General features: G+C 52.0%; 61 protein-coding genes (2 of these 61 cut by a window edge). 11 read left to right on the top strand and 50 right to left on the bottom strand.

The genetic code is table 11. From position 1 onward, the window contains the following. The 15 genes from speE to GJ688_RS08125 all read right to left on the bottom strand — a co-directional run. Positions 1 to 482, bottom strand: partial view of a polyamine aminopropyltransferase gene (speE, locus tag GJ688_RS08195; RefSeq protein ID WP_155476060.1) — the 5' portion only. The gene continues 355 nt to the left of window position 1, outside the view; 482 of the gene's 837 nt are visible here — the first part of the coding sequence; the start codon lies at positions 480 to 482; the stop codon falls past the left edge of the window. 143 nt (positions 483 to 625) lie between these two features. Beyond that, the gene (locus GJ688_RS08190; protein WP_155476059.1) at positions 626 to 1,084 is read right to left on the bottom strand and encodes a pyruvoyl-dependent arginine decarboxylase; all 459 of its coding nucleotides are present in this window, start codon (positions 1,082 to 1,084) and stop codon (positions 626 to 628) included. 161 nt (positions 1,085 to 1,245) lie between these two features. Beyond that, the gene (locus GJ688_RS08185; protein ID WP_155476115.1) at positions 1,246 to 2,451 is read right to left on the bottom strand and encodes a glycosyltransferase family 2 protein; all 1,206 of its coding nucleotides are present in this window, start codon (positions 2,449 to 2,451) and stop codon (positions 1,246 to 1,248) included. 405 nt (positions 2,452 to 2,856) lie between these two features. Further along, entirely contained in the window at positions 2,857 to 3,546 is a 690-nt protein-coding gene (locus GJ688_RS08180) for a DUF421 domain-containing protein (RefSeq protein ID WP_155476058.1), read from the bottom strand. A gap of 128 nt (positions 3,547 to 3,674) precedes the next feature. After that, the gene (locus GJ688_RS08175) at positions 3,675 to 4,250 is read right to left on the bottom strand and encodes a lytic transglycosylase domain-containing protein (protein WP_328597336.1); all 576 of its coding nucleotides are present in this window, start codon (positions 4,248 to 4,250) and stop codon (positions 3,675 to 3,677) included. Further along, on the bottom strand, positions 4,240 to 4,839 hold the full coding sequence (coaE, locus tag GJ688_RS08170) for a dephospho-CoA kinase (RefSeq protein WP_170291794.1): 600 nt from the start codon (positions 4,837 to 4,839) through the stop codon (positions 4,240 to 4,242). The genes GJ688_RS08175 and coaE overlap by 11 nt, the downstream gene beginning before the upstream one ends. A 65-nt stretch (positions 4,840 to 4,904) precedes the next feature. Further along, positions 4,905 to 5,573 (bottom strand): sporulation membrane protein YtaF, encoded by a 669-nt coding sequence (gene ytaF, locus GJ688_RS08165; RefSeq protein ID WP_170291793.1) that lies wholly within the window; start codon positions 5,571 to 5,573, stop codon positions 4,905 to 4,907. A gap of 113 nt (positions 5,574 to 5,686) precedes the next feature. After that, complete coding sequence (locus GJ688_RS08160) at positions 5,687 to 7,621, bottom strand: ABC-F family ATP-binding cassette domain-containing protein (RefSeq protein ID WP_155476055.1); 1,935 nt, start codon at positions 7,619 to 7,621, stop codon at positions 5,687 to 5,689. Between the two features lie 120 nt (positions 7,622 to 7,741). Then, positions 7,742 to 8,560 (bottom strand): DNA-formamidopyrimidine glycosylase, encoded by an 819-nt coding sequence (gene mutM, locus GJ688_RS08155; protein WP_155476054.1) that lies wholly within the window; start codon positions 8,558 to 8,560, stop codon positions 7,742 to 7,744. A 2-nt stretch (positions 8,561 to 8,562) separates the two neighbouring features. Beyond that, positions 8,563 to 11,337: a DNA polymerase I gene (gene polA / locus GJ688_RS08150; RefSeq protein WP_170291792.1), complete on the bottom strand. Its 2,775-nt coding sequence runs from the start codon at positions 11,335 to 11,337 to the stop codon at positions 8,563 to 8,565. A gap of 261 nt (positions 11,338 to 11,598) precedes the next feature. Next, positions 11,599 to 14,406 carry a formate dehydrogenase subunit alpha gene (gene fdhF, locus GJ688_RS08145; protein WP_155476112.1) on the bottom strand — a complete coding sequence of 936 codons (2,808 nt, stop codon included), beginning with the start codon at positions 14,404 to 14,406 and terminating at the stop codon, positions 11,599 to 11,601. Between the two features lie 71 nt (positions 14,407 to 14,477). Continuing rightward, complete coding sequence (gene nuoF, locus GJ688_RS08140) at positions 14,478 to 16,424, bottom strand: NADH-quinone oxidoreductase subunit NuoF (RefSeq protein ID WP_328597335.1); 1,947 nt, start codon at positions 16,422 to 16,424, stop codon at positions 14,478 to 14,480. Positions 16,425 to 16,438: 14 nt separating this feature from the next. Then, positions 16,439 to 16,930, bottom strand: coding sequence for an NADH-quinone oxidoreductase subunit NuoE (nuoE, locus tag GJ688_RS08135; protein ID WP_155476053.1), 492 nt, complete (start codon positions 16,928 to 16,930; stop codon positions 16,439 to 16,441). After that, positions 16,923 to 17,531 carry a 5-formyltetrahydrofolate cyclo-ligase gene (locus GJ688_RS08130; RefSeq protein WP_155476052.1) on the bottom strand — a complete coding sequence of 203 codons (609 nt, stop codon included), beginning with the start codon at positions 17,529 to 17,531 and terminating at the stop codon, positions 16,923 to 16,925. Before GJ688_RS08130 ends, nuoE begins: the two co-directional genes overlap by 8 nt. A 178-nt stretch (positions 17,532 to 17,709) precedes the next feature. Continuing rightward, a complete protein-coding gene (locus tag GJ688_RS08125; protein ID WP_170291791.1) occupies positions 17,710 to 18,387 on the bottom strand; it encodes a redox-sensing transcriptional repressor Rex in 678 nt (225 codons plus the stop codon). Positions 18,388 to 18,643: 256 nt separating this feature from the next. Here GJ688_RS08125 and GJ688_RS08120 point away from each other — a divergent pair, with 256 nt between their 5' ends. Beyond that, positions 18,644 to 19,066 (top strand): PadR family transcriptional regulator, encoded by a 423-nt coding sequence (locus GJ688_RS08120; protein ID WP_155476050.1) that lies wholly within the window; start codon positions 18,644 to 18,646, stop codon positions 19,064 to 19,066. A 231-nt stretch (positions 19,067 to 19,297) separates the two neighbouring features. Here GJ688_RS08120 and GJ688_RS08115 read toward each other — a convergent pair whose 3' ends face one another. The 23 genes from GJ688_RS08115 to GJ688_RS08005 all read right to left on the bottom strand — a co-directional run bounded on the left by GJ688_RS08115 (position 19,298) and on the right by GJ688_RS08005 (position 37,651). Next, positions 19,298 to 20,008 carry a metal-dependent hydrolase gene (locus GJ688_RS08115; protein ID WP_155476049.1) on the bottom strand — a complete coding sequence of 237 codons (711 nt, stop codon included), beginning with the start codon at positions 20,006 to 20,008 and terminating at the stop codon, positions 19,298 to 19,300. 673 nt (positions 20,009 to 20,681) lie between these two features. Continuing rightward, positions 20,682 to 21,326, bottom strand: a complete 645-nt coding sequence (locus GJ688_RS08110) for a class II aldolase/adducin family protein (protein WP_170291790.1) — start codon at positions 21,324 to 21,326, stop codon at positions 20,682 to 20,684. 13 nt (positions 21,327 to 21,339) lie between these two features. After that, positions 21,340 to 22,386, bottom strand: a complete 1,047-nt coding sequence (gene tsaD, locus GJ688_RS08105; RefSeq protein ID WP_235910852.1) for a tRNA (adenosine(37)-N6)-threonylcarbamoyltransferase complex transferase subunit TsaD — start codon at positions 22,384 to 22,386, stop codon at positions 21,340 to 21,342. 377 nt (positions 22,387 to 22,763) lie between these two features. Continuing rightward, positions 22,764 to 23,348 (bottom strand): class I SAM-dependent methyltransferase, encoded by a 585-nt coding sequence (locus tag GJ688_RS08100; protein ID WP_170291789.1) that lies wholly within the window; start codon positions 23,346 to 23,348, stop codon positions 22,764 to 22,766. A 92-nt stretch (positions 23,349 to 23,440) separates the two neighbouring features. Continuing rightward, a complete protein-coding gene (locus GJ688_RS08095) occupies positions 23,441 to 24,235 on the bottom strand; it encodes a methyltetrahydrofolate cobalamin methyltransferase (RefSeq protein ID WP_155476110.1) in 795 nt (264 codons plus the stop codon). 97 nt (positions 24,236 to 24,332) lie between these two features. Next, a complete protein-coding gene (locus GJ688_RS08090) occupies positions 24,333 to 24,722 on the bottom strand; it encodes a CBS domain-containing protein (protein ID WP_155476045.1) in 390 nt (129 codons plus the stop codon). Between the two features lie 65 nt (positions 24,723 to 24,787). Continuing rightward, positions 24,788 to 25,312: a ribosomal protein S18-alanine N-acetyltransferase gene (gene rimI / locus GJ688_RS08085; RefSeq protein ID WP_155476044.1), complete on the bottom strand. Its 525-nt coding sequence runs from the start codon at positions 25,310 to 25,312 to the stop codon at positions 24,788 to 24,790. Between the two features lie 3 nt (positions 25,313 to 25,315). Next, positions 25,316 to 26,074 (bottom strand): tRNA (adenosine(37)-N6)-threonylcarbamoyltransferase complex dimerization subunit type 1 TsaB, encoded by a 759-nt coding sequence (gene tsaB, locus GJ688_RS08080; RefSeq protein ID WP_155476043.1) that lies wholly within the window; start codon positions 26,072 to 26,074, stop codon positions 25,316 to 25,318. Further along, positions 26,038 to 26,553: a tRNA (adenosine(37)-N6)-threonylcarbamoyltransferase complex ATPase subunit type 1 TsaE gene (tsaE, locus tag GJ688_RS08075; protein WP_155476042.1), complete on the bottom strand. Its 516-nt coding sequence runs from the start codon at positions 26,551 to 26,553 to the stop codon at positions 26,038 to 26,040. The genes tsaB and tsaE overlap by 37 nt, the downstream gene beginning before the upstream one ends. Positions 26,554 to 26,714: 161 nt before the next feature. Further along, a complete protein-coding gene (locus tag GJ688_RS08070) occupies positions 26,715 to 27,281 on the bottom strand; it encodes a uracil-DNA glycosylase (protein WP_328597334.1) in 567 nt (188 codons plus the stop codon). A gap of 110 nt (positions 27,282 to 27,391) precedes the next feature. Further along, positions 27,392 to 27,826 (bottom strand): response regulator, encoded by a 435-nt coding sequence (locus tag GJ688_RS08065; protein ID WP_155476040.1) that lies wholly within the window; start codon positions 27,824 to 27,826, stop codon positions 27,392 to 27,394. Between the two features lie 147 nt (positions 27,827 to 27,973). Then, positions 27,974 to 29,152, bottom strand: a complete 1,179-nt coding sequence (locus tag GJ688_RS08060; protein WP_155476039.1) for an amidohydrolase — start codon at positions 29,150 to 29,152, stop codon at positions 27,974 to 27,976. Between the two features lie 9 nt (positions 29,153 to 29,161). Continuing rightward, entirely contained in the window at positions 29,162 to 30,163 is a 1,002-nt protein-coding gene (locus GJ688_RS08055; RefSeq protein WP_170291788.1) for an asparaginase, read from the bottom strand. A 78-nt stretch (positions 30,164 to 30,241) separates the two neighbouring features. After that, a complete protein-coding gene (locus GJ688_RS20615; protein ID WP_155476037.1) occupies positions 30,242 to 31,399 on the bottom strand; it encodes an HD-GYP domain-containing protein in 1,158 nt (385 codons plus the stop codon). Next, positions 31,380 to 32,135, bottom strand: coding sequence for a gamma-glutamyl-gamma-aminobutyrate hydrolase family protein (locus GJ688_RS08045; RefSeq protein ID WP_155476036.1), 756 nt, complete (start codon positions 32,133 to 32,135; stop codon positions 31,380 to 31,382). Before GJ688_RS08045 ends, GJ688_RS20615 begins: the two co-directional genes overlap by 20 nt. 75 nt (positions 32,136 to 32,210) lie before the next feature. Next, positions 32,211 to 32,561, bottom strand: a complete 351-nt coding sequence (locus GJ688_RS08040; RefSeq protein ID WP_155476035.1) for a type II toxin-antitoxin system PemK/MazF family toxin — start codon at positions 32,559 to 32,561, stop codon at positions 32,211 to 32,213. Between the two features lie 5 nt (positions 32,562 to 32,566). Next, the gene (locus GJ688_RS08035; RefSeq protein WP_170291787.1) at positions 32,567 to 32,836 is read right to left on the bottom strand and encodes a CopG family ribbon-helix-helix protein; all 270 of its coding nucleotides are present in this window, start codon (positions 32,834 to 32,836) and stop codon (positions 32,567 to 32,569) included. Positions 32,837 to 32,934: 98 nt separating this feature from the next. Beyond that, positions 32,935 to 34,146: an alanine racemase gene (gene alr, locus GJ688_RS08030; protein ID WP_235910851.1), complete on the bottom strand. Its 1,212-nt coding sequence runs from the start codon at positions 34,144 to 34,146 to the stop codon at positions 32,935 to 32,937. 18 nt (positions 34,147 to 34,164) lie between these two features. After that, positions 34,165 to 34,635 carry a CBS domain-containing protein gene (locus GJ688_RS08025; RefSeq protein WP_235910850.1) on the bottom strand — a complete coding sequence of 157 codons (471 nt, stop codon included), beginning with the start codon at positions 34,633 to 34,635 and terminating at the stop codon, positions 34,165 to 34,167. Beyond that, entirely contained in the window at positions 34,632 to 36,212 is a 1,581-nt protein-coding gene (locus tag GJ688_RS08020) for an NAD(P)H-hydrate dehydratase (protein ID WP_155476034.1), read from the bottom strand. Before GJ688_RS08020 ends, GJ688_RS08025 begins: the two co-directional genes overlap by 4 nt. Continuing rightward, positions 36,200 to 36,661, bottom strand: a complete 462-nt coding sequence (gene acpS / locus GJ688_RS08015; RefSeq protein WP_155476033.1) for a holo-ACP synthase — start codon at positions 36,659 to 36,661, stop codon at positions 36,200 to 36,202. The genes GJ688_RS08020 and acpS overlap by 13 nt, the downstream gene beginning before the upstream one ends. 46 nt (positions 36,662 to 36,707) lie before the next feature. Further along, the gene (locus GJ688_RS08010; RefSeq protein ID WP_155476032.1) at positions 36,708 to 37,181 is read right to left on the bottom strand and encodes a chemotaxis protein CheW; all 474 of its coding nucleotides are present in this window, start codon (positions 37,179 to 37,181) and stop codon (positions 36,708 to 36,710) included. A 2-nt stretch (positions 37,182 to 37,183) separates the two neighbouring features. After that, positions 37,184 to 37,651 (bottom strand): ATP-binding protein, encoded by a 468-nt coding sequence (locus GJ688_RS08005; RefSeq protein WP_170291786.1) that lies wholly within the window; start codon positions 37,649 to 37,651, stop codon positions 37,184 to 37,186. Positions 37,652 to 38,060: 409 nt separating this feature from the next. Between GJ688_RS08005 and GJ688_RS08000 the strand changes: the two genes are divergently transcribed. From GJ688_RS08000 to GJ688_RS07960, 9 genes are all read left to right on the top strand, one after another. Continuing rightward, a complete protein-coding gene (locus tag GJ688_RS08000) occupies positions 38,061 to 38,351 on the top strand; it encodes a metal-sensitive transcriptional regulator (RefSeq protein WP_155476030.1) in 291 nt (96 codons plus the stop codon). 298 nt (positions 38,352 to 38,649) lie between these two features. Beyond that, the gene (locus tag GJ688_RS07995; RefSeq protein ID WP_155476029.1) at positions 38,650 to 41,169 is read left to right on the top strand and encodes a heavy metal translocating P-type ATPase; all 2,520 of its coding nucleotides are present in this window, start codon (positions 38,650 to 38,652) and stop codon (positions 41,167 to 41,169) included. 36 nt (positions 41,170 to 41,205) lie between these two features. After that, positions 41,206 to 41,415, top strand: coding sequence for a copper chaperone CopZ (gene copZ, locus GJ688_RS07990; RefSeq protein WP_155476028.1), 210 nt, complete (start codon positions 41,206 to 41,208; stop codon positions 41,413 to 41,415). 233 nt (positions 41,416 to 41,648) lie between these two features. Further along, positions 41,649 to 41,939: a 30S ribosomal protein S6 gene (gene rpsF, locus GJ688_RS07985; RefSeq protein ID WP_170291785.1), complete on the top strand. Its 291-nt coding sequence runs from the start codon at positions 41,649 to 41,651 to the stop codon at positions 41,937 to 41,939. Positions 41,940 to 41,983: 44 nt separating this feature from the next. Next, a complete protein-coding gene (rpsR, locus tag GJ688_RS07980) occupies positions 41,984 to 42,244 on the top strand; it encodes a 30S ribosomal protein S18 (protein WP_155476027.1) in 261 nt (86 codons plus the stop codon). A 203-nt stretch (positions 42,245 to 42,447) separates the two neighbouring features. Next, positions 42,448 to 42,972 (top strand): hypothetical protein, encoded by a 525-nt coding sequence (locus GJ688_RS07975; protein WP_155476026.1) that lies wholly within the window; start codon positions 42,448 to 42,450, stop codon positions 42,970 to 42,972. Positions 42,973 to 42,991: 19 nt separating this feature from the next. Beyond that, entirely contained in the window at positions 42,992 to 43,411 is a 420-nt protein-coding gene (locus tag GJ688_RS07970; RefSeq protein ID WP_155476025.1) for a hypothetical protein, read from the top strand. A 30-nt stretch (positions 43,412 to 43,441) separates the two neighbouring features. Beyond that, positions 43,442 to 44,677, top strand: coding sequence for a glutathionylspermidine synthase family protein (locus GJ688_RS07965; protein ID WP_155476024.1), 1,236 nt, complete (start codon positions 43,442 to 43,444; stop codon positions 44,675 to 44,677). A 21-nt stretch (positions 44,678 to 44,698) separates the two neighbouring features. Next, positions 44,699 to 45,097: a DUF350 domain-containing protein gene (locus GJ688_RS07960; RefSeq protein WP_155476023.1), complete on the top strand. Its 399-nt coding sequence runs from the start codon at positions 44,699 to 44,701 to the stop codon at positions 45,095 to 45,097. A gap of 63 nt (positions 45,098 to 45,160) precedes the next feature. Here GJ688_RS07960 and GJ688_RS07955 read toward each other — a convergent pair whose 3' ends face one another. From GJ688_RS07955 to GJ688_RS07940, 4 genes are all read right to left on the bottom strand, one after another. After that, positions 45,161 to 47,311: a hypothetical protein gene (locus GJ688_RS07955; RefSeq protein WP_155476022.1), complete on the bottom strand. Its 2,151-nt coding sequence runs from the start codon at positions 47,309 to 47,311 to the stop codon at positions 45,161 to 45,163. A 205-nt stretch (positions 47,312 to 47,516) separates the two neighbouring features. Next, positions 47,517 to 48,377, bottom strand: coding sequence for an ABC transporter permease subunit (locus GJ688_RS07950; protein WP_155476021.1), 861 nt, complete (start codon positions 48,375 to 48,377; stop codon positions 47,517 to 47,519). A gap of 76 nt (positions 48,378 to 48,453) precedes the next feature. Then, complete coding sequence (locus GJ688_RS07945) at positions 48,454 to 49,443, bottom strand: ABC transporter ATP-binding protein (protein ID WP_155476020.1); 990 nt, start codon at positions 49,441 to 49,443, stop codon at positions 48,454 to 48,456. A 36-nt stretch (positions 49,444 to 49,479) separates the two neighbouring features. Continuing rightward, positions 49,480 to 50,331, bottom strand: a complete 852-nt coding sequence (locus GJ688_RS07940; RefSeq protein WP_155476019.1) for a DUF4367 domain-containing protein — start codon at positions 50,329 to 50,331, stop codon at positions 49,480 to 49,482. Between the two features lie 221 nt (positions 50,332 to 50,552). Here GJ688_RS07940 and GJ688_RS21310 point away from each other — a divergent pair, with 221 nt between their 5' ends. Beyond that, the gene (locus GJ688_RS21310) at positions 50,553 to 51,611 is read left to right on the top strand and encodes a PocR ligand-binding domain-containing protein (protein WP_155476018.1); all 1,059 of its coding nucleotides are present in this window, start codon (positions 50,553 to 50,555) and stop codon (positions 51,609 to 51,611) included. Positions 51,612 to 51,779: 168 nt separating this feature from the next. Here GJ688_RS21310 and bioD read toward each other — a convergent pair whose 3' ends face one another. From bioD to GJ688_RS07895, 8 genes are all read right to left on the bottom strand, one after another. Continuing rightward, positions 51,780 to 52,514 carry a dethiobiotin synthase gene (gene bioD, locus GJ688_RS07930; RefSeq protein ID WP_155476017.1) on the bottom strand — a complete coding sequence of 245 codons (735 nt, stop codon included), beginning with the start codon at positions 52,512 to 52,514 and terminating at the stop codon, positions 51,780 to 51,782. Between the two features lie 14 nt (positions 52,515 to 52,528). Next, positions 52,529 to 53,101, bottom strand: a complete 573-nt coding sequence (locus GJ688_RS07925) for a biotin transporter BioY (RefSeq protein WP_155476016.1) — start codon at positions 53,099 to 53,101, stop codon at positions 52,529 to 52,531. A 157-nt stretch (positions 53,102 to 53,258) separates the two neighbouring features. Beyond that, on the bottom strand, positions 53,259 to 53,717 hold the full coding sequence (locus tag GJ688_RS07920) for an Hsp20/alpha crystallin family protein (RefSeq protein WP_155476015.1): 459 nt from the start codon (positions 53,715 to 53,717) through the stop codon (positions 53,259 to 53,261). Between the two features lie 56 nt (positions 53,718 to 53,773). Next, positions 53,774 to 54,877, bottom strand: a complete 1,104-nt coding sequence (gene cax / locus GJ688_RS07915; RefSeq protein WP_155476014.1) for a calcium/proton exchanger — start codon at positions 54,875 to 54,877, stop codon at positions 53,774 to 53,776. A gap of 156 nt (positions 54,878 to 55,033) precedes the next feature. Beyond that, positions 55,034 to 55,357, bottom strand: a complete 324-nt coding sequence (locus GJ688_RS07910) for a 4Fe-4S dicluster domain-containing protein (protein WP_155476013.1) — start codon at positions 55,355 to 55,357, stop codon at positions 55,034 to 55,036. Positions 55,358 to 55,363: 6 nt separating this feature from the next. After that, entirely contained in the window at positions 55,364 to 55,930 is a 567-nt protein-coding gene (gene cysC / locus GJ688_RS07905) for an adenylyl-sulfate kinase (protein WP_207708776.1), read from the bottom strand. 171 nt (positions 55,931 to 56,101) lie between these two features. Then, positions 56,102 to 56,899 carry an ATP-dependent sacrificial sulfur transferase LarE gene (larE, locus tag GJ688_RS07900; protein ID WP_155476012.1) on the bottom strand — a complete coding sequence of 266 codons (798 nt, stop codon included), beginning with the start codon at positions 56,897 to 56,899 and terminating at the stop codon, positions 56,102 to 56,104. A gap of 96 nt (positions 56,900 to 56,995) precedes the next feature. Continuing rightward, a protein-coding gene (locus tag GJ688_RS07895; RefSeq protein WP_155476011.1) for a homocysteine synthase crosses the window boundary here: on the bottom strand, positions 56,996 to 57,671 show its 3' portion. It continues 611 nt past the right edge of the window; 676 of the gene's 1,287 nt are visible here — the last part of the coding sequence; its start codon lies beyond the right edge, outside the window — the gene reads right to left on this strand; it ends in the stop codon at positions 56,996 to 56,998.

The following is a 57,671-nucleotide window of genomic DNA, read 5'->3' as shown; positions in this document are numbered from 1 at the left end:
TCTGTCGAATCGACCATGATGACGTCGTATTCGCCTTCATTTTCTTCGATATGTTTGACGCCGTCAGCGACGAGTACTTCCACTTTGGGATGACCAAAGAGGGCCGAAGCAATCTCGGGAAGGTATTCCTTGGACGTTTCGATGACGCGGCCGTCAATCTCGCAGAGAACGGCTTTTTCTACCTTTTCATGCTTCACGGCTTCTCGGATCGCGCCGCCGTCGCCGCCGCCGATGATCATGACTTTTTTAGGATTGGGGTGAGTGTTCAGTGCTACATGGCTGATCATCTCATGGTAGACGAACTCATCTTTGATCGTCGTCATGACCATGTTGTCCAACACGAGCATACGTCCCCATTGAACCGTATCGATCATGGCCAGTTCTTGAAAGGGTGTCGTTTCTGTGTGTAATGTTTTGTTGATTTTGCAGCTGTAGCGCAGGTTGGGCGTTTGTTCTTCTGTGTAAAAGAACCCTGAAGACATCTTGCATTACTCCTTCTAGCGGTATCTTCTTATCAAAAAATAACTTCTTAATCATTAAGTTACGTTAGCTTTAGAGAGGTCTCCGAATGAAATCACCTGCCTGCATCTCACGCAGGCAGGTGTTTCAATGGACGATGCGAGATTTAGTACCAAAGGGGGGCAGCGGCGAAGGCGCAACCTATCTTTTCAACGGTATGTTCTACAGCGTTGACTTTGATTTCCTTCAGTTCCATACCGCGGACTTCGAACGCCTCTTGAACCATCTTCGTGATGCGGGCTTCGGCTTCTTCTTTCGAGAATTTGCCCGTCAGTTCCATGATCACACCAAAGCTGTCCGGCGACACGCCGACGGCGATGGCAGCAGCGATCGTTTCCCCGGGGATATCAGAGATGATGGAACCGTAAGCTGTGGGGACCAAAGCGCCGTAGGGAATCTTCATTCCCGGCGTGTACTCGCAATCGGGAGGCAGAATACTGCTGACCCGCACCAAGTTCACATTGCCGATGCCGGCTTTTAACAGGGCGTTATCGAACGCCGTAAGCTTACTTTTTCCCTCCGCAGCCGCAGCTGTCGTAAAGTATTTCTTCGGTACGGGAAGCATAATCGGCATACCTCCAGAGACTTATTTTATTATCGGTCAAAGACCGAATTTATTATACCAGAGACTCCGAAAAAATAAACAAAAATTTTGCATTAAAATGTAGGGAAGGGAGACTTTCGTCTCCCTTCCCTGTTCCAACATGGTTATGTCATGATTTTCCACTACTTAATGACCTCGTTGTAGGATAGTCCCCGTGTATGCACCGTATGGCTCCACTCGCGCTTATTGCGGTTCCAGAAACCGAGGAAGCAGATAGGAATCCAACTGTAGATGAAAACCGGGTATATGAGGACCCATTTATAGGAGCGGCGATCCACCTTATCGAGCATGAGAGCTACCAGAGGCAGCAACAGTTGGATATAAGAAAGGATCATCCACAATCGTTGGTCATAGACGGTACTGAATACCTGCGTATAGCTCGAAACAAAGGGTTCAATACTGCTGATGACCAGGAAAATGGTTACGATAATGACCAGTAAGGGCTGGAAGAGGTGCATAGCACCATCGATCATCGAGAAGTTGCCTGTCGTAAAACCTTTCCAGGCCATCTTCAAGAAATAGCGCATGAACATATCCACATGTCCCTGAGCCCAGCGCTTGCGCTGGTTCCAAGACTGTTTAAATGTCAAAGGCTTTTCATCATAGATGATGGCATCATGAGCCCAGGAGGTTTTGATGCCGTTCATCAGCGCTTTCATGGAGAACTCAAGGTCTTCTGTCAAGGAAGTGGCGCCCCAACCGTATTCTTTCAGCAGGTTCGTGGCAATACACATGCCCGTGCCGCCGAGCAGGTTGGAAAGTCCGAGATTATAACGAGCCAGTTGAAGAAGTCGATTCGTGTACCAGAAAGCGATGGAAAAGGTAGCTGTGACCCAGGTATCAAAGGGATTTTTCGAATCGATATAGCATTGGATAATTTGATGGCCTTCGACCATCTTTGTGTTCATTTCTGTCAGAAAGTTCGCTTTGACGAGGTTGTCCGCGTCAAAAATGCAGATGCCGTCGAAGTGGCGTTCCATCCGAAAAATCTTTTCAAACATCCATTCGAGGGCATAGCCCTTGCCTCGTTCTTGACGGTTGAACCGTTCGTACACTTGGGCTCCGGCTTCACGGGCGATATGGGCGGTCTTGTCGGTACAGTTGTCGGCAACAACGAAAATCTCATACAGTTCTCTTGGATAGTCAAGGTTCTTTAGGTTTTCGACGAGAGGACCGATGACGAACTCCTCATTATGAGCAGCGACGACAAGCGCGAAGGTTTTCTGAGGGGCCGCCGGGGGATTTTCCTTTTTTCGGTAGAAACCGAAAATGGCAAGAAATAAGTAGTAGAAGGTGCAGAAGATGATCATGAACTGAACAGGTATCATGAATATGTCGTATCTCTGTGGAAAAAGAGCCTCCAACAATTCCAAGGCTCAACTCTCTCCTTTCCCTATCCCTCCCGTTGGGGGTCAGGGCACATTTTTCTGTTTGGTAATTTTGGTCAATAGTGGAACCAAGAACTATCCTTGTGTATTGTACCGAAAAAAGCGGGGTATCGTCAATGCTCCTGTTAAAATCAGTTATTTTCTGAAGAAAAACTTTTCTCTGCAGTCCCTAGCTGGTATAACGTCAAGAGAGAATCAGCCCTTTACCGACTTATTCCAGCCGCAACCTATTGGATAGGTTCTTACGGTCGCTCCTAAGGCGATAAGGACTTATGTAATTCGCAGCCGGCTCCTTATAGCCGGCATGGCAGGGAACTGTGGTATGGATGAGTAAGTTTGATTCGGTTACTCCAGTTTTTTGCTGACAAAAAAGTTCCCTTTCGTGTCAATCGCCGCAAAAAAGACCTCATCCACCGCTCTGATTCCTTTTTTATCCATTTCTTTCAGCAGCCATTCTTCGTCCTGTTTGATCGCTCGAAGGTTTCGATAGTCTATTTGACCATCGAGAATCAGCGGTGCAGGCAACCCTTCGTACTCTGTGGGGATATGCAGGTCCTCCGGCGTCAGCGGACGTTTCTGTGACTTCGGGATGACACTCAGTTTCCCCGATGTCTCTAGAACGGCGAATTCAACATCATGAATGTTCGGTACATTCTTTTCCCGCAATTGGGCCATCAAATCGTTCAAGTTATACCGTGTTCTACGCATCTCCCCTTCCAATATCTTGCCGTTTTCTATGATGACCGTAGGGGAACCGTTGAGTAAATCTCTTGCTCTGGGTGATTTTAGAGCGATGTAAGAAAAAGTCACTTCAGCAAGTACCAGAATTCCGATGGGGATCAATCCGTGATGAAGGGGTATTTCGGGATCTTCCATAGGTATAGCTGCCAGTTCCGCGATCATGATCGCCACGACAAGGTCGACAGGCGAAAGCTTGCCGATTTCCCGCTTGCCCATGACACGCATGATCACGAGAACTGAAAGGTAGATCACGAAAACCCTACCGATAATGGTTAATACCTCTCGTAAGTCCATCTTCGTCCCCCGGCTTAACGATAATTAGCCAATGCAGTACTATTATGGCCTTACAATGGACTAATATGAACCTGTCCTTCAGTCTATTCACGGTTCTTTTGTAAAGAGCTCCCTAACGAAAAAGCCAGCTAATCGTAGAGTTCGTGATACATGTAATAATCATGCAAGACAGCCTTCACATACTCTCGGGTCTCAGGGAACGGTATGTCTTCCAGGGTATGTTCTTTGCCAGACCATCGTTGTTCCTTAATCCATTGCTGCACATTGCCTCGGCCGCCATTATAAGCGGCGATCATGATCGGAATATTACCGTTAAATTCCTCTTTAAGGCTGGCTAGGTACCAACAGCCGATACGAATGTTCGTTTCCGGTTCATACAGCTGTTCATCGCTGTAACCTGCCAGCGGAATCTGTTTGGACACCCATTGGGCCGTCTGGGGCATGATCTGCATGAGACCCTTGGCTCCTTTGGCACTTTCCGCCCAATAAAAGAATTTACTTTCTCGACGAATGATAGCTGTCACAAGGTAGGGATCGATCCGATATTCGGAGGAATATTTGAATATCAGTTGTTTATGGGGAACAGGATATAGTAATTTTTGCACCCAAGGGCTGAACCATATGAAGTTACCTGCCAGGCCCAAGACGAGGACGGTAGCGACGATTCGGCTGATCCATCGGGTGCGTGGGAAGTCAAGCCTCACCAGACGCCTCCTTCCAGTAGCGTTCTACTTTTTGCAACATTAGGTTTAAAGGTTCCTTCGCGTCTATGATTCTATGGGCCTTCTTTACCTTTTCGACCAGAGGCATTTGGGAGGATATGCGCGCTCTTGCTGCCGTCTCATCGAGCCTGTCCCGTTCCATCAAACGATGAAGCTGGGTGCCTTCATCAATAGCCACCACCCAGACTTCGTCTGTCATGCGATCCATGCCGGTCTCCAGCAGCAGCGGAACATCCCAGATCACCACCGTCTTTCCTTCACGGGCCAACTCTTCCGTTCTGCGGCGAAAGACCTCAAATACAAAAGGGTGAGTAATATCGTTCAGGCGTTGGCGAGCCGTTGGATCGGAAAAGACAATTCGCCCCAAGGCAACTCGATCGAGCGTACCATCCGGGCGAAATACATCTGGTCCAAAAATTCCTCGAATTTTTTTCCATGCTGGCTCTCCAGGCATGACGACTTGGCGAGCGACCACATCGGCATCGATGACTGCCGCCCCCAGCTTTCGCAAGTGATTGGCGACAGTCGTTTTTCCGCTGGCGATACCGCCCGTCAAACCGACAACTTTCACGGAGTTCTCTCCTTAAACATATTTATGTGAAACTCACAAAGAATAGTCGACTTTCAAGAGGTTATTTAGAAAAAGATTTTACCGATACCGAGGGATAACAAAACTAAACCTGAACCGTAGGCGATCCAAGTCCCCCCGGCCCACCGTGCTTGGAGATGACCAAAATAAACACCGGTGCTTACAAAGAGCAGTTGCGTCAATCCCACCACCAGAGGTGTAAACAAGGGCAGGCTGCCGACCATGGAAGCGCCGAGCCCAGCAGCCATGGCGTCCATATTCAAAGCGATACCCAGCAAAAGGGCTTCTCGTGGGACTAATTCGCCAGAGTGGTCCAAGTCAGCTCGAGTCGGTTCCCTCAGTACTTGGATCACGAGGCCAAAGGGTCGCAGCGTAATTGAAAGGATCTGCTCTGCTTCCAACTCCGATGCATTTTCCGTCACATCTTCTTGGGCGATCTGATGATTAGAACTGTCTTTCAGTGTGTTCAAAAGCTGAAAAAGACCCAGCATGATGAGGATAAGTCCGCCCAATTTGCCGGCCCATTCTCCGGGGATCAACGTAGTTAAACCATGCCCTGCCAATAGGGCCACAGCCATGGCAATGGTTGAACAAAGACAGATGACCAAAAGGGAAAATAAGGGGACACGAATCCGCTTGATTCCGTAGGCGATACCTGCTCCAAAACCATCCAAGCTTAAGGCGATCGCCAATCCTAACAACGACCAAACCGTCACGATTACTCCCTCCCGGGCTGACACCGTTTCCCCCATATACTATGGCGTCTTCCGGAAAAGGTACCGAGAGAGAGCATCAGACCTATGGCAGGTTAAATCCTTTCAGACTTTTACTAGAACGACTCCATCACAGTTTCCCACTCTGCATAAGCCTCAGTCAACTTGTTTTGAAGAGCCTCAAACTCTTCCTGTATCTTCCGGGCGTACTCACCGTCGCGGTATGTCTCCTCGGAGGCCAAGGCTTCCGTCAGTTCCTGTAACCTTGCTTCCAACTGGGAAATCCGGGCTTCCGCTTCTTTTAAGGCTTGTTCCCGTTTCCAAGGGTTTGAGATCTTCCGTTGGTGATCATTGTCCTTAACTACCTTTGAAGCGATCGAAGTTTGTTTCGCCTCTTCCAGTTTGCTCGTCGCTTCCTTAGCGGCCACTTCCAACTCTAGTTTTTTTGCCCGGTAATCGGAGTAATTTCCGAGATACTCCGTAAAACGGCCATCGGCCAATTCCAATACACGGTCGGCCAGACGGTCCAAGAAAAAGCGATCGTGGGATATCACCATCAGTGTCCCTGGGAAGTCGGCCAGAGCCTCTTCTAAAGCCTCCTTCGCGCCGATATCGAGGTTGTTCGTCGGTTCATCGAGAAGCAGCAAGTTCGCACCCGTCAAAAAAAGTTGGGCCAGTACGATGCGGCTTTTTTCACCGCCGCTCAACACACCGATAGGCTTGAAAACATCTTCTCCGCGAAAGAGAAACCGACCCAGCAGCGTTCGCGCCTGTTCCTCTGTCATGGGTCGCATGCTCCGGACGGCATCGAGTACCCTTTGGTCTGGGTTCAGGTGTTCCTGCTCCTGGGCGTAATAGGCCGGTTTCACCCGGACACCGAAAAGGACGTCTCCCTCAGCAGGCGGCAGTTCTCCTAAGAGAACTTTGAATAAAGATGTTTTGCCGACGCCGTTTTTGCCTAAAACAGCGATACACTCGCCCCGCCGGACCGTCAAGTCCAGGTTCGAGAAAAGGGGTCTGCCGGGGTATTCGGCTGCCAACTCGTGAGTCACCAGCACTTGTTCGGCGCTGGCCGTCTGCGGAATGAACTTCAAATCCTGCAGCCGCATGCTTTCCACCGGTTTGGCGATGCGCTCGCGCCGGGCCAACAACGTTTCCCGACCGCGAGCCTGCTTGGCGTTCACGCCGGCTTTGTTTCTCCGGATATACTCCTCAATCCGAGACACTTCCGCCTGGTCCTTGGTGAAAGCCCGTTTCTGAGCCAGCATCGCCTCTTCCCGGAGCTGCAGGAAGCGGCTGTAGTTGCCTGGGTAAACAGTAAGGCAGCCCATTTCGAGATGGAAAATCCGTCCACTGACCTTATCTAAAAAATACCGGTCGTGGGAGATGACCAAAACAGCCCCTCGGTAACTTTGAAGATAATCTTCCAGCCATTCCGTTGCAATGATGTCCAGATGGTTCGTCGGTTCGTCCAACATGAGCAGGTCATAAGGCCGCAAGAGTAGACGGGCCAGAGCCAGTCTCGTCTTCTGGCCACCAGAAAGCACCTCTGCCGACAGTTGGAAGTCGTCGTCGGTAAAGCCCAGGCCTTTTAAGACCGATCGTACCTTAGCCTCAGCGCCGTATCCGCCGCCTTCCTCATAGCGGTGGGTCAGGTCTGCATAAGCGCTCATTACCTTCTCTAAGGCGCTTTCATCGTTGAGCACATCAGGCCGCTCCATCTCTTTTTCCAAGCGAGCGATATCCGTGCGCATCGCCAGGATATCGGCGAGTTCCTCCAAGGCCGCCGTAAAGACCGTCTGTCCCGCTGGTGGTGTCCTCACCTGCTGCAAATAGCCGACTCGAACACCTTGGGTCCAGTTCAAAGTGCCTTCTGAGGGCTCTTCCGACCCAGTCAGTGCACGAAAGAGGCTGGTCTTCCCGGCCCCGTTGGGGCCAACCAGCCCGACCTTGTCTCCTTCATGAATAATAAACGACACATTCTCAAAAACCCGGCGTGAACCGTAATTGAGGGCCAGGTTTTTGCTTTGGATGATAATCCGGTTGCTCATCGTTATCTAAACATCCTTGCTAATAGAGGTCTTACCTCGGCGGCGCAATAGTCCTTTCGCCATATATTCCACCTTGATAAAGACAGAATCCTTAGCGAACGAAACCAACGCCCCGATTTCTTATATCTGGCACAAAGGACAAAAGTGGGTACTCCGTCCTCCCCGTTTTTCCCGCACCACCGCTGTCCCACAGCGCCGGCAAGGCTCCCCTTCTCGACCGTAGGCCCAAAGTTTTTCCTGAAACTCGCCTTTCTTTCCTTCCCCGTCTACATAATCCCGAAAGGATGTCCCTTTCGCGTCAATCCCTTCTTGCAAGACGGCCTGAACACTCTCATAGAGCCGTCTGCTCTCCTCATCATCCAGGGAATTTGCGTTGCGATCGGGATGAAGTCCAGACCGGGCCAGTGCCTCGTCGGCATAAATGTTGCCCAGCCCGGCGAGAAAACGTTGATCCAGCAAAAGCGGTTTCAGTTTTGTTTTTCGGGAGGCCAGGGCTTGGCAGAAGTGCTCATAGGAAATTTCCAGCGGTTCGGGGCCTAAGGCCGTTCTTCCCGGACAGTTTAGAGCGTTCGCCCTATCCATGATGGCCAGTGTGCCAAATTGACGCACATCGGTATAACGCAACAGGCTCTGATCGTCTAAGGCAAAGACGACATGCGTATGGGCCGGTTCTGGTGCGTCGCTTTGACAATGAACCAACCGGCCCGTCATACGCAAGTGGATGACCAGCGTCTCTTCTTGGTCCAAGTGTATGAGGAGATATTTCCCGCGACGGCCGAGTTCGACAATAGGCCGACCTGTGAGCGCATCGGCAAAGGGCCGGCCTGCCGGGGAAGTGACCATCTTCGGGAGCCGTACATCTACATGAACAATCGTCCGGTTGAGCACCCGGGAAGCCAAGGAACGCCGGACTGTTTCTACTTCCGGTAATTCGGGCAATGCTATTCCTCCAACGTATAGGGCTTCATATCGTACCAGTTGGCTCCCTTTTTTACGTCGACCGTGAGTGGAACGCTGATCTCGATCGTCTTTTCCATGATTCTCTTAATCAGTGGGGCAACGACAGTCAGTTCTTCTTCGGGGACTTCAAAGATCAATTCGTCATGAACCTGCAGCAGCATGCGGGTTTTCAGTCCATGATCTTTGAGGGCCTTCGGGATCTTCACCATAGCTGCCTTGATGATGTCTGCCGCAGTCCCTTGGATGGGTGTGTTCATGGCCGTCCGTTCACCAAAGTTCTGCCGGATTTTGTTTTTGACAAAGAGATCGGGCAGGCGGCGGCGGCGTCCTAAGAGGGTCGTTACGAATCCTTGCTGGCGGGCTTCCGCGATGATGCGGTCAATATATCCACGGACACCATGATAACGCCGGAAATAACCTTCGATATATTCCTTCGCTTCTCCCCGGGTGACACCGAGATCCCGGCTCAAACCAAAGTCACTGATACCATAGACGATGCCAAAGTTGACCGCTTTCGCTCGGCGGCGCATTTCGCGGGTCACATTTCCCATGGGCACGTCGAAGACTTCACTGGCTGTTCGGGTATGAATATCTTGGTTTTTGGCGAAGGCATCCTTAAAGGATGGGTCGTCGGAAAGGTGGGCCAGGATACGAAGTTCGATTTGAGAGTAGTCGGCAGCCAACAAGGTCCAACCGGGCTCGGGAGCGATAAAAGCTTTACGGATGTGGCGGCCTTGTTCCAGACGAACGGGTATGTTCTGCAGGTTCGGCTCTGTTGAGGAGAGTCGGCCTGTAGCGGTGACGGACTGGTTAAAGCTGGTGTGAATTCGTCCTTCCGGACCGTCGATGAGCGGCAGCAGCCCTTCCACATAGGTCGATTTCAGCTTCATGAGCTGGCGGAACTCGAGTACTTTAGGCACGATGGGATGACGGTCGGACAGTTCTTCCAGCACCTCGACGTCTGTCGAATAACCAGTTTTCGTCCGTTTGATCACGGGCAGACCTAGTTTTTCAAAGAGGATTTTGCCGAACTGCTGGGTCGAATTGATGTTGAAAGTCTCACCGGCTAGTTCGTGAATCTCCGCCTGAAGCTTTTGAATATCGCTGTTCAGTTCACCGGCCATGTCCTGAAGGACCTTGGGGTTGACTTTGATTCCGATCCACTCCATGGAGCCGAGGATGGGAGCCAGGGGGAGTTCCACATCGCGGTAGAGTTTGCCGAGGCTCTCTTCCCCCAGTTTCGCTTCCATGGCAGGAGTGAGATGAAAGAGCCCGGCAACGGCCAAAGCCGCGTCTTCAGCCGGTAAGACTTGCTTGCCCGCTTCGGGCGAGATCTTCCAATCGATCAGTTCGTGAGCCAACCGGGCCAGTGAGTAGTTGTTCGCCAAGGGATCCAACAGGTAGGCACCGATGAGTCCGTCACCGTCGATGCCCTGAATTTCCACGTCTTCCTGACGAGCCAGCAGCCATAGGGACTTTACATCGTAAAAAAGCTTTCGATGCTTCTCAGAGGACCAAAAAGGCTTGGCCTCAGCAAAGATAGGTCCCGGATCGTCGACCACCCAAACACGGGGCGGTTCGGGGTGAGCCTCCTGCCCAACTGCGAGAGCCATTTGCTTCAAAAGGCCTTTGCGCGGCGGTCCCTCCCAAGCTGCCAATATAGCCGTCCGGTAGCCCGGTTCTTGCCCTAGACGCATCAGTTCTGCCAGCATCTCATCTCGCTGACCTTCGTCTTCTACTTTCTGATAGGAGACGTTCAATGGAGCATCGACTTGAACATCGATGCTTCCGTCTGTTTCCTTTGTGGACCCTTTGGCTAAAACTGCCTGTTTGTTAGGCGGTTCGTTCCCTTCCTTCGCAAAGAGCACCGCTTCAGCAGACTCTTCCCCTTCGGGAAGAGGAAGGTTTTTCAGAAGTGAGCGAAATTCCAAGTCTGTGTAGAGCTTGCGCAGCACCGCAGGGTCTGCCTGCATCCTTTTGAGGGATTCCCAATCGATAGCGATATCCATGTCACAGACGATGGTGGCCAGTTTTTTCGACAAAAAGGCTTGCTCTTTGTGGGTGACCAGCTTTTCCTTGAGCTTACCCTTCACTTCTTCTACCCGGTCATAAAGAGTCTCCATCGTCCCAAACTGCTCCAACAGTTTCAGTGCCGTCTTTTCACCGACACCGGGAACGCCGGGGATATTATCGGAGGTATCGCCCATAAGGCCTTTTAGGTCGATGATCTGCTTCGGCGAAAGGCCGACTTTCTCTTTTAAAGCCTCCTCATCATACCGTTCCACTTCACTGATGCCCTTGCGAGTCAGCAAGACTTCCACACCGGGCGATATCAACTGCCAGGCATCGCGGTCACCGGTGACGATGAGGGTGTAAATCCCCTTTTCTTTGGCCAGGCAACTCAAGGTGCCGATGATATCGTCGGCTTCAAAACCTTCCTGCTCGTACACCCCGATGTCATGGGCCGCCATCACCTCTTTGAGCAACCCGAATTGGGGCCGCAGATCATCAGGTGTAGCCCCTCGCTGTGCTTTATAACCCTCGAAGGTTTGCGTGCGGAAGGTCGTCCGGCTCTTATCGAGACAAACGGCCAGGTACTCAGGCTGGTATTCCCGGCGTAGCCGCTCGAACATCGTCAAGAAACCATAAACGGCATTGGTAGGCACCCCCTGAGAGCTGGACATAGGCGGAAGCGCGTAAAAGGCTCGATGGAGCAAACTGCTGCCATCGATGACCATAAAGACAGAATTTTTCACGAAACATGGCTCCTTCAAAACCAATATGGCTAAATCAAGCGTTAACTGGTATTACTTCTGCAAAAAGTAAAAAAAACCTGCTGTTCTTTATCAAGCACCGGCTGAAAGGAATTTCTTGTCCAACAACCCTGGACAAGCGAAATTGGTTCTTACCTTCTTATGTCTGATTATACCCTTTCCATGAAAGGTAAAACGGAAAAAAGAGACCTAAGTCGCAATTTTAGACTTAGGTCTCCGCTGTTTACTTGGATGTTTTGAACATCACCAAAGTACACGTTTATGAGCAGGAGGAACGTACCCTTCCGGGCCATCGATCTTCTCTATCCGGCAGGCGCATACCTTGAGTTCCGGGATTTTGGCGATGGGGTCGGTCACAGCATTGGTCAACTTGTTGATCATCGCCTCGACAAAGTGGAAAGACGCGAAGACCATGCCGGCGACGATGCGGTCGGTCGTCCGAACGGGTATCTCGATAGCTCCCCGCCGAGTCGATAATCGTATCCAGTCATGGTCCTTCAAGCCGAGGGCGCCGGCGTCGTCAGGGTGAATCTCCAGGTGTTCTTCCGGATAGACTTCTTCTAAGCCGGAACGGCGAGACATGGTACCCGTATGGTAGTGGAAGAGGCGCCGACCTGTCGAGAGGATGAGTGGGTACTCGTCATCAGGCTGCTCCGCCGGGGGTAGATAGGGAACAGCGTGAAACTTGCCTTTTCCCCGTACAAAGCCGTTCGTGTGCAGTCGCGGTGTACCGGGATGCTCCTCCGCCGGGCAAGGCCAGCAGAGAGGGCCTTCCCTATCAAGCCGCTTATGACTGTAACCGCCGTAGGAAGGTGTCGTCATCGCGATTTCATCCATGATGGATGCCGGGTCCGTATAGGGAAAATCTTGCCCCATCGCGGCTGCAAGGTCACCGATGATCTGCCAGTCGGGCCGGGAATCGCCGACCGGTTGAATCCCTCGGCGAACCCGTTGCACCCGCCGTTCTGTGTTTGTGAAGGTGCCTTCCTTCTCGGCAAAAGAGCAAGCCGGGAAAATCACATCGGCATAGCGGGCAGTGTCGGTTAAATAGATGTCTATGACGATAAGGAAGTCAAGCTGTTCCAACGCGTCGATGACGTGTTGGCTGTCGGGGTCCGAGATGACCGGGTTCTCCCCCATGATCAGCATCGATTTAAGCCGGCCCTCGTGAGCGCCTTGCAGCATTTCGCCGACGGTAAGGCCGGGACGTTCGGATAAGGCATCTACCTTCACAGCCCAGGTTCGGGCAAATTTTTCCCGTACGCTGGCGTCGGTGACCGGCTGATAACCAGGGAACACATTGGGCAGCGCCCCCATATCACAGGCACCTTGGACGTTGTTTTGCCCTCGCAAGGGGTTGACGCCAGTCCCTTCTCTTCCGATGTGACCGGTCAGCAAGGCCAAATTAGCTATAGCCATAACGTTGTGGGTACCGGTGTGTTTTTGGGTTACCCCCATGGTGTAGTAGATGGAGCCTCTTTTCGCCCCGGCATACCGGCGGGCCGTATCTCGAATCAAATCGGCCTCAATACCACAGATGCTTTCAGCCCATTCGGGCGTCGTTTCTGCGACGGCTTCGCACAGGGTTTCAAAGCCTTCCGTATGAGTCTTGATGAAGTCCTCTTTGTAGAGCCTCTCGGTGATGATTACATGGGCCATCGCGTTCAGAAGGGCTAAGTCGCTGCCCGGTTTTAGGGGCAAGTGCTTATAGGCCAATGCCGCCAGCTCTGTCTTCCGGGGGTCAATGACTACACAAGGAGTTCCTTGCCGGATCGCCCGTAACATGGAAAGGGCTAAGACCGGATGGGACTCGGTCGTATTGGAACCGATGACGAGCATAAAATCGGTCTTGGCGATGTCTTCGATCGGATTGGTCATGGCACCGGAACCGAAGGACGCCGCTAAGCCGGCCACCGTCGAACTGTGGCAGAGGCGGGCGCAGTGGTCGATGTTGTTCGTGCCGAGAACGGCCCGAGCAAAGCGATTTAAGAGATAGTTTTCTTCATTGGTGGCTTTGGCCGAAGCGAGGACACCGAAAGCATCACCGCCATATTCAGCACGGATACCCTGTAAGCGGGCAGCAGCCAAAGTCAGGGCTTCCTCCCAAGAGGCCTCCACAAACTGTCCATCCTTTTTGATCATGGGAGTGGTCAGGCGATCACGGTGATGAATGAAATCCATCCCAAATCGTCCTTTGACACAGAGGGCCCGCCCGTTGACTGGTGCATCAATAGAAGAAGCGACACCGATCACTTCATCCCGCATTTGCCCCTTAGAGTCGGACCGCCGGGCAATTTCCAGATCGAAATTGCACCCGGTACCGCAATAGGGGCAGGTGGTGCGAACCTTCCGGATATCCCAGGCCCGGCCTTTACCTACTTTGTTCTTTTCGATGATGGCGCCGGTGGGACAGACGGAGACACAGGAACCGCAGTAGACACAAGCCGTGTCTCTCAGTTCCCGATCCATCTCTGGAACAACTCTCGTCACAAAACCCCGGTGGGCATAATCCAAAACGAACCGTCCCTGCACTTCTCCACAGGCGCGAACACACTTGCCGCAGAGGATGCACTTGTTCATATCCCGCAAAATAAAGGGATTGCTGTCGTCGAAGGCGTAGTTCTGGCGCACTCCATCGAGGGCCGAACCGGACAGGGGAAAGTCAGCGCCGTATTCGTAGGCATACGACTGCAAGCGGCAGTTGCCGGTCCGCTCACAGCGCAGACAATCTTTCGGGTGATTCGCCAAGAGAAGTTCGAGAATCGTCTTGCGGGTTTTTCGTACGGCCTCTGTCTGCGTCTGCACCACCATCCCGCCGCTGACGGTCGTCACACAGGACGGCGGCAGATTCCGCATCTTCCGCCCGTTGAGTTCAATTTCTACAACACAAAGACGGCAGGAACCGGGATTAGACAACTCCGGATCGTGACACAATGTAGGAATCGAAATCCCCACCTTTTGGGCCGCTTCCAACACCGTCGTGCCTTCCGGTACAGTCACTTCCAGACCGTCGATCGTCAGCGTCACCAGTTGCTTTTTCTTCGTATCCATCTCTACCTGCTTTGTCATCACAGTCTTCACCGTTTTGTTCTTCGTCCTATCTTGCATCATTGCCACACTCCTTACCGGCGTGACACAGCGTTGAACTTACACTTATCCTTGCAAGCTCCACACTTGATGCACCGGGTGCTGTCGATCAGGTGAACTTCTTTCGGTTTGCCGCTGATACAGTTGACCGGGCAGACCCGGGCACAGAGGGTACAGCCGATACATCTGTCCGCTTCAATCTGATAGGTGAGCAGCGCCGAGCAAGCACCAGCAGGGCAGCGCTTCTCTTGGATATGGGCTTCATATTCGTGCCTGAAGTACCGGAGTGTCGTCAACACGGGATTGGGAGCGGTCTGACCAAGTCCGCAAAGGGAGGAATCCTTCACGACTTGGGCCAATTCTTCGAGCGCTTCTACGTCTCCTCGACGGCCGTCCCCTTGGGTCATCCGGGTCAGAATCTCCAGCATCCGTTTCGTCCCCTCCCGGCAGGGGGTACACTTGCCGCAGGATTCCTTCTGGGTAAAGCTTAAGAAAAATCGAGCAATATCGACCATACAGGTCTCTTCATCCATAACGACGAGACCGCCGGAACCGACCATCGCACCGGCTGCCGTGAGGGAATCGTAATCGACAGGCAGGTCTAGCATCGACTCAGGCAAGCAGCCGCCGGAAGGACCGCCGATTTGCACCGCTTTAAAGGGCTTATGATCTCGAATCCCTCCGCCGATATCAAAAATAATCTCCCGCAAGGATAAACCCATCGGTACTTCCACCAGGCCCGTGTTGTTCACTTTTCCCGTCAGGGCAAAGACTTTTGAACCTTTCGACGTCCCTGTACCCATTTGGGCATACCAATCGGCACCGCGCCGCAAAATGTGTGGTACGTTCGCGTAAGTCTCTACATTGTTGATATTCGTCGGCTTGTCCCAGAGCCCCTTGACAGCGGGAAAGGGCGGTCTTACCCGGGGCATCCCGCGGTTGCCCTCGATCGAAGTCAGCAAAGCTGTCTCTTCGCCGCAGACGAAAGCGCCGGCACCGGCTTTGATGTGCAGATTAAAATTGAACCCTGTTCCCAAGATGTTTGTCCCTAGAAGTCCGTATTTTTTGGCCTGGCTGATGGCGATTTGCAGGCGTTCAATCGCCAGGGGATATTCAGCCCGTACATAGATGTATCCCTCATCAGCACCGATGGCGTGAGCAGCGATGAGCATCCCCTCGATGACGGCGTGAGGGTCACCTTCGAGGACCGAGCGGTCCATGAAGGCACCGGGGTCGCCTTCATCGGCATTGCAAACGATATATTTCTTTTCACCAGGCGCATTCGCGGTGAATTCCCACTTCATACCGGTCAGGAACCCGGCCCCGCCGCGGCCTCGCAGCCCCGAACGCTTCAGTTCCTCGATCACAGCGCCCTGCTCCATCGATAAAGCCATACGCAAACCCTGGTACCCTTGCGAGGCCACGTATTCGCCGATGTCCTCAGGATTGATGTGTCCGCAGTTTTGCAAGACGATCCGTTTTTGCAGGGCATAGAAGCGGATTTCCGGATAAGCGAACACGGCCTCACCGCTTCCCGGTTCTCGGTATAACAACCGGTCAACCCTCTCCTCCCGGAGAAGGTGCTGTTCCACGATTTCATCGACATCTTCTGTCTGCACACGGCAGTAGAAGGTTTTACCGGGCTCGACGATCAGGATCGGCCCTTGTTCACAGAAGCCATGACAGCCGGTCAAGATGATATCTACATCTTGTCGCAGTCCCCGGGCCGTCAGCTCCGTTTCCAAGTGCTCTTTGAGAGGGCGGCTTCCCGATGCGATGCACCCGGTCCCTGCACAGATGAGCAGGCGTTTTTTTCCCTCCGCTGGCTGTTGGATAGCTCGAATCCAGTCTTTTCTCGATTCCTTACAAAGTGCGCTATCATGACAGAGGGGACCCTCAAGCCTACAGGAGATGTAATCACTGCAAGGAGTCTGTGGGCTATGGGTACATTGACGGCAGCAGGCTTCCATCAGGTTTTGCACCGTAGGGTACCTCCTCACTCGTATTTCGCTAAAATCCCAGTCAATTTTTCTGGCGTCAACCGTCCATGAGTATCGTGATTGATCATGATCACCGGCGCCAATCCACAAGCGCCGATACAAGCAACAGACTCTAAGGTGAAACGCAGATCCGTCGTCGTCTCTCCGTCATCGACAGCCAGTTCCTTTTGCAAGGCTGCAAAGATTTTGTCGCCGCCGCGGACATGGCAAGCCGTACCTAAGCAGACCCGGATGATGTTGCGGCCCCGTGGTTTTAGGTGGAACTGGGAGTAGAAGGTAACGACGCCGTAGACTTTCGCCAAGGGAATCTGCAGTTCTCGGGCGACCTTTTGCAGCACTTCTGCCGGCAAATAACCGTATATCTCCTGGGCTTCCTGCAAGACGGGAATGAGCACCCCCGGTACGGTGCGGTATTTGTTCAGCAACTCAACCAGTCGCCTGTCTTTTTCAGATAGAGCCGGTTCGCCGGTGCAAGAGCAGTTACACATGAAGGCTTTGTCCCTCCCTGCAGTTGATAATCCGAGATTCTGTAATGATCAAGTCCATGGGGATATCGTGTTCATCAGAGATGAGCTCGTCCATGAGCTGCAACTCAAAGGCGAAGGCGATCTTCGGTGTATCCGGCGGCAAGGACGGCAAAAATCGATCGTAAAAGCCGGCGCCGTATCCCAACCGGTTCCCCCTCAGGTCGAAAGCAACACCAGGGATCACGATCAGGTCAATCTCTTGAGCGGGCACAGCTTGTACTTGGCGGGGTTCCAAAATGCCCCAAGTGCCAGGCTGCAGGTCGTCGGGATAATTGAAGATCGCCGCAGGAATCAGCCGTCGTTCCTCTTTTTGCGTCACTGGGACGGCGATCCCTTTGGCGTTTAGCAGGGCTTGTTGAATCAAGCTTTTTGTCTCTACTTCCTGCCGAAAGTCGACATAAGTCATGATCATCTTAGCTCGATTGTAAGCGGTATGAGACAACAGGTTCTTGACGATGGTAGAACTCTTTTCGGCGACTTCCTGATGGGTCTGTCTGCTGCGAAGAGCGAGTACGCTTTGTCGTATTTTTTGTTTCCATGCTTGTTTTTCAGCTTGGTTCAAAATCCAACATCCTTTGTTTCAAAGGGTCTCTAAATATAGATTCGTGATAAATGTCGGTTTTCCCCTGTCGAAACAATATTACAACTCATCTGAAAAGTTAGTCAATTCCACAAAAAAAACAAAGGCTCGGCATGAAGCCGGCCTTTCAAAACATATGAACAAGTAACGGAGGCGGATATCAGCGAAAGGCAATGCCGCGAACGGTAGTTGCCTGAGGTCGTAAGCCATTCGTATTGAGGTTTTGCGTAAAGCGCATTAAGTCGAAGTATACAGTCAAATCGACATTTTGGACCTGTACATGGGATGGTCCTTTTAAGATGATCGGTGAGAAATTCAGAATCGCTTCTACACCAAGGTCGGTCAATTGCTGAGCCACGCTTTGCACGGCATCAACCGGTACGGCGAGGATAGCCATCCGTACGCCATGTTCCTTGATCAAAATCTCTGCTTCTTCCCACGAAACAACAGGTCTTTCAATCACTTGGGTGCCTATTTTCTCCGGATCCGTATCTACCATAGCGACGACATCGAATCCTCGCTGTTGGAAACCCGGATAAGCGGCTAAAGAAGAGCCCAAGTGGCCGGCGCCGACGATGATTACGGGCCAGTTGCGGTCTTGCCCCAAAAGTTTGCGAATGTTGTCCCGCAGTTCCCGTACGTTATATCCAACGCCGCGAACGCCAAACTCACCGAACATGGACAAATCCTTACGGACGACTCCCGAATTGATTCCTACGGCGTCACCCAGTTCGACCGAAGAAATGATCGGGACCCCACGATCTTCCATCTGTTCAAGGATTCGCGAATAGAGGGACAAACGCATGATTGTCGGCTCAGGCACCTTGAAAAACTTCACGTCCTCATCCCCTTTTGTACTCTTTGATGTCAATTATGTGCGTTGGGCAACCAGGGATATCTTTTGTCCGATATCCTATGAATGTTTGTCTATCTGTAATTTAACTATACATGCGATAGTTTCCACTTGCAATACCTTTTTTGCAACTTTTGCATAAACTTTGACACATTTTTTTCGACTCTCTCTTTTGACATTTGAGGCTCCTTGATCATAATATAGATATGAGTTCTGATCTGTTCGAAAGGAGACCTTGGTTATGTCCCGCCTAGCTGATTCTCGTCAACCCGATGACAATTCTCTCCTGTACACCTTTGGCCGGATCAACCGATTCGTCCAGCCGGCCCTGCTCTTGTTGCTCTCGGAAAAACCTTCGTACGGGTATGAATTGATGGAGCGAATCAGCGACCTACGTTTGCTTGACGGACCGACAGACGCCGCCCTTATTTATCGAACCTTACGTAAGATGGAAGATGAACATCTTGTGCAATCGAACTGGCAGACCGGTGAAAGCGGTCCGGCCAAACGCTGCTATGAACTGACGAGCAAGGGTGTTGAGTCTTTACATAAGTGGGTCGCTGAAATGGAGCGGCATCGAGGCGCTTTAGAGGATTTCCTCTCCCGTTATCGTTCACATTTTAATTTGCCCTCGGAGAGGGAAAACATGTTCGACATCGGTTGAACAACCATCTTTCATGACATAATCACCATTGCATAAACAGGGGTAAGCCCTACCTCCGATAAGGGCTTACCCTTTTTACACAAAAAAGAGGCGCTTTCAAAACCCACAGGGGTTTTTGAAGCGCCTCTTTTTTGCATGCACTTGGAGGAATAATCTGGGATGTAATGACGGAGTGAGCGATTTGGGCGGGAGGTCGCCGTGAGCAACAGTTGGATATAAATCTTTCGACGTCTAAAAATCGTCTAACGTCAAGGACTCGCCCGGTTCGAGGATTTGACAGAGACAATCGGTGTTTTCGGAGACCGCCTTTTTAAAGCTCTGGGGATCCTGGGTGATCACCGCGAAGGTATTATAATGCATCGGAACGACTTGCTTTGGGTGCAGCAGTTTTGTGGCGAACAAGGCGTCATCAGGTCCCATGACAAAGTTATCACCGATCGGCAACAAGGCCAGATCTAATCGGGCGCCCTTCAGAAAACACATGCTGATCAGTTCCATGTCACGAGTCAGACCGGTATCGCCCGCATGGTAAAGGGTCTTTCCGCCCATATGGACTAAAAAGCCGCAGGGATTCCCCAATTCGATGGGACGACCATCTTCAACCGTACCGGAACCGTGCAAAGCCACGGTCAGGCGAACTCGACCGAAGGGGAAATCTCGTTTGCCGCCGATGTGCATTCCATGGGCCTTGGCGCCTTTGCTCTGGCAATAGACGGCCAATTCGTTAGGGGCGATGATGGTAGCGCCGCACCGCTTGGCAATCGTGAGCGCATCGCCAAAGTGGTCTCCGTGAGCATGGGTGACGAGAATATAATCGGCGGAGACCTGATCCGCCTTGACAGGTGAAAGAGGATTTCCCGTAAAGAAGGGATCGATCAGTACTTTGTACCGGCCATCATCAAGCAGGAAGACGGAGTGACTAAAAAAGGTTACCTTGAGCATTCCTGTTCTCCTTTCCGTCGAAAGGTATAATAAAGCACCTTTTGGATCTTTCGCCCAATCCGGTCAAAAATCCTGCCTCCCTCCTGTCGTCCGACTCACTGGACTGACTGCCAGATGGAACCTATCTACAAGTTCCACTGCCTTCGTGGGAAAAGTTCAAACGAATTTAATCGCCAAAGACAACTTGTTCGAGTTATTTTCGCTTACCTCTTATCCATTATGATCCACGAAAGGTGAATTATACAGGAAGCCAGCTTGAATTTGTTTGTAAAGACAGAACATATGTCGAAAATGTCTGTTATCCTCGAAAATCGTCGCGCAAGAGCCATCCACATCTTTTTCCACAAACTCTTTTCAGGAATATCAATGGTTCAAACGACTTATCCCCATTATCCACAACCAGCTATTTCCAGAGTTATACCAAAAGCTTTCCACATGAAAATCCCTGGTAACTCACTTACCAACATACTTATCCCCATTATCCACAGAGAAAATCATCCACAGTGGGGATAAATCGAAGATCTGTTTGCCTCTTGACAATAGAAAAACCGGGACTACGCTCCCGGTTTTTTCTGGAAAATACGACAGAAGTCCCGATTTATCAGGATTTTTTCCGAACTATGTTCTGTTGGACTCCCCCTATGAAATAGAACTGTCGTAGAAAAAGAAAGTACTATTTTAAACCGTATTTACCGGATAACCAGTTCCGCTCGTGCTCCACTTCTTCGTCGGTGAGCACCACAGGACCACCGGCTAAAAAGGACAACAGGTAGACCATGGCACATTCTTCCAACAGTTCCGCTAAGGTAAAAGCCTGATCCAGTCGTTTTGCCACGGCGACAGAGCCGTGATTGGCCAACAGCGCCACGGGCGCATCGCCTAACGCCTCGATGACATGCTTGGCTAATTCAGGGGTGCCAATGGCTGCATGGCGAGCCGTCTTCACTCCGCCGCCGAAGAAGGTGACCATGTTGTCCAGAGCCGGAGGAAAGTCCTTGCGCGTCGTAGCTACCGCCGTGGCATATTTCGAATGGCAATGAATCACCGCATTCACATCGGGGCGATGTAAGTAAATCGCCCGGTGCATCCCCTGCTCGATCGAGGGCTTTCGATGGCCCGAAACCACTTCACCGGAGGCAATATCCAAGACTACCAAATCGTCGAGAACCAGTTTGTCATAGGACATGCCGCTAGGGGTGATCAGGATCTTATTCCCCTCCGGCAACCGGTGACTGATATTTCCTCCCGATCCTGTCACCAGACCTTTGGTGATGAGCAGACGTCCGTAATGAAGAATCTCTTCGGCGATGTCGTGCATGTTTCTTCTCCTTTCAGGTCCCCAGAGGCCAATCGGCCACAGCATTTAAATCGACAGCGGCTGTCTCTCCCCGCATCAGCCGGTGATATCCAGCGCAGGCGATCATGGCTGCATTATCGGTGCAGAGGATCAGGGGAGGAACGACGAGACGTCGTCCGTCGGCACCCAAGGCTTCACGCAAACGGTCCCGCAGGTACCCGTTGGCTGCTACACCGCCGGCAAGCAGCACCGTCGCTGCATCAGACTCTCGAGCTGCGCGACAGGTCTTTTGAACGAGCACATCGACGACAGCCTCCTGAAAAGAGGCGGCCAAACCAGCCTTGTCGATCTCTTCACCACGCTGCTTCGCCCGGTTCAGCAGGTTAAGGACGGCTGATTTCAAGCCGCTGAAACTGAAGTCATAGCTGTCTTCGAGCCACGCCCGAGGCAAATCATAAGCGTCGATAGTGCCCTCCCTCGCCAGCTTCTCGATCAGAGGACCGCCGGGATAACCAAGCCCCAGTGCCCGGGCGACCTTGTCAAAAGCTTCCCCGCCAGCGTCATCACGGGTAGAACCGATGATCTCCAAACGTCCATGCTCCAAAAGACGTACGAGGTGAGTATGTCCACCCGATACGACCAGGCAGAGCAAGGGAAAAGAAAGCTCCCTCTCCGTCAATAAATTAGCATAGATATGCCCCTCAATATGGTGAACACCGACCAAAGGCAGTTTTCGGGCCATCGCTGCCCCTTTCGCATAGGCAACTCCGACGAGGAGCGCCCCCACAAGGCCCGGCCCGCTCGTCACAGCGATGGCCGTCAGATCGTCCCAGCCGATACCTGCCTCTTCAAGGGCGCTATCGACCACGCCGGTGATATTCTCCATATGTTTCCGCGAGGCGATCTCGGGAACGACGCCGCCAAAGCGCTGGTGGGTGGCGATCTGCGAGGAAATCACATTGGACAGGATTTCCTTCCCGTCTTTCAACACGGCTGCCGATGTCTCATCACAGCTCGTTTCCAGTCCCAATATAAAGCGACCGGCCTCACGGGCCGGTCCACGCAATGAAAATAACGTCAATGTAAACACCTCTACCAAACCCGGACGTTTTCTACATCGACCCCGCCGAAGAGCCATTTGGTTTTTATCAGCCGGGCAGGTTTATTTTGATCGATCAACTTCAAAATCCGAGGGTAATGAATCGTTACCTCGTCAACTTTGGCAGTCAGGAAATATTCAGGTTCTTCCGGTAAGCCCCCTCGGACCGAGGGGACAAATGTATCTAACGGTGTTCACCCACCGGAACATAAGCGCTGCAGTTCGACAGTCACTTCGTTGTTCCACTCGGCCAGCTTCGGCTTGGCTTGTTCATCGACAGCCCATTTCATCCTTAATACTCCCCCTTTTCATAAACCGGTATCTATATGTATTATACCCCGTACAGGTATAATAGCAACCTAAAGGGGGTTTCTTTTCTGGCCGACTGTCATGTAATAGCCTTCACTGATGTCCGTCGTATTCAAATCCCTGAAATGCCCTTGTGCGAGCAACGCCTCGACTTCCACCGGCGCTACTCGATGGTCCTGGGGAGGTCCTATTTCCATAAATCCAGGCTTCCAGTCTACAATCCCCAACCGCCCGCCTGCACGAAGAATGCGGTGGGCTTCCTCCACATAACCACTTCGGTTTTCTAACTCATGAAATACAGCGACCATGATCACTGCATCTACAGAACTAGCCGGAAGGGGAAGGGAATCTTCTGGATTCAGTATCCAAGCGATGTTTCGAAGTCCGGCAGTCTGGCTTCGCCGGCGTCCCTCGATGATCATCTGTTCTTGCAGGTCGAGGGCAAATAGGTGACCTTCCGGTCCGACTTTTTCAGCGGCAGGGATGCTAACATAGCCAATACCGCATCCGAGATCGGCGAGATAACTTCCCTTCTCGACCCGTAACAGATCGAGTATCTTGTCGACAGGGAGTAATTCCCGTCTTCGCGGATTGTCTAGTTTGGCAAACTGGCGGCTGTCAAAGAGATGGGTCAAGCGGAACACCTTCTCTCAGCGATGGATTTTCCGATGGTCTTTTGCAAGACATTCTCACCTAAAGCTACATAAAGTTCCACTCTTGAGGGAGTTTACGTTAGCTGCCCTTCCCGAAAAGCGAGCACATATCGACGAAAGCCGGGATCCTTTTGCAGCAGCGCCTCTGCAGCCCGCAACGACGCCATTAAGCTTTTGTTTTCCGGATCGAGGATGGCTCCGTCTAGGCCGGCGCTGATGGCCAGCGTGAGAAAGGTGCGGTTCAGCAGAGCACGGGCCGGTAAACTGTAAGAAATGTTCGAGACTCCACAGATGATGTGCATGGTAGGAAATTCGCTGCGTAGCCGCCGGATGACTTCCAGACTGAAGTTCCCCAAGTGCTCTCCCTGCCCGACGGGACGAATCAAGGGATCGAGGTAAACATCGTCTACATCGACGCCATCTTGTGTCAACCGTTCAATCAACCGGTTGGCTACAGCGATTTCCTGATCGACCGTCTCAGGGACGCCTCGGTCGTCCAGGCAAAGAGCGATCACTTTGCAACGATATTCTTTTACTAAAGGGATCAACGTCCGGTACCGTGTATCTTCCGCCGAAATAGCATTGATAAAGGCCCGTCCCCGGTGCACTTTCAACGCCTCTTCTAAGGCGACTGGGTTGGGGCTGTCTAGACATACCGGCTCATTGACGACCGTTTGGACCGTTTCCACAAGCCAGCTGAGCCCCTCCGGTTCCCGGTAGCGCATGGTCGTACAATTTAGATCTAAGACATCAGCACCACAGAGCTTCTGACGCAGGGCAAGATCCTGTACGTGGGCCACGTTCCGGGAAATAATGGCTCCTTCAATGCCGGGGCGACCAGTATTAATCTTCTCCCCCACAATCAGCATATTATCCATCCCTTCTTTTCGCCGGCGTGGCCTTATTTCTTTTCGCCACGAGAAGGATCGAAAAACCCTGCCACCAAGCAGGGTTAGGCTAGTTTTCTCAATTGCTTCCGTCGAGTAACTGGGCACACAAATCGAGCACATCGCTGACCGAAAGAATGCCCACCACTTTTTCCCCTTCCAAAACGGGCAAAAGGCTGACCTTATACCGTCTCATTAGGCGCACCGCATCGGCTAAAGGGGTCTGCACTTCGCAATAGACAGGATTTTTTGTCATCACCCATTCGACGGGGGTCAAGGGAATAATACCGGCTGAACGCATCGCTTTGTCGATATCATGAAAGGCTATGATCCCAACCAGTCGGTCATGATGGTCGACTACGGGCAGTCTTCGAACCGTCTTCTGAGTCATGACTTGTAAGGCATCACGAATCGGTGTTGTCAGCCCTGTCGTAATCGCTGGAGAAACCATTTTTTCACCGACGTTCATAGGTACCCTACCTGCCTTTCTGAAAATACTGGAAAGGTCGCACCTTTGTCTTCGTCATGGAGACATCAAAATCCTGCTTTGCCCTGCTGTTCCCCTTCTGGTTTACGCAAATCCCGCCACATGATGATCGCATCCTCACCGGTGTCGGTGTAGTAACCGCGACGACGGCCCACGTCTTGAAAACCCATCTTGCGGTATAAAGCAATGGCACTCTCATTGGACGGGCGAACCTCCAAGGTGATCCGCTCGCCGCCTTTGAGGATGGACTCCAAAAAGATGAAGTTCAACAGGGCTTCGCCGAGTCCCTTTCCTCGCCAGTCCCGGTGAATCGCAATGGTGGTAATATGGACTTCATCCAAGATGGCCCATGTACCCGCATAGCCGATCACCCGGCCCTGTTCCAGATCCGGCGAGGTCTCCGGGTAAAAGAGGCAAACCCAGTAATGGGAGAGGCTGCTTTCTGTTAACTCGAGGACAAAAGAACTACGGCTCCATGGAGTCGGAAAGGATTGGCATTCTATCTCCATGACCGCATCGAGGTCGTCTATCGTCATGGGCCGAAAGGAAACCTTGCCGCCTTTAATTCTCATCGTTCACACCCCTGGCAAGCAGCCCTGTTTTTTGGCCCAATTCACTTCTGCCTCCGATTGACGCAGATAAAAGGGGGCTAACTGGTGCAGATCGTCTCTGTGGCCCTGGCGAAGCCGTTCCCAACCGAGGCGAGCCACCTGACTTCCTCGCGGATAGCCTGTTTCAGCGGCTGCAAACAGCGCTTTCTCCTTCAGTCCCTCTGTAAACAGTTCCCGATACACAGGCACCGCGTCTCCGACGAAAAGGACCGTCCGGCTCTCTTTCGCTCTGCCTGCATCAGTTGCTTCCGCTTCAGCCCAATAGGAGCGAAGTTGTTCCATGAGTTTTTCAGGGTGAATAGCCTGGTAATCGGTCACCTTTTCCATTTCTTCGGGGCCGCTGCGGTAAAGACACGTGTACACTTCCGACTTGCGGGCGTCCAAGATGGGACAAACAATCCCTTCATAAGGCCAGGCGTTACGAGCCAACGCATCTAACGTAGGCACGCCGACGATCGGCAGCCCGAGCGGTTGAGCCATCCCTTTAATCGTTGCCATGCCGATGCGCAAGCCTGTAAAGGAGCCTGGCCCCGTAGCGATGGCTAGTCCATGCATATCTTGCAGTGTAAGCCCTGCCAGGGAAAAGAGTTGCTCCATCGCTGGCATTAAGCGCTTCGAGTGAGGTCGGTCATTATGTAGAAAAATCTCGGCCACAACCTGGCTGTCATCGACGATAGCCATGCCGGTTACCCGAGTGGAGCAATCCAGTCCAAAGAGGTACACGCCGTTTCCAACTCCTTTACCAAGGCCAGCGGTTTTTCGCCGCGACCAATCAACTCCACACGACGGCCTTCGTCGGCAGTAGCCGAATCGTCTCGTGTTAACCGGATCGTCAACGCCTCTTCAGGCAACAGATGATCTAGCCGTTCAGGCCACTCGACACAGAGCACCCCGTCTCCCCGAAGATAATCGGACCAACCGATATCCCAGACCTCTTCGGGATCGTCGAGGCGATAAAGATCAAAATGATACAGGGAAAGGCTCCCCTCATATTCATGCACCAAGGTAAAGGTCGGACTCGTCACCCGTCCCTCATAACCTAAGCTGCGAGCCAGCCCCCGAACCAAGGTCGTCTTCCCGGCGCCCAAATCACCGTATAACAGCAAAACATCGCCGGGCCTCACCCGCTGAGCCAACCAACCTCCCAGTGCTTCTGTGGCCCTCTCGTCCGGTAAAAATCCTTGCCAAGATGATTCGTACAAGCGTAAGAGCTCCTTAATCTAAAACTATGGGCTACTGCCCTATCCTAAAAAATACGGTTTTCACACTAATTCAGCCACGTCCAGTGGGATGAGCGTCTTTATGCAAAATCGGATGTGTAATGGAAAAGTCAGCGATTTGCGAAAGCGGCGCCCAATCGCTATTATTTCCACTCCTCATGATACACAGCCATCACCTTTTGGATATCCTCCCAGACGGGCCGTTTTTTCGACGGATCCCGCAGCAGCGCCGCCGGATGGAATGTGGGCATGATCAGCCGTCCCTCTTTACGGACCCATTTTCCCCGGTCCCGAGTGATCCGGGCTTTCGGATCGACCAATACCTGCGTAGCCAAGGCCCCTAAGCAGATGATGATCTCTGGATTGATCAGTTCAATCTGCCGTTCTAAGTGGGGCAAACAGGCTTTTACCTCGTTCGGTAAGGGTAGGCGATTCGACGGCGGCCGGCATTTGACGACATTGCATATGTAAACCTCATGCCGCGGGAAGCGGCCAGCATCTAAAATCTTGTTTAATAACTGTCCAGCGGCGCCGACGAATGGACGACCTAAACGGTCTTCATCGGCTCCAGGACCTTCACCGACAAGCATGAGACGAGCTTCCGGGTTCCCTTCTCCGAAAACGACCTGATTACAACCGTCCCGTAACGGACAAGCCCGGCATTCCTTGGTAAGGGACTCATAATCAGCTAGTTCCCTTTGACGACTCACAAGTACCCCTCCTATTTCCATCCTACACGAAAACATATAAAATAGCAAAACCCTGCAAAAAAGAAAAGGCCGCCCCGAAAGGGCAACCTTTATATTCGCTAAAAAACTTGTCAAGAATTACATACCCGTAGGTTTCCTTCCCTCTCTGGAGACTTGTTCCATCGACTCTCCTCAATGACAGTTTCCCACAATGTATCGATCCGTTTTCGTAATTCATATACGTCGAAGGGTTTGGTCAAGTAATCGATGGCACCTTGTTCTAAGGCACGTTGAATCAAGGCCTCATCGGAGTAAGCAGTCATTAAAACGACTTTGATGTCGTGATTGATTTTCAACATCCGCTCCATGGCTTGAAAGCCGTCTAACCCAGGCATGCGTACATCCATTAATACGAGAGGGGGATTTAATTCTTCCACTTTTCGCAATGCATCCAGCCCGTTGCCCACAGCGATCACTTCATAGCCAGCATCCTGAAGGATGATTCGCAAAAGTGAACGGACACCAGTCTGGTCATCCACTACCAATATCTTTCTATCTGACTTCATCCCTGTAAACCCCCTCGACTTAACTCGACAATTTCCGACATACTTTTTACCATCTCATCTTGTATTTACCAATTCTAGTTTTTTGTTAGAATTCCTGCCATGTTTCGAAAAAGTATGAGGAAATTTGGGGATTAATGGGTAGAAGTACTATTTTCCAACAAACTCCATGCCTTTGACCCAAACCCGTTCGACTCGGCTGCGTGTATCAAAGGGATGACCATCCCATAGGACCATATCGGCCTGCTTGCCCTTTTCCAGGCTCCCCAATCGATCGTCGATTCCCAGAATTTGAGCCGGATTGATAGTGATCGCCTTAAGGGCTGCTTCCTCCCCCATTCCGAAGCGGACGGCGAGACCACCGCACAGGGGAAGGTATTGGATGGGGATGACAGGGTGATCGGTCATCAAGGCGACCAGAACACCGGCCCGTTCTAAAGCGCCGGCGGTAGCCGGGCTGATTTCCTTCATTTCTACCTTGGCGCGGTTTACTAAGGAGGGCCCGACGACGGCAGGAACGGCTGCTTGGGCCACCTCGCCGGCGATGAGATGACCTTCCGTACAATGCTCCAGGACCATTTGAAGACCGAACTCTTTTCCGATGCGCAGCGCCGTCAGCAAATCGTCTGCCCGGTGCGCATGGATCCGCAAGGGAATCTCTCTATCCAGCACGGGCCGGAGTGCCTCCCAGCGCAAATCAGGTTCCGGCGCTTTCGCAGGGTCGGCTGCGGCATGAACCTGCTTGTCTCGATAGGCTTTTGCCCGCACCAGCGCTTCTCGCAAAAGCGCTGCTGAGGCCATCCGTGTAATCGGCGCTTTTTTCTGCTTGCCATAAACCCGTTTTGGGTTTTCCCCGAGGGCGCTTTTCATGGCCCCTCGATTTTGCAGAACCCGCTCTGCCAGAGGACCGCCTGTTTTCATCAACACAGCCTGTCCACCGATGACATTCGCACTCCCCGGTAAGATGCAGACTGTCGTGACGCCTCCTGACAAGGCATCCTGAAAGGCCGGATCAGAGGGGTTGACGCCGTCTAAGGCTTGCAGATGAGGCGTGATGGGATCAGAAGTTTCGTTTAGATCATCCCCCTCAACAGGGGCGATTTCCTCTACGATGCCTACATGGCAATGGGCATCGATGAAACCCGGTAACAGCAGCTTACCTGTTCCATCGATGATTTGGACATTCTCGTCTGTTAAAAAAGGGGGCAGGATCCCCTTGTCGGGTCCCACCCACGTAATGATACCTTCCTCATCAAAGGCCACAAGGCCGGGATGGTAGCTTTGCCCAGCCATCGTCAGCACCTGAGCGCCGCGAATAATCGTGGTCATTCAAAATCTCTATCCTTCCAAAGTAAAGGCCGCCCGGACCTCGCCGACGACTTGCTTTACGTTGTTTTTGATCACAAACTTGTCATGGGTCGCCAAAGCCGCCCGTTGTTCTTGCGTCAAGACACCGAGTTGGCTCAAGGCCTCCAGGACAATCGGGCCCAGCATCTTCATATTGCCGTCGTCGATCTTTGCGGCCAAGCCAATTCCCTTTTCCGGTACCGCCAGCGCATAGACGCCGTCAGCACCGATTTTAGCGACAACCGCACCTTCCGTAACCTTCATCAGGTCCGTATCGAGCCGGCCCGTCCCTGAAATCAAGAAGGGGTGTTTGACCATCGCTTGGCTCATGCGCTGGCAAGCAGTGCGGCGCGCTTCCGACCCATGGTTGGCCAGGCCCAAGCGAGCAAAGGCCAGGGCGATGTTTTCTAACGGCATACCGTAGACGGGGATACTGCAGCCGTCAATCCCAATCACCACGTCTTCTGTTTTTAGGCCGGCCATGTCGGCGACAGCCGTTACGATATCGACCTCAGCCGGATGGGAGGGATCGGTGTAGTTAGCGAGTTCAAAGCCTTTGAATTTCGCGTAAGCCAAAACGCCTGTATGTTTACCGGAACAGTTGCAATGCAACACCGTCGGTTTTTGTCCGGCCGCCCTCAGGGCATCGGCGGTTTTACGATCAAAGGGAGTATGGGTCCCGCAGGACAGTGCGGCCTCGGTCAATCCGACCTTTTCCAAGGCCTCAGCGACAACACGGCGGTGTTCGTCTTCTCCCGCATGGGAACTGGCGAAAATGGCCAGATGTTCATCGCTCAATTGGAAGTGCTCCGCACCGCCCTGTTCTACCAGGGGCAGTACCATCAGCGGTTTTGAGGACGAACGCATAAAGGTCATCGCTGGTTCCCCGACCGAAGCAACCCGGCGTCCCTCTCCATCGACAACGATGATCGCACCGCGGTGACGGTTTTCCACCATTGGGCCCCGGGTGACTTCAACAAGAACTGCAGACATGGTGACTCGCTCCTTATCGATTGATGCTTGAGTGAAAGGACCCATGGGGTGAGGGGCAGACAGGGGGATGCAGGATAGTCAGTTGAAAGACCGGATGATATACAGAGACAGGTTTCCGGGGTCAGACAAGTCGATGATCTTCTCGTGGTCTAGTGGAATTTGGTGTTCATTAAAAACAATACGGACGATCGGACGAGAGGGCAGGCGACGGTTGGCCTGGATGACCACGCCACAATCGTTATTGCTCAGTTGAATGACCGAACCAATCCGAAATAAAGTGATGCTATTTAACAGGGCTTTGACGACCCGTTCCGGGAACAAGACGCCGGAAGCTCCCATGAGGTACTCGACCGTTTCGACAGGGTTAAAACCGCGACGGTATTGCCGAGATGAAGTCATCGCCTCATAGACATCGGCGATGCTGACGATCTGGCTGAACAAATGGACACTATCGCCAGTCAACCTCTTTGGGTAGCCCGATCCGTCCATACGCTCTTGATGCTGCAGAGCGATCAGGGCGACTTCCTCAGGGATGTCTTTATCCCGGTGGAGTATCTCGTAGCCTAACCGAGGATGTTCTTCGATCTTCTGGCGGCTTTCCCGATCGAGAGGACGATCAGACCAGAGGACTTCCGGAGGAATCCGTTTCTTACCCAAGTCGTGGTAGAGTCCGCCTAGGGCGATGTTCCGAAGGCTTGCCGCAGACAGACCCATCGTGATTCCGACGAGCACCGATATAACGGCCACATTGACAGAATGGCGGAATGTATAGCCGTCTACCGATTTGATATCCAACAAGTAGAGAATCCGATTTCGCCCTCGCACCAGCTCTCGGAACATACCTGTGATGGCGTCGATATCGGCATCATGACCGCCCTTTTGAGAGTAATTGATCACCGCCTGCTTGACCATCTGTGATAAGTCTTCCCGCAATAAGTGGTAAAAGTCTCGATCCTTGGCGGCTTCTGTCGCTTCCGCCTCTCGCAGCAAAATAGGACTTTCCAATGTCTCTTCATCAGAGACATCTTTGCTCCGGTCTAAACTGAAGGAGCCCAACTTTTTTCGAGCCAATTTAGGGGTGACTTCGATATATTCAATGCCTAGATTCTTTAAGTAAGGAATATGCTGCTCATTTAAACTTGTTCCCCGAGGAAGCAGCAAGGCCCCACTTTTGGTATAGATATGCTGGTCCAAAATCAACCCCTTGTGTATCGCCTCAACATGAATCCGGTTCACGGTCACCAACCTCCACGGTTTCTCCCTTTACCCATTGTTCCCCTTTACATGCTTCGGCAAAAAGCTGGAACAATCCTCTCGCTTCCGGTTCGTAAAGATATAAATCTTCCGGATGCCATTGGACGCCGACGATAAAAGTGTTCCCCGTTCCTTCGATCGCTTCGACGATCCCGTCAGGAGCGACTGCCGTAGAGCGTAAATTGCTTCCCACCCGGTCAACAGCCTGGTGGTGAAAGCTGTTGACCCGGCCAAATCCGGAAGAAAAGACCTCTCGCATCCGGGACCCGTCGGCCACTTCTACGGCGTGGGAGGTATACCAGCGTGGCGCTTTCTGCCCGTGGCGCAGGGCCAGAGGACGCTGTTTCGGGATATCCTGAATCAGCGTCCCGCCCATGGCCACATTCAGCACCTGCATTCCCCGGCAAATTGCCAAGATAGGGATTGCTTTCTGCAGTGCATAAGCGATCAGGGAAAACTCTAACTCATCTCGCTCCGGATCAATTTCTCCTACAGCGGCATGAGGTTGTTGCCGGTAGCGAGCCGGATCGACATCTCCGCCGCCAGATAACACCAAACCCCCGATACGGTCACAGTAACTGGCTACATCATGGACTGCCTCAAGAGGAACCGGCCAGACGGCCAGCCCTGCGTCAGTCAAGGCTCTACAGTACTCATGGCGAAGAGAAATCCGTCCTCGTTCGAAAGAGGGCGTAATCAGCACGGGCAGTTTAGACATAGGTCTCCCTCCCCCGCAATTTCTTTCTTCTCCAGGACAAAGAGAAAGCCCGGGGGTGTTTCCCGGACTTTTTTCTCAGATATCGATGAGGCCAAGACTGATTTCCAGTGCCTGCGCGACTTTATTCATCATTTCTTCATCAAGAACACCGATTTTTTCTCGTAACCGTGTTTTATCGATGGTGCGGATCTGTTCAAGTAAAACAACAGAATCCCGATCCAGTCCGCTCCGGCGTGCCGGGACTTCTACGTGGGTCGGGAGTTTTGCCTTGCTAATCTGCGACGTAATGGCGGCTACAATGGTTGTCGGGGAGTACTGGTTACCGATATCATTTTGGATGATCAGTACCGGACGGGTTCCTCCCTGTTCGGAGCCAACTACCGGGTTCAGTTCGGCGTAGTAGACTTCTCCTCTGCGAATAACCATAACGACTACCTGGCCAACCTGGCCTCGAATAGTCGTTCCACATCGACTTCGGCCACAAAGCCCTCCAACGCCAATTCAAGGTTAATCCGCGCCATCTCGATGTACCCGCGACGCATTTGGTCCCGCAACACCTTCCGCTTGTGCTCGTTCATATAGAGATTGACTGCTTCTCGGATGAGTTGACTACGGTTCATATTTTCCGCCATCAATACCCGGTCCAATTCGTTCAGCAATGTTTCCGGCAAGGTAACTTGGATGCGTTTTAACTCGGGCACACGGTGCACCTCCCAGGGGATTATCCGCCTTTGTACTCCATTATATAAATTGTACCCCAATCGACGCAAGCGTAACATGGCAAACCAACCGTTCCAAATTATGGGATGTAGCATCGTGGGATGCGCGGCGATATGCCGCAGAGAATCTCGTAGGAAATCGTCCCCAGTTTTTGGGACCAATCTTCCACGGAAGCTTGCCGCCATTCGCTTCCTTCCATCCAGCGGCCGAAAAGGACGACCTCATCCCCTTCGGTCAAGGGCGACTCTCCGATATCAGCCATGATATGGTCCATACAGACCCGTCCCACTTGCGGGAATGTCCCGCCCCGTCCGTATAGTTGAATGCGGCCTGAAAGCACTCGCGGGATTCCGTCGGCATAGCCCAGGGGAACCGTGGCGATGCGGGTGGGCCGAGGACAGCGATATGTACAGCCGTAACTGACCGGCATCCCTGCCGGCACTTCTTTCACCTGCACAATGCGAGCTTTAAGGGTCATCACCGGCAGCAAGGACACCTGTTCACGGTTCACCTCGCCGGACGGGTAATAGCCATACAGGGAGATACCGGCACGAACCGCCTCTAAGTGTGATTCAGGCAGATCGATGATGCCTGCCGAGTTTGCCATGTGACGCAAGGGGATCTCCAATCCTGCCTGCCGGAGCCGTTCCACCGTCTCCAGAAACTGCTCTAACTGCCTCTGAGCGAAGCTTTTGTCCTTCTCGTCGGCCGTGGCAAAATGGCTGAAGATCCCCTCAACTTCAATCCCCGGGAGCCGGGCCACGGCGAGCATGTTTCGAATCGCTTCCTCTCCATAGAAGCCGACACGTCCCATGCCCGTCTCCACTTTCAGATGGACCCTCGCTTTTTTCCCCAGCCGCCGGGCTGCCTGAGATAAGGCCTCTGCCACAGGCAGGCTGTATACGGTTTGGCTGAGATCGTATTGAACCACCTGCTCACAGGCGGCGGGCGGCGTATACCCTAAGATGAGGATCGGTACGTCGATACCCCCTTGACGCAGGTGAATCCCTTCATCCAAGATGGCGACGACAAAACCATCGACCCCTTCCTGTACAGCTGCCCGAGCAAGCGGCAAGGCACCGTGCCCGTAGGCGTCTGCTTTGATGACCGCCAAGAACTTGGACTCTCGGCGAGTCACCTGCCTCAGGACACGCAGGTTATGGACAAAAGCCTTTAGATTTATCTCTGACCAGGCCGGCCGGCCGTCAAGGGGATAATTCTTCGAATAAAAGGGGGTCTGCGATTCAAAAAATGGTTGCAACTCCGAATAAGACGGCAACTCGACTTCCAACGTAAATTGCGCCTCCTGTCAAACCAGGTCCTGCGCCAGGGCTCGAATGATATCAGCCCGGGTGACGATCCCGACGATTTTCTCATGGGCGACGACAGGGAGACGGTTGATCTTCTGTTCTGTCATGGTATTGGCCATTTCAGACACCAGCACATTCTCTTCCACGGTGATGACGTCACCAGTCATGATCTCTTCCGCTTTCAAGGCGACCGATTTGCGGAATTCCTCTTCAAAACGCCTCGGGCTCTCGAGATAAATCATGCCGCCTAGAAAAGAGATATAGGAAGGATAGCGCAAGTCCTTGTCTTTAAAGAGCAGATCCCCTTCCGAGATGATCCCCAGTACGGCACCATGTTTGGAGATGACAGGAACACCGCTGATCCGCTTTTCGATCATCAGTTTTACGACTTCGCTGACAGGGGTCTCCGGGTACACCGTAAAAACCTCTTTCGTCATGATGTCATAAGCCCGCAAGTCTTTTGAACTCATAAAGCCACCTGCTTTCCATCGAGATTCATCGCTGCCTGATCCAATTGGGTCCATCCTTCAGGCAGAAAATCGACAATATCGCCAGCTTTCATGGCCCCTTGACCATAGCGTCGAGCCGCCAAATCGCCGGCCAGCCCATGAACGTATACACCTAAAGCAGCCGCGTGAACCGCGTCTACCCCCTGGGCTGCAAGAGCCCCGATGACCCCGGCCAGTACATCGCCGCTGCCGCCGGTAGCCATGCCCGGGTTGCCGGTAGAGTTGATGTACAGACCACCCTCCGGCGTAGCGATGACGGTGCGAGAGCCCTTTAACACCATGACACAGCCCCACTCCTTGGCATAGCGGGTAGCCACCTCAAGGCGGTCCTTTTCCACTTCCGCCGTGGAAAGGCCTGTCAAGCGAGCCATCTCGCCGGGATGAGGCGTCAATATGACCGGCCCCTGTGCCGCCGCCAGCAGTTCGATATGACCGGCCATAGCGAACAAGGCGTCTGCATCGAGCACTACCGGTCCCTTCATTGCCTCCAAGAGGGCGAGTAAAAAATCGGCCGACTCTGGCCGCCGTCCCATTCCGGGACCGATGACGGCGGCACTGAAGGGACTGCAATCCTTTTCTCGAAGCGAATCGCCGGTCAAGGCACCGTCGACGGCAGGCAGCGGCCAGGTCATCGCTTCCGGAACCTGCGGGACGACCAACGGATAGATCGACTCCGGTACAGCTGCGGTGACTAAACCGACACCGGAGCGCAACGCGCCGGAGACGGCGAGAACAGCCGCACCGGCCATCCCGGTCTGACCGCCGGCAAAGAGCAGATGGCCGAAGTGTCCTTTATGGGCCATCGCTGGCCGCCGCTTCAGCCAATTCCGGCAGAGTTCCCCCGTCAATAAAGCACGGGAAATACGAGTATTGGCGATCATCTCACCAGGTATGGAGATGTCCACGACGACCACTTCCCCGGCAGCTGACGCGCCAGGTTCGACGACCAGCCCCACTTTGGGCAAGCCCAAGGTCACCGTAACCTTGGCCTGCAGGCAGGCCGACGGGATTTTACCGGTATCGGCCTCCAGACCTGACGGGAGATCGACGGCTAACACAGGCAAGTCCGATTCGTTGATCATGGTCATGGCCTTAGCGATCAGTTCCGGCACGTCCCCGCGAAAACCAGTACCGTAAATCGCATCGACCACTACCGACGCCGACAGCAAAGCTAAGCGCAAGGCATTCAAGTCTTTCGGATCTTGAAACGAATAGACCTTTCCGCCCATGCGCTGATAAATCGTCAAGTTCGTCAAAGCGTCACCCTTAATATCCCGCTCCGAAGCGAGCAAAAAGAGGATGACCTCAGCACCGTTGTTGATCAGATGGCGAGCCGCCACAAAGCCGTCGCCGCCATTGTTCCCTTTACCGCATAAGATCAATACCCGTTTTCCGTCGATGTTCCCGGCGAGCAAGCGAGACACTTCCCGGGCGACTTGTATGCCGGCGTTCTCCATCAGGATCAGCGAAGGGATACCATATTCTTCAGTGGCCCGGGCATCGAGACGGCCCATTTCCGCCGCTGTTACCAGTCGCATTCGTTTGTCCCCTCCTCTGGCCGGCCCCAAGCGATCACGGTGGCGATGGCATGGGTCCGTTCATGAGACAAACTGACAGCCCAGCGTTTCCATCCCGACTTGGCCGCATATTCTGCAGTGAGGCCAGTAAAATGCACTTGCGGTTTTCCCGTCGTATCCTTCAGAATTTCCATCTCCGTCAACGGGGGAACGAAATCACCCGGCATGGCTTTGATAACGGCCTCCTTGGCGGCGAAACGGGCGGCAAAGGAAGGCCAGGGATTGGTTTTTTGCCGGCACTCCACGATCTCGGCCGTGGAAAAAACCCGCTCTACAAAGCGTGGGTGCCGTTCCGCCGCCTCCCGAATGCGGGCAATTTCCACAATGTCACAGCCGATAGCCATCGGTTCCACAGAGTCGTCGCTCCGTTTCGTATGTATTTCATCTTGAGAATAGTATAACCTAAGCATAAAAGCCAAAACCCTGCTTATACTACAGGGTTTTGGTTTGCTTGCTTTAAAGGGCTCCGGCCAATTGGGCCTGTTCCCGTTCTGTCAAAATTTTGTCCAAATCCAAGAGGATCAGCAAACGCTCGCCCACCTTGCCGACACCTTTCAGGTAATCGACGGCAATACTGGAAATCATCGGCGGCGGCGGCTCAATAGAAACGGTAGCTAATCGCAGCACCTCAGTGACGGCATCGACGATGATACCTACCGTATGTTTGCCTACATTGACAACGATGATCCGCGTATTTGCCGTGTATTCTTCCAGGGCGAGGCCAAAGCGCTTTTTCAAGTCGATGATGGGAATGATATTCCCCCGCAGGTTGATAATCCCCTCGACAAAGCTTGGCGCTTGGGGAATTTTCGTCGGTGTAATCAACCGGTTGATCTCTTGTACCTGTGTAATGGGAACACCATACTCTTCCGTTCCTAATTTAAAAACGACGAGTTGTATTTCTCCTGAATCTACTCTCAGTTCGCTCATGTTCACTGTTCCTCCTTTCGTAATGGGAAAGCCCCGTCCCCCCGCAGACAGTTCGCTTCCATGGAAGAACTCGCTGCCTGAGGGATAAATTTAACCAGACGGATAGAATTTCCTTTTTGATTAAAAGTGACTTCATCCATCGCCGCTCGGATGAGCAGCAAGCCTCGTCCCGTCTCACTCAGCAGGTCGTAGTCTTTTCGAACGTCAGGATTAAAGCCAGGGCCTTCGTCGGTCGCTTCCATCAGAAAGCGTCCTCCGACCACCCCATAACAAACAGTCACCCATTTGTCCGGATGTTCCTTGTTCCCATGGACGACAGAGTTTACAAGCGCTTCGATCAATGCGAGTTTGATAAAGTCCAAATCCATCGGTTCCCAGGGGAGGGTTCGCACCTCATCAAGGATTTGCTCCACTGCTTTTTCAATATTTCCGAGACAACTGGCAAAACGAAAAACTTTTGTCGCTGTCATGAGGAAAAACCTGCCTTTATGCATGGGGACACAATAGACTGACTTGCGCCTGTCGATTTCTTGTAAAACGCAAATGTTGTGTCCAAGATGCCAGATGTTTTATGGGCCAAGGGGATTTGTCGGTTACATATATTCGTGCTTACGAGGAAAATATCCTTTTCCCCATGGTCATCTTCTTTTCGATCTCTTTCGTGCCCCATTCGCTGCCCCCCTGCGTCGCTGATTCATCGTTCAATGCTTTTTTAGTAATTGTTGTATTTCGCTGCTTATGGGCGGATTCCTTTTTGGAAACAGGAATTCCTTGTGGATCCTTTGGGCAAAAGTATCTGTTGACATCTTATGTATTTTGGAGTAAATTCGCACTAGATACCCTACGGGGGGTATGGTAAATAGCAAGGAGGATTGAGCGATGGAAAAGAACGCTCACTCCATGGTGTCTCAACGGAACAAGCAGGATTTGCTCAACCGCATGCGCCGCCTGGAAGGTCAAGTTCGGGGAATCACTAAAATGATTGAAGACGACCGATACTGTGTCGATATCCTTCTACAGATCAGCGCCTCTCGGGCAGGACTGCAAAAAGTGGGCCTTTCCATTCTCGACAGTCATACCCGGGGATGTGTGACGTCCGCCATCAAGGAAAACCGAGGCGATGAGATGGTCGATGAACTGATCGATGTATTGGATCGGTTTATGAAGTAACAGACTAATCTTTCACTTGGTGGAACATTGTGCTGAATCGGGGTGTAATGATTCCGCTCGCTAAGGGCTCCGCGGCTGTTTGCTCGGTTGCTCCGCGGGCGCGCCAAACCTCTGGGTTTTTCTGCATGTGAACCGTAGCGCGCTTTTTCCGCTTCGCAACTTTCGCTCACGACGCCGCTCCGCCCAAATCGCTCGCTCCGTCATTACACCCCAGATTTCACCTTATATTTTTTGACGTAAGATTTCATTTTTTAAGAATGGCTCCCCTCCATTCGATAGTTGAAGGGAGGACTCAAAAATGTCAAATGGGACAGATTCATCGAAATCTTGCAGTAAATCTGCTTGTGCGGTTGCACCAGAACAGACAACGGAAACCGTACAAAAAGATCCAAAGAGACCGATCGGGTCGTCTGTTCGAGTGACCCTTCCCGTGACCGGCATGAGTTGTGCCGCCTGTTCGAGCCGGATTGAGCGAAGTTTACGCAAGATTCCAGGCGTGCTGGAATGCAATGTGAACTTGGCCCTGGAAAAAGCGACTGTCGAGTTCAATCCCCGTCAGACCGGTATTGATGCCTTTGTGCAAAAAATCAACGACCTCGGCTTTGGGGTGCCGACAGAGCGATTAGAGCTCTCCGTCGGCGGCATGTCTTGTGCTGCCTGCGCGGCACGGATCGAAAAAAAGCTGAACCGCTTGCCCGGCATCATTACTGCCTCGGTCAATTTAGCTACGGAAAAAGCAGTCATCCAGTACTACCCCGGTGAGCTGGGAAACGCTGAGATCATCAATGCCATCCTCACTTTAGGCTTTCAAGCTCGACTGGTCGAAAACGCTGAAGGGACCGACCGGGAACAGGCCGAGCGAGAGCAACGCCTTCGCCGCCAATGGCTTCTCTTTGGTCTCTCGGCCCTCTTGTCGTTTCCGATGCTGCTGATCATGATCGCTGAGATGAGCGGCTTTGTCCTTCCCTACTGGCTGACGTCCCAGTACACGCAATTCCTCCTGGCGACACCGGTTCAGTTCGGCGTCGGTTGGCAGTTCTACCGGGGCGCCTACAAGGCTTTGAAAAACAGCAGCGCCAACATGGACGTGTTGGTCGCCTTAGGTACGTCCGCCGCCTACATCTATAGCGTCTACTTTACCTTTTTCTCTCCCCATGTCCACCATGTCTATTATGAAACAGGCTCTATCCTGATTACCCTGATCCTGCTCGGTAAGACTTTAGAGGCTGTGGCCAAGGGACGGACATCGGAAGCCATCAAAAAACTGATGGGGTTACAAGCGAAGACAGCCCGCGTCGTCCGTGACGGCAGGGAGATGGATATTCCCCTCGAGTTGGTCATGGCGGGCGATAGGGTTATCGTTCGGCCTGGCGAAAAAATACCTGTCGACGGCGTCGTGGAAGAAGGCTTGTCCGCCGTAGATGAATCCATGTTGACTGGGGAAAGCTTACCTGTCGATAAAAAACCCGGTGACGCCGTCATCGGAGCGACGATCAATAAGCACGGAAGCTTCAAGTTCCGAGCCACCAAAGTGGGCAAGGATACAGCTCTCGCCCAAATCATCCGCGTCGTCGAAGAGGCCCAAGGTTCTAAAGCCCCGATTCAGCGCATGGCTGACAAGATATCCGGCTACTTCGTGCCGGCTGTCGTGACGTTAGCCGTCGTCACCTTCCTCCTTTGGTACTTCCTGCTCGAACCGGGGAACTTTACCCGGGCACTGCTCAACTTTACCGCCGTTCTGGTCATCGCCTGTCCTTGTGCCTTGGGGCTAGCCACGCCGACATCGATCATGGTGGGCACCGGGAAAGGCGCGGAAAATGGCATTCTCTTCAAGGGCGGGGAGCACCTGGAGAAGGCTCACAAGATCAGCGCTGTCATTCTCGACAAAACAGGCACGATTACGAAAGGGAAACCGGAACTGACTGATTTCATCGTACTCGGTGACTTTATCGGTCAAGAGGCAACGCTGCTGCAGTGGGCCGGCCAAGCGGAAAAATCTTCTGAACACCCATTGGCCGAAGCGATCGTAAAAAACGCTCAGCAAGCAACCCCCTCCTTGGCCGATGCCGAATCTTTTCAGGCGATTCCCGGCCGGGGCGTCAAAGCTACTGTCGATGGTCATTCCATTCTTTTGGGAACACGTAAACTGCTGACAGAAAACAACGTCCCCTTTGCCGTTTTTGAAGCGATCGCCGAAACGTTGGAATCAGAAGGGAAAACGGCTATGTTTATGGCTGTGGACCATTCCGCCGCAGCAGTGATCGCCGTAGCCGATACCATCAAGGAGACTTCGGCGGAAGCTGTCTCGGCTCTAAAATCGATGGGGATTCAAGTCTGGATGATCACCGGCGATAACCGTCGCACCGCCGAAGCCATCGCCCAGCAGGCGGGTATAGACCACGTCATCGCTGAAGTTCTCCCGGAAGATAAGGCTCTGAATGTGAAAAAACGCAAAGAAGAGGGCCATGTGGTGGCCATGGTCGGTGACGGCATCAACGACGCGCCTGCACTCGCAACGGCTGACGTGGGCATGGCCATCGGCACCGGTACGGACGTAGCTATGGAAGCGGCCGATGTAACCCTCATGTCAGGCGATCTGAGAGCTATCGTGGCGGCCATCCGCCTCAGCCGGGCCACGATGAGCAACATCCGGCAGAACCTGTTTTGGGCGATGATTTACAACAGTTTGGGGATTCCCGTGGCAGCAGCAGGTTTATTAAATCCGGTTATCGCCGGCGGGGCCATGGCCTTCAGTTCTGTCTCGGTCGTGGCGAATGCGTTGCGGTTGCGGGGGGTCCGGCCCTACGACAGGGCTTAAGATAAACATTTCATAAAAGTATAGGAGGAGTTTTCCATGACCGACATTACCCTGAAAGTAGAAGGAATGTCTTGCGGACACTGTAAAGCGGCTGTTGAAAAGGCTTTAAACAATCTGACCGGGGTGAGTAAAGCAGAAGTCAACTTGGCAGCTAAAGAAGTAGCCATTTCTTTTGACGGAACGCAAACCAGCGTAGACGTCATCAAAGAGGCTATCGAAGACGCCGGATACGACGTCATCTCCTAGTTTTCATTCCCTCGTCACTCCCTCTCTTGTAGTTCCAACACCACCTATTTTCCATAGAGAGCACGATTAATAGAAAAGACTTACCTTTTGTAGTTGCGTAAAAACGGTTTTCTACTAATTTCCCTTGCACTCTCCTTCGTTCTATGGTATATTTCATAAATGTGGCTAACATAAACGCCACTCCCTGCCCCACACCTTGAGGTGGGGCCATACGTCCGAAGGGAGGTGCCATTGTGCGCGAATACGAAGCGATGATTTTAATCCGCCCCAACATGGAAGAAGAAGCTTTCCAGGGGGTCGTCGACAAGTTCGTCAACCTCATTACCCAACAAGGTGGCGAAATCGTCAAAGCTGACAAGTGGGGAAAGCGCCGGCTCCAGTACGAGATCAAGAAGTTGAAAGAGGCCTTTTATGTCCTCATCACCTTCAAAGGCGAGCCTGCTGTCGCCCACGAGCTGGATCGGGTCATGCGGATTTCCGATGACATCGTCCGGTTCCTCGTCATCCGTAAAGACGAGAAGTAAAGGGTACGATTCGTCAATCTTTAAGGGTAAAGGAGGTTTAACGCATGCAAGATCGTGGTGATAAGCCGGAACGCAAAGGCCGGAAAGGTCGTCGTCCCCGCCGCCGCATTTGCTTCTTCTGCGTCGACAAGATTGAAAAAGTCGAGTACAAAGAAGTCGGCAAACTGCGCAAGTACATCACGGAACGGGGTAAAATTCTTCCCCGCCGTGTATCAGGCTGCTGCGCTAAGCACCAGCGTCAACTGACCTTGGCCATCAAGCGGGCCCGTCACGTTGCCCTGCTGCCATTTACCGTTGCAGAATAATCAAAGTACGTCAAACCGGAGGAACCCTGTTACAGGTGGCCTCCGGTTTTTCATTTTTCTTGTAGGTTTTTTTAATCCTTCGTCGAACAAGTCCTCTATTACGCAATATCCCCGTCTCGATAAAAATGCCATTGAATATGATTATCGAGGAAGGATCTGTTAGACCGACTGGGTCGTCTTGAACCCAGAAAGGAGTGATCTCGGTGCCTGAAGTGGCCAATTCAGAGACGGAAAAGGAAATACCAAAGCGGATACCTTATCAAAAGACGCTTGCCGTGCTCTCCATTCTGGGGTTAACTTTGACAGCCCTTGGTTGTGACTCCGATCCCCCTCCCCCTGCGGATGATCAAACCGCCTATTCCGATGACGGGGTCGTCATGGAAGAGGAAGAAGATGATGATGACCTCTTTATCTATCACGGCGGCAGCTATTACCCATACCGTTCCTTCACGGGATCTTGGGATGGGGCTACCATGGTTTCTCGCAAAAACGGAACTTACGTGCCTTATACGGGAGCAAAACACCCGCCATCCTGGAATAGCAATCCCGGTTATGTGAAACCGACAACCTCTCAAGGGACTGGCAATGTAGTGCGGAAATCGAGCGGAAGTTCCAGCAGCTCATCGGGCAGCATCTTTGGCTCCGGCGGTTCGAAGTCCAGCTTCGGATCTTCTTCGTCTGGTGCTCGAGGCAGTTCCGGATCAGGAAGTTCGTCCTCAGGCGGTTAATTGAAAGAGGAGGTCGCCCATGTTACTTTTTATCGACTCCGCCCAAGCTATCGCTTCCCTGCAAGAGAACCGTTCCGTTCCTTTGTCCGCCGATGCCGTGGAAGGAGTACTCGGCTATCTGGAAGTACAACAACAGCCCTATCTGATTACTTATTATCCTGAGCAAAACAGCCGGGAAGAGCACTGGCTGGTTCAACTACCCGAAACAACAGGTCAATACAAGATGAAGGAACCGACAGCTCCCACGGTGGAAGCAGCGCTGACGCAGTGGCTGTTGCAGCGCTGGACAGTCACCGATGAAGAAACGGCCGTCCTCCTCGCGGAAGGGCTTTGCGCCATGGGTCTAGCTTACCTCTGCTTGTTCCATCCTGAATCGGCAGGCAATCGGCCCCATTTTGAGTTCCGCAAGCCTGAGTATCAGGGGCCTTTGCTCTTCTAGCATCATTTCATCACTGGAAGGAGTCCATCGATGCAGCTTTTCCCGATTCTGCCTGATGATCGAGAAGCTTACTTGGACCGTTGGGAAGAGGACGTGGCCCGCTATGAAGAAGCTTTCGGCTTTACCTGGAGCTTTGATGGGCGAGGGCAGCATTTTTACAATTTGCACGCCCTGGTGATGTCTTCCGAGGAGCATCGCCGCTTTCTCAGTGCCCACCAACAGGTAGTCGATCTGCTGCACACGGTTCAAGAGGTGATCGAAGGTCATCCCGATCTGCTGGATTTTCTGGGTATCCCCGAATCGCTGCAGGCTCACTGTTTACGGCAACGCCTGCCTTGGCTGACAGCCTTGGGCCGCTTTGACTGGTACTGGACTGTTCAAGGGCCGAAACTGCTGGAGTTTAACAGCGAGACCCCTTTCGGGCTGGTTGAATCTTGCCTCATGCAGCCTCAGGTAGCCCGAACTTATCATCGTTCCCTTTCCGATCCAAATGAATCTCTCGATGAGACCCTCCGCCGGAGTTTACGCGATTCTTTCGTCCGGCAGGGCGGACAGGCCGATTCGGTGACGGCCATTGTGGGTTTCCCATCGGATCCCGAAGAACTATCGACCTTGCGGTTCATGGAGAATTTAGCCGCCTATGGGCCTGGAAAAGTTCTCATCGGAGACGTTCGAGACCTCTCTATCAATTCAACGGGACGCCTCTGTGTAGGCAATTCCCCCGTCGATTTTCTGCAATCCTTTTATTCCGTAGAATGGTACGCTCGAGATCAAGGAGGTCCTCAATTCATCGATTGTATGGAAAAGGGGCAGCTGCGTTTGATCAACCCTCCTTCCACCCTTCTCTTACATTCGAAAGCTCTCTTTGCCCTCTTATGGCTCGTAAAACCGAAACTATCGCACCAACGGCAGGAAGCGATAGAACAATATATTCCCTACACATCTCTCGACCCGGAACTGATGCTGGGCCGTCCCGTCATGATCAAACCGCTGCACAACCGGGAAGGTCTGGGGATTATCGACTGTGACGCATTGACCATGACCGATCTGCCGCAAGGTGACGTAGTTTATCAAGAACGTGTCGATGCCGAACCCCTCCTCTTTCCAGCCATGCGAAACGGTCGCATCCGCAAACGTTCCCTGCTCCCGACGATCGGCACATTTTGCCTGTTTGACGAATTAGCTGGCTTTTACACCCGCCTTAGCCCGAAAATTGTCACGGCCCAAGAGGTCTGTTGGGCGCCAACACTCGTTCAACCGGATTAACGTCAGGGAGGGATATTTCCTTTGGCGATAGAAAATTTTCTGAATGCTCTGCTCTATTTCGCCGTCTCGGCGGCACTGATGCTCGCTATGGTACGTTTCTTTTTCTGGGTTACCCCATACAACGACGCAGAAGAGATTCATAAAGGGAACGCAGCCGTAGGCATCACCCTTTTTTCTCAGATGGTTGGGCTCGGGATCATCCTCTGGTCTGCAATTTCTCACAATGATACCTTAGCGGAAACTATCGTTTGGGGCATCTTCGGGTCGCTATTAATGATGGGCAGTTACCTCATCTTCGAATGGCTGACGCCAAAACTTCCCGTCCGAGAGGAACTTCGCAAGGGAAATATGGCCGTCGCCTGGATCGTGGCGGGCATCTTCATAACCCTCGGTTTAGTGGTGGCAGCCTGTATCAGTTAATCCTTTGACGATGCAAAAAAAAACAGAGTCTTTCTCCTTTTGAAGAGAAGAGACTCTGTTTTTTTATGACAGGCAAACTTCTTTTCGAGTCGCGAGGCGAGGCTCTTTTATCGGGTATTGACCGCTCGACGGGAGCATTTGTAAGACTTCTCCAAGAAAGCGCCAACTTGCCTCCGGCAGATATTCGTCACAGTCGACTTCCAGTTCATGATGCAGGCTGACCATGCGCTCTTTCAGCAGAGGTAAGTGAGACGGATCGACCTCCAAGCAACCCAAGAGACAATACCGCTGTCCTTCCATCGGGAGAAGCCGGGCTACCATTCCCTTTCCTGCTTGAGGCGGTTCGAAATAGCTCCGTAATTCGATCTCCTGTCCACGGTCTCGGAGGAGGTCGACGATCCAGCAAGTGCCTTCCGATCGCCATTCGACAATCTGGTAAAGTCCAAACGGCTGTTCAAACCATTTTTTAAGGACTCGGGCCAAGGGCGGATGGAGTAAATCCAACTCATGACGCAATCCCGGCGGTTGTTGTTCTGGAGGCAAAGCGACCGTCAAAAACTCCAACAGCAGTCCCCGGGCGGAATGATGGGGGTGAAGAAGTTGTTCCGGTGACGTGCCTAAGTGATGACCGAGTAAAAATACGGCATTCGCCAATTCTGCAGGCTCCCCATCATTGAGCCATTCGCTCCAGGCCCGAAGTACAAGCGACCAGTAGACTTCCGGTTGTGCCAGAGATTCTTCAGACCGGGGCCACCACTCTTTCGACAACTCTAAAAGCTCCATCGATAAAAAGGATAAGGTTTTCCGAAATAAACGGCTCCACTCGTCAAAAGAGGATGCCTGGATTGTTCGCATCCGTTCCGTAAAGGCAGTCTTCAGCCAGAGGGGTAACCGCCCTCGGCGTACAGGCACAGTGGCTCGAGAAAATAGCCGTCGTTCCCATATGTTCAGATTGCTGTCATCATCGCAGACCATCACCAGTTCATGGCCAATTAGATAAAAGGTACACCGCTTGTCTTGGCCTTCATCAATCCTACTTTTCCAAAGGAGTGTCCGTTCTTCCCAGTAATCATTGATTCGTACCATCGGGCAAAAGAGTTCCTGATCACTGTCGAGACGGTTCGTTACCATCTGTACGTTTTTGCCTAGTTCATAGACCCGGAAAAAGAAAGGTTCTTTCACTTTATTTACTTTTTCGACCATCGTTAAGTACTGAGGCTCTGCCCAATCGACGTGGGAAAGCCACCACTGCCTTCCAAGCCGGGAAACAGTGATATAGAGTGTCGTCTGCTGCCAAGGCGGCCCGAGTATATCCAAAAGCACCGGTTTTTCGACAACTGAGCTTTTTAACCATTCCACCTCGTATCGTCGCCGTTCATCGGAATCTAAGGAGCCGGCATCCAACATACGGGGTTGAATTTTTACTTTTTCCGATTTCCAAGGGACGACGAGCGCTGTATTGATGACGTCGTCGACCATGTGATTGACTACCTGCTGCATCGTATCTTCATCGCCTGGAATCAATGTCGGCTTTTGATCCATGCGACCTCGCATACGGGCATATAAACGCCAGGGGGCGATCCTTTCCTTAATGGGTAGATCTTCTTCCTTTATGTATCGTTCTTGGGTCACCCACCAAGGTTCTTCCACCTTTGTTAAGCCGTCGACCCAAAGGGCTTGCTCCAATTCGAAGTCGATATTTTGACGGGCCTGAAGATACGTATAAATGATATCTTCTGCGGCCAGCTTCGAAGGACGCAGTTTATGTAGAAGCCGCCGGCTCTTCTCCACTGACAGCGACGCCAACGAACCGACTCCGTCGATCAGCCGACCCAAATCAGGCCAGAATTGTTCCACGATATCGGCAGTACTGGACTCTTTTCCCTCCACCGTTTTCCAGTATCGCAGCATCGACTGGACGGCACAGCCGATGTCCTCGCAGTTGACAGGTACCTCATTCCCCTGTCCGCATCCGCACTGCCACTCCTGCCGGGACATATCCTGCCAGAGCAAAAAGGCCGTATCCATGGGATTAAAACTCAGTTGCCCGAGGCAGACCTGTAACATCTTGCCTTTTCCCTGCCAAGCAGCGCGGAAGTTAAAGGTGGAGTGGAACCAGCGGTTCTCCGGCTGAGCAAAAGCGCCGACAAATCTCTCGCTCGACAGTTCTCCCCGGTGATTCGTTCGCCTCTGGATCGGAATAACCTTTGACACCCTGTTACCTTCTTTCCCTACCGAAAGATAGGAGAAGTCCCCGCAGAGGCGGGGACCGAGAAAAACAATTCTGAAGTTCTTGCAAGTGAAAGACGTTTTTCCATGGTCCACGAGAATGAACAGCAAAGGATTCTTTGTTCTTTGCTATTTTATACGCTATCTTTATTCGCGATCGGTCGTCACATTCCTTCCATCTGTTTACGCTTTACAAATCCTTTTTATGAAAGTTGTACAGCGCCAGTCCTACGCATGCCATCAAGTATAACAGTGTATAGATGATCATCAAGTTGCTAGGCGGTACAGCGACGCCAAAAGGCCCTAATGACAAAGAGGCGAGAGGATTTTCCTGAGCGACGGTAAGGACCGTCATCAGTTTTCGAAACAAGGCATCGCTAGGGATGAGCAAACTGATGGCAATCCCCAGATTGACTAAAGACGGTTTCTGTACCAAACCACCGACCTGCTCTAAAAAACCACCGACCGTTCCCAACACGTACAGGACCGTCACGATGACCCCGGCGGTAAGGGTTCGCAGCGCCGCTCCAAAGACCACAGACAGACCGAGCAACACCAGCGGCTGGAGGATAAAGATCAATGCCCCATAGACGAGATGAACCGGTGTGAGGAGACTCAGTATTTGAGGGTTGTACAGCCGATTCAAAGCCACGATACCGGCGAACAACAGCAGGCCTAGGCTGATCAACATAGAACCATAGCCGAGAAATTTGCCGAGGATGATCGATGAACGAGGAATCGGTTTCGAAACAATCGCATGAAGCAAACCGTTTTCGATCTCCGAGGCGACAGCTCCGACACTGGCCAGGAGTGCTAGCAAGGCCAGCAGGAAAGAGGCGAAATACATGCCCGATCCTAACAATTGATTTCCCACAATCTGTTGAATGACTGGCTGACGGCCTCGTAAAGCGTTTAGCCGCATCAGTTCCTGGGAAGCAAAATCAAGGGCGATTCCGTAAAGAAGAAAAAAAGCCAGGGACAAGAAAAGGATGACGAGGAAGATCCGCTTGCGGGCGGCTTCGGCAAAGGTCAAGCGTGCCAAGATAAACAAAGAGGCTCCCTCTTTCGAAACTATCCTAAATTAACGAACAAGCGATTATGCTTGAAGGTGAAAACATCCCATGTAGTTACTGCGAAGGACCCTCCTCTTGCGTGACAAGCTGAAGAAACAGCTTCTCCAGCGAATCCTCTTGCGGAGTCACTTCGAAGATGTCGATTCCAGAAGCGACCAAGGATTGAACGAGCTTAGGAATAAAATATTGTTCTGGGATGTGAAACAATAGTTCATGCCGTAACCGGTCGGTCGCAGACCCACCTTCACTCCTTGCTGCAGCCTCCAAACCGCTCCCCAGGCCTAATCGCCGCTGAGACAGCAGTTGAAATCCCGCCTCCCCGGCACCCGTAAGTTGGGATGGTATCACATCCCCGACAACCACTCTCGTTTGGTACGAGTGCCGAGCCAATTCACGCCAATCGCCTTGGTAGACGAGGCGACCTTGCTTGATGATAGCGATCTGGTCGCAGAGGGTCTCCAATTCACTGAGCAAGTGGCTGTTGAGAAAAACCGTTTTCCCCTGCCCTTTCAAGCGCTCCAGCAGTTCCCGTACTTCTTTGCGGCCAATAGGATCGAGGGCAGACGTCGGTTCATCGAGAAAGAGCAATTCCGGATCGGGCAAAAGAGCGACAGCCAGACCGATGCGCTGCTGCATCCCCTTGCTATACCTTCCGACCCGTTGAGAGGCCTGTTCTGTCATGCCCACTTGGCCTAAGACTACCGGAATACGGGCGCGAACTTCCGCCGACGATAGTCCGAACAGGGCACCATGAAAGCGAAGTAAATCTTCTCCGGTCAACCAGTCATGGTAGCGAAAGTTTTCCGGAAGAAAGCCGACTTTCCGTCGAACAGACAAATCGGTGAAAGGTCGTCCGAGAATGCATCCCTGGCCGGAAGTAGCGTGAAGCAATCCCACAAGCATCTTGACCAAGGTACTTTTGCCCGCGCCGTTGGGTCCGAGCAAACCGAAAACAGTGCCCTGGGGTACAGCCAAGGAGATATCCCGGCAGCCGCCGCGGCCGGAATAGGTTTTGGTCAATTTTTCTGTCTCGATAGCCAGCAAAAAAGGTCACCACATTCTGATTCTCCAATTTCCTGTTTATTTGAGTGATTGAGCCACTTTAAGAGCTCCCGCTTTATCTAAGGAGCCGTCGATTTGATAGAGAATCCCCTTGTCCACCCAGAAGAGAAAACTCCGTCCCATATGGAGGTTTTGTGCGTAAAGGCCTTCCACACCGTTGATGGTCACTTTTTCCATACGGTCTTCGGCGTAAGGCACGACCATCGTGTTTTTCCAGTCACCGATGGCAGACAGTTGGGTACGAAGTTCTGTCGGTAAGATGGGTAAATCGAGCAGAGCCGACCGGAGTGCATCGGCATCGACTCCCTCTGGAACGGTCACCTCCGGGCTGTCAAATTGGTTAAGGGCAAAGACTTTTTGTCCGTCCGGCTGTATATATTCCATTCGCAGGCCTGATGGTATGCGAATGCGAAAGACTTTCCCTGATACGTCTTCCGGCAACAATGTCTTTGCTCCCAGACTTTGCAGCAGTTGGTTCACCTGCGGAACGTTCAATTGAAACTCTGCCGTCCCCTCCTGATGCATTTGGACAGGTTCAGTTAAGCCCGTGTCTGGCGGTAAATAAGTCGGTTGGCGGATGCTAAATGGGAGTTGGTTGCGCGCCTCGGCGAGCGATACTTTTTTCTGTTCCGGTTTCTGAATGATATCGGCTTTCCCAAACTGCTGTAAATTGATTTCTCCAGTCTGTGATTGGATCGCTTGACCCATCTGCTGCAATTGTTCCGGTGTGATTTTTACCGTTTCCATCCGCTGCACCCGGAAGCGGGAGAGAAAATCGGCTGTCGCTTGCCGCAGCGGTGTCAGTGCGATCAATCCCGACAGCAATAGAATTGTTGCAACGGCGGCGACCATCTTTTTTCGTCTATCCATCGTTTTTTCCTTTCCGGCCAAACCAGGTTATAGACTTATTAAAGATTATTCTCTTTTCAGCATATTTCTATCCAATTTTCCATCGTTACCTCTTGTCTTTTCCTATTCGTGAAGAAAAAGCACTAGCGATGGAAGGATTCGCAAGACTATCGTCGAAATATTGAGCAAGTGATTGTAATCGCAATTTTAAAGTTGCTGATTTTATTAGCAGGAGTGTTACTATGGATTTGGTATTAGAAAACTATGGCCTTAAAGATCTCATCGATATTGATTTGCTGCAGCGCTTTCAAGACTCTTTTTCTGCGGCCACAGGGATGGCTAGCATTACGGTCGATCTGCAAGGTCCCATCACCCGTCCGAGTAACTTCACTGATTTTTGCATGAATCTTACTCGAAAAACTCCGGAAGGGCTTCGTCGCTGCAACGAGTGCGATCTCAAAGGCGGACGAGAAGCCGCCCAGAGCGGAAAACCGGCGATCTATTATTGTCACGGTGGACTTATGGATTTTGCAGCACCTATCGTGGTGGGAGGCAAACAGCTCGGTGCAATGCTGGGCGGCCAGGTACTGCCGGTACGCCCCGATGAACAAAAGCTTCGCCAGTTGGCTCGTGAATTGGGAATTAACCCCGACGAGTATATAAAGGCTCTTGCAAAAGTGCGCATCGTTCCTGAAGAAAGCATCCGAGCTGCGGCAGAGCTTCTTTATATTGTGGCCAATGCCTTGTCGAGAATCGGCTATCAGCGTTTACAGACGATGTCTAGTGCCCGTCAATTAGACGAGCTCTCGAAAAACATGCACCAGAATATGCTGAGCCTCTCTGAAAATGTTCAAAGCGTAGCCGACCAGATGGACAATCTCCTAACCACGTCGAAAGGATTGCTCTCTACATCGGTCGACTCCAAGAACAAGGTCTTGGAAACGGACCAAATTCTCGGTTTTATTCGGAACGTGGCGAATCAAACCAACTTACTCGGATTGAATGCCGCCATCGAAGCCGCCCGCGCCGGGGAGCATGGCCGCGGCTTTTCTGTCGTCGCCGAGGAAGTGCGAAAACTCGCCGGGGTCAGCGTGGAATCGGCCCGGAAGATTGAGTTGATATTAAAGAGCATTCGTCAAGGGATGCAGGAGATAGAGACAGGCGTAAACCAAACAGGCGGCATTATTGAAAAGCACTCCGACTTTATGGGAGTTATTTTCAACAAAATCACTGAGTTGGAAAAGGATTTTTCAAATCTACGGATTCTTACCGAATCGCTGCAATCAAAAGTGCATATGTAACATTGATTTGCCAGGTAACTTAAAGGGCCGACCCCCAAAAGAACGGGGTCGGCCTTTTTTTAGTTTCCTACCTAGAGTCTGTATCGATTTCTTCAGGACGGGAACTTCCTTTATCGTACATTGCCCGCTAGTCATCGTAATGCTCTGAAAGTTGTATGCAAACAGTTGTTACCTTTGCCACTGTTTTGCTTCCTTCATCAACTTTAAAAGGTTCATTTGCTCAGCCAACTCACGGCAAAGGGATTCCCTGTTCTCTGCAAGTTCTATTGAACCATCGATGCGCCTCAGGCAGGCCAAGATGGGCAAGCCGGTCATACGGGCAATCACGGCCGGGCTTGTCGCCTCCGCTAGGGAGGGAGTTTCCGATACTTCATTGAAGATGATGCCGAGAACAGGCAAACCTTTTTCCTGAGCATAGCGAACGGTCAGTACGGTATGATTGATCGTTCCCGACCCCGCTCGAGCCACGATGATCGCCGGAATCTGCAACTGGAGGGCCAAATCAGCCATGGTAAACTCGGGTCCAGAGACAGGGACGGCTAAGCCACCAGCGCCTTCCACCAACACTAAGGGGTGCCTTTTAGCCAATTGCCGGTATGCTCGATGAACTTCTGCCAGATCGACAGGCCGCTCCTCGAGTTCAGCAGCCTGGGCCGGTGCGAGAGGATGCTCGTAGCAAAGGGGACATAATTCGGCATCGGTCCATGGAAGGGAGACAAATTGTCTGTAGACGGCTACATCTTCCCGATACCAATCTCCCTTGACTTTCGCTGCCCCTGTTTGAATCGGTTTACAGGGCACCGTCGATATGCCTCCATCGTTGAAGACCTTCGTCAACGCTGCCGTTACTACCGTTTTGCCGACACCTGTATCAGTACCGGTGATGAAGATTCCTGTCGCCACTCTTATCTCTCCCCTTATTGCGAAGCCTCTTGTACCCCTTCGGCGGTGCGACGGAACAGCCACACTTTCAGTCCCAGGAAGGCGGCGACTCCACTCAGGAAAATGTCCCCGGGCAGGGGCAGCAGGATTCCATAGAGCACTGTATTCGCTACCGATATGGGAGAGTTAGTGACATAATTCATGATTCCATACAAGTACAGCGCACCCATTCCGTAGATGACAGCGAGGCCGGCCAAAACGGAGAGAAACAGACGGCCCTTTTGGGCTTCCGCCAGCCGCTCTGACAACAGGCCGATCACATAGGCCCCTAGGGCAAAGCCGATCAGATAGCCGAAGGTAGGTTTCAGCACATAAGCCGGTCCTCCGCCCTCAGCAAAGACAGGCACTCCTAAAAGACCAATCGCGATGTAGAGGATTTGGCTGGTCAGTCCCAACCGCGAGCCCAGCAAGATACCGGCCATGGCTACAAAGAGATACTGCAAAGTAAAGGGTACGAAAGGAACAGGGACTTTGATAAAAGCACCGACAGCGGTCAACGCCGCAAAAAGAGCCACCAGACTCATGTCCCGGGGAGTCAGATTGGACATGTCGATCAAACAACCTCCTTTATTGTAAACCATTCTGAATTATGTAGTTGACAAAATAACTGTATCTAGAAGGACGCCTTCTGTCAACCATATGAAAAAAATCAGTTTACAATAGAACCCTTTGAACAAAAAAATCGCCCTTTATCTCAGGGCGATTTTAACTGTTTATTTTGATGATGCGGGGCTTCTCTTCCGGTTTTTTTCCAATGCGAATGTGGAGCATCCCATTTTTGCCGGCAGCGGTGATTTTGTCGAAATCAGCGTTACCGGGTAAGACGACAGAGCGATGAAAAGCGCCATAAGTTCCTTCCACGATGTGCGTATTGCGATCTTTTCGCTCTAACTCGGCTCGCCTTTCTCCCTTGATGGTGAGTATATTTCCATTGATTTGGATTTCTACTGTCTTTGGATCAATGCCAGGGATCTCTGCCTCGATGACATATTCATCAGGCTGTTCCATCTGGTTGAGCCGTGGCAGCCAGCCTTTGCCTTCAAAGGCATGAAAGAAATCGTTCGAGAAAAAGGGTTCCTGAAACATCTGCCGGAAGAGTTTGTTCATCTCTTCCTGAATGCGAAAAACCGGATGGTCGTAGTCGTCCCGCTTTTTCAGTGTCATCAATCATCCCTCCTCCCATTACATATTATTCGGGAAAAGGGATAACGAAACACCGCTTAGGCGAAGGCAAACCCGCCAGCGACGATTGCATAGGTCGCCAGCAACATAAGGCCTTCGAGCCAGTTCGTCTCGCCGTCTTTGCTGATCGACTTGGCGATCCACACAGACAGGACGACTGCGACCAGTTCAAAGGTATTAAAGACCAAGTCCATCGGCTGGTCAAAGATTCGTCCGGCGAGCACCAATAAGGATGTAACCAGTAAAGCGATCTGAATGCTCGACCCAAGAGCGATCTCAGCGGCCACTTCGATCTGGTTTTTCATCGCCATGAGGACAGCACTGCTGTGTTCAGCCGCATTCCCGATGATGGGGATAAGGATGATACCGATAAAAGCTTCCGACCATCCCAGTGAAGACACCGTATGCTCCAGAGAGCCCACCAATACTTCACTGGCCAGTGCAACGGCCACTGTGGCGGCAAGCAGAACCGTAAGGGACTTCCCTTTTGTCCACGCTGCTTCATGGTCATCTACAGGTTGATGTACTGTTCCCGCTGTCGTTTTTTCCGTAACAGTTATGGCAGTCGCCTCAGTAGTATTCGCGGCTCCCTGGGCAACTTTATCGGAATTATTAAAGTTAAAATAGAGCAATGCGCCGTAGACGATGAGCAATACGATAGAAACTTCAACGGAAAGGTTGACGGCCGCTTCCCCGTGTACTTTGGTATGCATAAACAGAGAGGGTACCAGCATGGCGATGACGGCCAGCAATAAGGTCGTGGCATTTATTTTGGCCGTTTCCGTACTGAACTGCTGTGTACCGTGTTTGAAACCGCCCAGCAGAACCGACAATCCCAAAACCAGCAGAATATTACCGATAATCGAGCCGATGATGGAGGCTTTTACCACTTCGATGTGCCCGGCCTTCAGCGCAAAGAGAGCGATAATCAATTCCGTGGCATTGCCAAATGTGGCATTGAGAAAACCGCCGATTTTCGGTCCCGTGTGTACAGCGAGTTCTTCTGTCGCTTTTCCCATATATCCGGCCAAAGGTAAAATGCTGAGGGCCGCTGTCAAAAAAGCCCATCCGCTTTCGGGATCGTTCCAGCGAAAGTAGAGCATCAGTGGCAAAGCCAACAATAGATAACGCAAATACTTCAAGGCAATCCCCCCATCATTTTATCTTTATCTTTTTCGCCGCCCAGGGACAACTTCCTACCACACCTGGGCTATTGTTTTCCTTGAAAGCAAACCTTCACATGGACGAACTGAAGAGAAAAAGCCTTCTGCTCTCAAAAACAGAAGGCTTTTATATGCTTATTTGAGGGGGACTTCTCGATTTTCCACTTCTAAAGACTTCTCTTCCCCGCTGGGAAACCGGATGGACCAGCGGGCCTTTTTCTTCCCGGGACGGACTTTCAAGATCGATCGTTTCTCTGCACTCCCGCTCGAAATCGCTAGAGCTAAAGCGTCACGGCCGCACACTCTTAGGCAAGCGGCACAGTCCCAGCATTCTTTTGGCTCACGGAGCTCGATTTTTCCATTTTCATCGGGAGCCAACAAGTTGCTTGGACAGATTTGGGCACACCGAAATCGACCGCCGCATCCATTGCACTGTTCCTTGTCGATGAGGAGAACCATCAGCTATCACCTACTCACCACTTCTAGGTAGCCCAATTCCTCCAACTTCCTGATAATCCGGCGGGTACAGTGCTCCGGGGTATCCCGGTGGGTCTCCACGACAACTTCAGGGTCAACGGGGGTTTCGAAGGGATCGATGATACCCGTGAACCAGCGGATTCCTCCGGTCAACGCTTTTTGATAAAAGCCTCTCACGTCTCGCGCGATGCATGTTTCGAGAGGCGCTTTGAGATAGACTTCTATGAAGTTGCCCTCGTGCTGAGCCCGGATGATTTCTCGCATCTCCCGGTAGGGCACGAGTTCTGCTGCGATTACCGCAATACCGTTGCGTGACAACATTTTGGTCAGATATCCAAGGCGCTTAATCTGTACATACCGCTCTTGCCGGGTAAATCCCGACTCCGGCGACAGGTATTCACGGATGTCCTCTCCGTCGAGAAGCTCCACTTTTCGCCCCCGAGCCTGTACTTCTTGGGTGATCATCTTGGCCAAGGTCGTTTTTCCGCTACCAGATAGACCCGTCAGCCATAGCGTAAACCCCTGTTGTTTTTTGGGAACGGAATGGTTGCACACCGGAACCCCCATCCTTCCCTGCCGGACGAGTTTCTTATCCATCGCCATCATGAGCAAAAGCTGGAAATTGAAAGGTCTAATGTCGTTTTCAATCTATGCGGTAAGGTGATGAGCTGTGCAAAAAAACCTTTCTGCTCTCCACGAGGGAGAACAGAAAGGTCTTCAAACTTCTTAAAGCAAGTCATTGAAGCTGCCGAGACGGTAACCGGCTAAATCGAGTGTTACAAAAGAAAATCCAATGCTCTTCATATAACTGACGATCAGGTCGGCATGCTGAACGGCTTTTTCCAGGTTGTCTTTATCGACCTCAATCCGTACCAATCGGTCATGATAGCGTGCCCGCACTTGGTAAAAACCGAGCTCTTTCAGATACTTTTCCGCTTTTTCGACCTGAATAAGCCCGTCCTCGGTGATGCGGGTTCCATAGGGGAAGCGCGAAGACAAACAGGGTGAAGCCGCTTGATTCCATGTAGGTAGACCTAATTGGCGGGAAAGTTCTCGAATCTCCTCCTTCGTTAAACCGGCTTCCATCAGAGGACTACGTACGTTTAGGTTTCGAGCCGCTTTCATTCCCGGGCGATAATCGCCCACGTCATCGGCATTGTTGCCATCGACGATATGGGGAAAACCTTTTTCCGTAGCGATTTCCCACAACCGTTGAAAGAGGGCCGTTTTACAGTGAAAACACCGGTCTGGTCCGTTTTGAACAAATTCCTCCCGCTGGAATTCGTCTGTGTCGACCTTTTGAAAGGGAACGCCGATATCTTCGGCCATCCTCTGTGCCTCGAAAATTTGATCTCGCGGAACCGTTTCGGAGATTCCCAACACCCCGAGAGTGTTATCCCCCAGCGTGTCGTAAGCTACTTTCAGCAAGAACGTACTATCGACACCGCCTGAATAAGCAACGAGCACTCGGTCCATTTCTTTGAGAATTTGCTGTAATCGTTGAAGCTTCTCGATAATTTGCATCTGTTCATCCCTCATTTGCTCGTTTAAAAGGGCTAAGCAGTTCTCCGAACATTCGGGTTGAAACTGCTTAGCCCCCGGTTTTTATATATTATGTTTTTACTGTTTCGCTTTCGCCAACGCTTGTTCGATATCGGCGATGATATCTTCGGCGTCTTCCAAACCGATGGAGAGACGGATGAAATCGTCGGTAACACCAGTGGCGATTTGCTCTTCCGGAGTCAACTGCGAGTGAGTCGTCGACGCGGGGTGAATAGCCAAAGATTTTGCGTCACCTACGTTCGCCAAGTGGGAGAGCAGTTGCAGGTTGTCGATGAACTTCCGGCCCGCCTCACGACCGCCGGCAATCCCGAAGCCGAGGATAGCGCCGAAGAGACCTTCCCGGTGGTATTTCTTCGACGTTTCATGGTTGGGGTGATTCGAAAGACCCGGATAGACGACCCAATTCACCTGGCGATGGTTTTCAAGATATTGAGCGACTTTCAGTGCATTCTGGCTGTGTCGTTCCATCCGAATCGGCAAGGTTTCCACGCCTTGGAGAATCTGAAAGGCGTTGAAGGGGCTTAAAGCTGCACCGATATCCCGGAGGAGTTGAACTCGGGCTTTGATGATATAGGCGATGGGACCGAAAGTCTCCGAATATTTGAGTCCGTGGTAGCTCGGATCGGGCTCAGTGAAGTCGGGGAAATTGCCATTGGTCCAGTCAAATTTTCCAGAGTCGACGATAATGCCGCCGATCGAGGTGCCGTGTCCACCGATAAACTTCGTTAAGGAA

This window comes from Heliobacterium mobile (assembly GCF_009720735.1).
Lineage (GTDB): Bacteria > Bacillota > Desulfitobacteriia > Heliobacteriales > Heliobacteriaceae > Heliobacterium > Heliobacterium mobile.
Note: the sequence above shows the minus strand (reverse complement) of the source record. Positions and strands in the feature narration are given on the sequence as shown.

Bases quoted from the DNA above. Each gene is read 5' to 3' on its own strand.
- GJ688_RS07970 (WP_155476025.1), top strand. From the start codon at position 42,992: ATGTTACTTTTTATCGACTCCGCCCAAGCTATCGCTTCCCTGCAAGAG.
- GJ688_RS07995 (WP_155476029.1), top strand. From the start codon at position 38,650: ATGTCAAATGGGACAGATTCATCGAAATCTTGCAGTAAATCTGCTTGT.
- GJ688_RS08180 (WP_155476058.1), bottom strand. From the start codon at position 3,546: ATGGACTTACGAGAGGTATTAACCATTATCGGTAGGGTTTTCGTGATC.
- larE (WP_155476012.1), bottom strand. From the start codon at position 56,899: ATGCAAATTATCGAGAAGCTTCAACGATTACAGCAAATTCTCAAAGAA.
- GJ688_RS08190 (WP_155476059.1), bottom strand. From the start codon at position 1,084: ATGCTTCCCGTACCGAAGAAATACTTTACGACAGCTGCGGCTGCGGAG.
- GJ688_RS07940 (WP_155476019.1), bottom strand. From the start codon at position 50,331: ATGGATAGACGAAAAAAGATGGTCGCCGCCGTTGCAACAATTCTATTG.
- GJ688_RS08065 (WP_155476040.1), bottom strand. From the start codon at position 27,826: ATGAAGTCAGATAGAAAGATATTGGTAGTGGATGACCAGACTGGTGTC.
- rpsR (WP_155476027.1), top strand. From the start codon at position 41,984: ATGCAAGATCGTGGTGATAAGCCGGAACGCAAAGGCCGGAAAGGTCGT.
- GJ688_RS07925 (WP_155476016.1), bottom strand. From the start codon at position 53,101: ATGTCCAATCTGACTCCCCGGGACATGAGTCTGGTGGCTCTTTTTGCG.
- GJ688_RS08055 (WP_170291788.1), bottom strand. From the start codon at position 30,163: ATGTCTGCAGTTCTTGTTGAAGTCACCCGGGGCCCAATGGTGGAAAAC.
- GJ688_RS08090 (WP_155476045.1), bottom strand. From the start codon at position 24,722: ATGAACGTCGGTGAAAAAATGGTTTCTCCAGCGATTACGACAGGGCTG.
- copZ (WP_155476028.1), top strand. From the start codon at position 41,206: ATGACCGACATTACCCTGAAAGTAGAAGGAATGTCTTGCGGACACTGT.
- GJ688_RS08045 (WP_155476036.1), bottom strand. From the start codon at position 32,135: ATGTCTAAACTGCCCGTGCTGATTACGCCCTCTTTCGAACGAGGACGG.
- GJ688_RS08060 (WP_155476039.1), bottom strand. From the start codon at position 29,152: ATGACCACGATTATTCGCGGCGCTCAGGTGCTGACGATGGCTGGGCAA.
- GJ688_RS07920 (WP_155476015.1), bottom strand. From the start codon at position 53,717: ATGACACTGAAAAAGCGGGACGACTACGACCATCCGGTTTTTCGCATT.
- GJ688_RS08025 (WP_235910850.1), bottom strand. From the start codon at position 34,635: ATGAGTTCAAAAGACTTGCGGGCTTATGACATCATGACGAAAGAGGTT.
- GJ688_RS08115 (WP_155476049.1), bottom strand. From the start codon at position 20,008: ATGCTCAAGGTAACCTTTTTTAGTCACTCCGTCTTCCTGCTTGATGAT.
- GJ688_RS08185 (WP_155476115.1), bottom strand. From the start codon at position 2,451: ATGATACCTGTTCAGTTCATGATCATCTTCTGCACCTTCTACTACTTA.
- GJ688_RS08120 (WP_155476050.1), top strand. From the start codon at position 18,644: ATGTCCCGCCTAGCTGATTCTCGTCAACCCGATGACAATTCTCTCCTG.
- GJ688_RS08160 (WP_155476055.1), bottom strand. From the start codon at position 7,621: ATGAGCAACCGGATTATCATCCAAAGCAAAAACCTGGCCCTCAATTAC.
- GJ688_RS08000 (WP_155476030.1), top strand. From the start codon at position 38,061: ATGGAAAAGAACGCTCACTCCATGGTGTCTCAACGGAACAAGCAGGAT.
- GJ688_RS08020 (WP_155476034.1), bottom strand. From the start codon at position 36,212: ATGCGACTGGTAACAGCGGCGGAAATGGGCCGTCTCGATGCCCGGGCC.
- GJ688_RS08110 (WP_170291790.1), bottom strand. From the start codon at position 21,326: ATGCACGACATCGCCGAAGAGATTCTTCATTACGGACGTCTGCTCATC.
- GJ688_RS08005 (WP_170291786.1), bottom strand. From the start codon at position 37,651: ATGACAGCGACAAAAGTTTTTCGTTTTGCCAGTTGTCTCGGAAATATT.
- nuoE (WP_155476053.1), bottom strand. From the start codon at position 16,930: ATGTGTAACTGCTCTTGCACCGGCGAACCGGCTCTATCTGAAAAAGAC.
- GJ688_RS21310 (WP_155476018.1), top strand. From the start codon at position 50,553: ATGGATTTGGTATTAGAAAACTATGGCCTTAAAGATCTCATCGATATT.
- GJ688_RS07910 (WP_155476013.1), bottom strand. From the start codon at position 55,357: ATGGTTCTCCTCATCGACAAGGAACAGTGCAATGGATGCGGCGGTCGA.
- GJ688_RS08095 (WP_155476110.1), bottom strand. From the start codon at position 24,235: ATGCTGATTGTGGGGGAGAAGATTAATACTGGTCGCCCCGGCATTGAA.
- fdhF (WP_155476112.1), bottom strand. From the start codon at position 14,406: ATGGATACGAAGAAAAAGCAACTGGTGACGCTGACGATCGACGGTCTG.
- GJ688_RS08040 (WP_155476035.1), bottom strand. From the start codon at position 32,561: ATGGTTATTCGCAGAGGAGAAGTCTACTACGCCGAACTGAACCCGGTA.
- rimI (WP_155476044.1), bottom strand. From the start codon at position 25,312: ATGAGAATTAAAGGCGGCAAGGTTTCCTTTCGGCCCATGACGATAGAC.
- GJ688_RS07965 (WP_155476024.1), top strand. From the start codon at position 43,442: ATGCAGCTTTTCCCGATTCTGCCTGATGATCGAGAAGCTTACTTGGAC.
- GJ688_RS08010 (WP_155476032.1), bottom strand. From the start codon at position 37,181: ATGAGCGAACTGAGAGTAGATTCAGGAGAAATACAACTCGTCGTTTTT.
- acpS (WP_155476033.1), bottom strand. From the start codon at position 36,661: ATGCTTAGGTTATACTATTCTCAAGATGAAATACATACGAAACGGAGC.